This is a genomic window from Mesorhizobium kowhaii, assembly GCF_042431665.1.
Classification (GTDB): Bacteria; Pseudomonadota; Alphaproteobacteria; order Rhizobiales; family Rhizobiaceae; genus Mesorhizobium; species Mesorhizobium kowhaii.
On the sequence record NZ_JBHLYT010000046.1, the window covers coordinates 1 to 56013 of the forward strand.

A 56013-nucleotide genomic window follows, 5' to 3' on the forward strand; every position below is an offset into this window, starting at 1 on the left:
GCGAAATCGCACTGCTCCACATTGAATGGAAAAGCGTGTCGTAAGCATCATCATAGGCCCCTGTGATCACCGCCGTAAGACGGTACACAGAGTCTGGATAATGGACCAGGAAACGCCGATGACCTTGTCCTTCGCCTGCGCGACCGACGCGAGCGTCAGCGACATGGCGACACCCGCCAGGATGGCGGCTGTGAATCTTTTCATTTTATCCTCCCTGCGCCGCGTATGGCGCGACCAAACTGACCCGTAGGCCGGCACAGAGGCTCTATTTTTTCGAGCCTCGAAAAAATACTGATCCAACACCCGAACGCTGTCAACATCGATTCTGATGGATTTTGATGTCTCTCTGAATTTTTTTCGAGCTCCGGAATAAATAATGACAGGATGGCAGGCTTCTGCCAGAATTTGGCCCATCGCTGATGGCCTTCGGGGGGCACGAAAGGCTACAGCGGCCGGGAGGATGTGAAAAAGCATGTCGGTCGGAATCCGCCACGACGATCTGCGCCGCCGCAACCGGGCGATGGTGATCGCGGCCGTGCGCCGCGCCGGACAGCCGTCCCGCACCGAGATCGCCGCGACCACGGGCCTCAGCCATTCGACCATATCGGCGATCTCCTCCGACCTCATCGGCGAAGGCATCCTGACTGAGAGCAAGCCGAGCGAGGCCGGCTCGCTCAAACGCGGCCGGCCGCAGGTCGGCCTCGGCCTCAATCCGGAAGCGGCGGCGGTGATGACCGTGGTGCTGTCGCTGAACTTCCTCTCGGTCGCCGTCATCGACTATGCCGGCCAGGTGATCGCCGAGGAACAGCGCCGGCTGGACACGCTGACCATGCCGCGCGACGCGCTGGTCGGTGAATGCGTCGCCATCGTGCGGCGCCGTCTCGAAGACCCCGACCTCGACGTCCGCAGTGTCGCCCGCATCGCGCTGGCGATCCAGGGCATCACCGACACGCGTGCCCGCGCCATGCTGTGGTCGCCGATCACGCCGCACACCGATATCGCCTTCGCCGACATACTCGAAGACGAATTCGGCATCCCCGCCACCATGGAAAACGACTGCAACATGATGGCGATAGCGCTGCGCTGGCGCGATCCCCAGCGCTACCGCGACGACTTCATCGCCATCCTGCTGTCGCACGGCATCGGCATGGGCCTGGTGCTGAAGGGCGAGCTGTTCACCGGCACCCATTCCTCGGGCGGCGAGTTCGGCCACATGATCCATCGGCCGAACGGCGCGCTGTGCCGCTGCGGACGGCGCGGCTGCGTCGAGGCCTATGCCGGCAACTACGCCATCTGGCGCAACGCAAGGCAGATGAGTGAGGACGCAGAACCAGTGGCCGATGTCAGTGACGCTGACATGCGCGCGCTGGCAACCGCGGCCCGCGAAAGAGACGGACCCGAGCGCGAGGCCTACCGCAAGGCCGGCGAAGCGCTCGGCTACGGTCTCGGCAGCCTGTTCGCGTTGATCGATCCGGCGCCGGTCGCCATGGTCGGTGTCAGCGCCGCCGCCTTCGACCTGATCGAGCCGGCATTGCGCGAGGCGATTGCCCAGACCGCAGGCGGCCAGCATTCGAAATCGATTTCTTTCGACACCGAACCGAACGAACTGCCACTGATCCGCGAAGGCTGCGCCATGCGGGCGCTGACCTTCGTCGACCAGGAGATTTTCGCGCCCGGCACGCAGACAAGATCCGGCCTCGGCGGCAAGAACGTGGCTTGAATTTGCCCGAAGAACGCGGACTTGGGATGTGCTGAGATTCAGGTCAGGCCGCGCCGAGAATGGTGGATTCCGAGAACCGGAACGGAGCGTACATTCCAGTACGTGAGTACCGGAAGCACAGGAAGACGCCGTTCGCAGGCCGGCATCACCTGAATATCAGCGCATCCCTAATCTTCCCTGATTGCGTATCCAGCACCGCGGATGGTGCGGATGACATCGGGCATGCGGCCGTTGTTGACCGCCTTGCGCAGCCGGCCGACATGCACGTCGACCGTGCGCTCATCGATGTAGATCGTCTCGCCCCAGACATTGTCGAGCAGCTGGCTGCGCGAAAACACGCGGCCGGGATGGCGCATCATGAACTCGAGCAGGCGAAATTCGGTCGGCCCGAGCCGGATCTCGCTCTTCTTGCGATAGACCCGGTGCGATTCACGATCGAGCACGATATCGCCGACCTTGAGCACGCTGGACAGCACTTCCGGCTTGGCGCGGCGCAGCAGCGCCTTGATCCTGGCCATGAACTCCGGCGTCGAGAACGGCTTGACCAGATAGTCGTCGGCGCCGGTCGAGAGGCCGCGCACACGATCGCTTTCCTCGCCACGCGCGGTCAGCATGATGATCGGCAGACGCTCGGTCTCGGGACGCATCCTTAGCCGGCGGCAGAGTTCGATGCCGGAAACCGCCGGCACCATCCAGTCGAGCACCAGAAGGTCGGGGACGTTCTCCTGCAGCCGGATCTCGGCCTCGTCGCCGCGCGTCACCACCTCGACCTGGTAACCCTCGGACTCCAGATTGTAGCGGAGCAGCACACCTAGCGGCTCCTCGTCCTCCACCACCATGATGCGTGGCGCGATCATCGACTGGTCACCCCTGTCGTCATGCCGCTGGCGCGGACATTGCCGTCTCGTCCTGCTTCGGACGATTGGCGGGCAGCTGCGTGCCGGTCAAAACATAATACGCATTTTCAGCGATGTTGGTGACGTGATCGCCGATGCGCTCGAGGTTCTTGGCGCAGAACAAAAGATGCGTGCAAGCGGTGATGTTGCGCGGGTCTTCCATCATGTAGGTAAGGAGTTCGCGGAACACGGAGGTGTATTTCACGTCGATGCGCTCATCGTCGGCGCGCAGTTTCGCCAGGGCCTCGGCGTCGCGCGCCGCATATTCCTCGATGACGCCCTGCACCTGGATCAGCACCAGCTGCGCCATTGCGTCGATGGAGTGCGACAGGTCGCGCGGCGTGACGCTGAGGCCGAGGGTGCCGACGCGCTTGGCGATGTTCTTGGCAAGATCACCGATGCGTTCGAGATCACCGGCCATGCGGATCGAACCGACGACGGCGCGCAGGTCGTTGGCCATCGGCTGGCGCTTGGCGATCAGCGTGATGGCGCGGTCGTCCAGCTCGCGCTGGCGCGCATCCATGATGGTGTCGTCGGAAACGACGCGCTGCGCCAGGGCGTTGTCCGAATTGAGCAAGGCGCGCGTCGAGCCGCTGACCATCGAGCGGGCCAAATCGCCCATGTCGCGGATCAGCTGGCTGATCTGCTCCAGATCCTCATCGAAAGATGCGACGGTATGTTCACCCATGATCCAGTCCTCGTGCCTGAAAATTCAACGCCGGACCACTCAGCCGAACCGGCCGGTGATATAGTCTTGAGTGCGCTTGTCGTCGGGGTTGGTGAACATCTTGTCGGTGGCGCCCTCCTCGACCAGATAGCCGAGATGGAACATCGCCGTGCGCTGCGACACGCGCGCCGCTTGCTGCATCGAATGGGTGACGATGACAATCGTGTAGTTCTGGCGCAGCTCGTCGATCAGCTCCTCGACGCGCGCGGTGGCGATCGGATCGAGCGCCGAGCAGGGCTCGTCCATAAGGATCACCTCTGGCGATACGGCGATGGCGCGCGCGATGCATAGACGTTGCTGCTGGCCGCCGGAGAGGCCGGTGCCGGGTTCTTGCAGGCGATCCTTGACCTCGTTCCAGATCGCCGCCTTCTTCAGGCTCTGTTCGACGATCTGATCCATGTCGGCCTTTCGCTTGGCCAGCCCGTGGATACGTGGGCCATAGGCAACGTTCTCATAGATCGACTTCGGGAACGGATTGGGCTTCTGGAACACCATGCCGACGCGCGCCCTGAGTTCGACGACGTCAATGTTCTTGTCGTAGATATCCTCTTCGTCCAGCGTGATCTTGCCGGTCACCCGTGCCGAGTCGATGGTGTCGTTCATACGGTTGAGGCAGCGCAGGAAGGTGGACTTCCCGCAGCCCGAAGGGCCGATCAGCGCTGTCACCTGATTGAGGCGAACGTCGAGATTGACGTCGAACAGCGCCTGCTTGTCGCCGTAGAACACGCCGACTTTGTCGCCGCGCATCTTGATCACTTCGTTCGACTTGGCGTTCATTTTGTCGCCCACTGCGTTTTCAAGAGACTGTTCGGTCATGATGTTCATACCAGATGCCTTTTTTTCTACCAGCGACGCTCGAACCGACGCCGAAGCACGATCGCTGTGATGTTCATGGCCATGAGGAAGACCAGCAGGATGATGATGGCGCCCGACATGCGCTCGACGAAGGCACGTTCGGCCTCGTTGGCCCACATGTAGATCTGCACCGGCAGCGCGGTCGCCGGGTCGAAGGGCGTCTTTGGATAGTCGGCAACGAAGGCGACCATGCCGATGAGCAGCAGCGGCGCGGTTTCGCCCAGCGCACGCGCCAGGCCGATGATGGTGCCGGTGAGAATGCCGGGGGCGGCTAGCGGCAGGATATGCTGGAACACCATCTGCATCTTGGACGCGCCGAGGCCGAGCGCTGCGGCGCGGATCGACGGCGGCACCGCGGCAAGCGCGGCGCGTGTCGCGATGATGATCGTCGGCAGCGTCATCAGCGTCAGCACCAGGCCACCGACGAACGCAGCAGAGCGCGGCATGCCGAGGAAATTGATGAACACGGCGAGGCCGAGCAGGCCGAAGACGATCGACGGCACCGCCGCCAGATTGTTGATGTTGACCTCGATCAGGTCGGTGAAGCGGTTCTTCTTGGCGAATTCCTCCAGATAGATGGAGGCGGCGACACCGATCGGCAGCGCCAGCAGCAGAACGATCACCATCATGTAGAACGAGCCGATGATCGCCACGCCCATGCCCGAGGTTTCCGGACGGCTTGAAGCGCCGTAGGAGAACAGGCCGGTGTTGAAATGCTCGGCCATCGCACCGTCCGCCCTGAGCTTGTTCATCCAGGCGATCTGCTGGTCGGAGACCTTGCGGCGCGCTTCCTCGACGCCAAGGTCGATCTGGCCCTTGAAGGCGGAGTCGAGATTGGCGGCGGCAAGGATGTTGACGTCGCGCGTCGTGCCGATGACCGACGGATCGGCGGCGACGATGTTGCGCAGCTGGACGCGGGCACCTTCGGACAGGAAGCCCTTGAGCTTCAGGGTCGACGGCTTGTCGTCGGGATTGATGCCGAGCTTGGCGATCAGCGCCTTTTCGGCGAGCTTTGGATAGTTTGCCTTGATCAGCACGGTCGGATCGGTGGCGCGCTTGTTGGACGGATCGATCACCTTCTCGTCAAAGCTGATCGGCAGCGACACCGTCGTCTGCCAGAAGGCCGTGTAACCCTTCGTGACGATGGTGATGAGCATGATGGCCAGGAACGCAAGGCCGACGGAAATCGCCAGCATGCCGTAGATGCGGAAGCGGCGTTCGGCGGCATAGCGGGCCTTCAGGCCGATGTCGCGGCGCGGATGAGCGGCGACCCGGACCATCGTATTCATGGGGATGTCGGTCATTCGTACTGCTCCCGGTACTTGCGCACGATGTAGAGCGCGACGATGTTCATCACCAGCGTCAGGGCGAACAGCGTGAGGCCGAGCGCGAAGGCGACCAGGGTTTGCGGCGAATTGAACTCGAGATCGCCGGTGAGCTGGTTGACGATCTTGACGGTGATGGTCGTCATCGCCTCAAACGGATTGATGGTGAGATTGGCGGCGACACCGGCGGCCAGCACGACGATCATCGTTTCGCCGATGGCGCGCGAGGCGGTCAGCAGGATGGCGCCGACGATGCCCGGGAGCGCCGCCGGTAGGATCACCCGCTTGATCGTCTCCGAACGCGTCGCGCCAAGGCCGAGCGAGCCGTCGCGCATAGCGCGCGGCACCGCGGTGATGATGTCGTCGGACAGCGAGGACACGACCGGGATCAGCATGACGCCCATGACCAGGCCGGCGGTGAAGATGCTCTGGCCCTGGATGAACGGCGAGCCGCCGGTGAGCGCGGCGGAGAGGTCGCGCAGGAACGGCCCCAGCGTGACGACGGCGAAGATGCCGTAGACGATGGTCGGTATGCCGGCCAGCAGTTCAAGCGCCGGCTTGACCACCGATCTCACCCTGGGCGATGCATATTCGGCCATGTAGACCGCCGACATCAGGCCGACCGGCACCGCGACCAGCAATGCAATCAGGGCGATGTAGAGGGTACCGGCGAGAAGCGGGATCAGGCCGAACTGGCCCTGGCTGCCGCCCGAGCCGGCGGCGGCGAAGCGCGGATCCCAGACCGTGCCAAAGAAGAAGCTCATCGGCGAGACGCTCTCGAAGAACTGGATCGTCTGGAACAGCATCGAAAGCACGATACCAACCGTGGTCAGGATGGCGATGGTCGACGCAGCGAGCAGCCCCCACAGCATCAGCCTCTCGACATTGTTGCGCGCCCTTGCACGCGGTGCGATTTGCCTGAGCGCATAGAAAGCGCCGGCGATCGACAGGGCGAATGCAAGGACAGCGCCGATCCTGCCAAGCCGGCTCTGCACGGCGTTCGCTTCGACGGCGATCGGGATCATGTAGTCTTGCGAATCCGTTGCCAGCGCCACGCCCTTGGCTGCGAGCAGCGGCTGCAGCTCGGCGAAGGTCGCGGGCAGCGCCGCCAGCGTGTTCGCATCGAGCTGATGCAGGCCTTTGGCGAGGCTCTTTACCAGGCTGACGTCCAGCGCTTCGCTGGCAACCTTGCTGTCAGCGGTGCGCTCAGGCAAGGCAGCGTGAATGTGCCGGTCGAGATAGAAGGACGAGCCGATGGTCCAGACGGCAAGCAGCAAAAGGGCAGGCAGGACGGCGAGCAGGAAGGCCCACCAGCCGTGATAGTGGGCGCGCGAATGCGGCTTCACCGTGCCGTTGTCCTGCGCTGCGGCACGCTGCCGACCTATCAGGAATGCAACCAGGCCGATGGCGACGACAATGGCCAGTACGAGCATGGACGACATGGACCCACCCCAGGGGAAACTCTAGAGCAAAGGATGCTCAAATCGCCACCCGCCAGCGGCAGGCGGCAAAACCAGGACGCCGGCTTCGGCCGGCGCCCTGGTTTTGTAGATTGGTTACATCGACTTTCCGGCGGCGAAAGCGTCGCGCTGGGCCTGACGTTCGGCGTCCGGGGCCGCGACGAGGCCGTATTCGGCGAGCGGGCTTTCCGGGCCTACCATCTGGTCGTCAAGGAAAAACTCGACATATTCCTTGAGACCGGGGACGACGCCGAGATGCGCCTTCTTCACATAGAAGAACAGCGGGCGCGACACGGGATACTTGCCGCTGGCGATCGTCTCGGTCGAAGGCGTGATGCCTTCCACGGTAGCGACCTTCAGCTTGTCGGCATTGTTCTCGTAGAAGGCGAGGCCGAACACGCCGACGCCGGTCTTGTTCGAGTCGATGCGGGCGAGCGTCTCGGTGTAGTCGCCGTCGATGTCGATGGCCTTGCCGTCCTTGCGGATCGCAATGCAGGTCTTGCCGACTTCCTTGTCGTCGGCGACGCCGGTGGCCTTGATGGCAGCCTTGTCGCAGCCGGCGTCGAGAAGCTTGGTCTCGAACACTTCGCGCGTGCCATGCTTTTCGCCGGGAATGTAGGCAGCGATATCCCAGTCGGGCAGCTTCGGATTGACCTGGCTCCACTTGGTGTTCGGATTGTCGACCAGCTTGCCGTCGACGACGAGCTTGGCGGCGAGCGCCTTGTAGATGTCGGCGGGAACCAGCGCCCAGTCCGGACCCTTGATGTCGGTGGCGAAGACGATGCCGTCATAGCCAATGCGAACTTCCTGGATTTCCTTGACGCCAGCGTCGGCGCAGGACTTGATTTCGTCCTTTTTGATCGGGCGCGAGGAGTTGGCGATATCGATCGTGTCTTCGCCGACGCCCTTGCAGAATTCCTTGATGCCGGCGCCGCTGCCGCCGGACTCGACCACCGGGGTCTTGAAGTTGGTGAAGGCTTCGCCGAACTGCTCCGCGACGATCTTGGCATAGGGTAGCACGGTCGACGACCCGGCGACCTGGATCTGGTCGCGCGCGGCGGCGAAGCCGGACGACGCGGCGAGCGCAAGCGCCGCGGCCGACGCCGTAAGGAGGAATTTCTTCATGTGGCCTGCTCCTGTTCGGAAGATGGTCTCTCGGCGCCGTTCCTTCAGCGCCCGCTGAGGCCAATAGCCCTCGATTATTACAGTCGCATGACAGTTTCATGTCAGCCCGGTAACGCGTCATCGGGGTGGGGAAAATGCCGGCCGGCCGGCGCTTGCGGCGGAGCCTGTCTTTGTGCCCGGAATCAGGCACTTGCGCCGGTTCAGACCGAGAGCGACCTGCGGTTTCGCAATCGACGCCTCGGCAAAGAAAATCCGGACGGGAGTGCGTTGCTCTCGGCCAGATGTCGTGGCCGGGCCATCGCCGAAAACAGGTCCGTTGGGGTAGGTTGACGCTGTCTCATGCCGGCGGTCGCTGCTCCCGCCCGTAACTGGAAGAGCGGAATTCGAATGTGGCCATTGTCTCGGCTGGGCGCCGCCTTGGGTATGGTGCGATCGCGCCATAGTCTTGCCTCAGCGGGGGGCGCGAATCGCCGCCGAGTTCCCCTGGGCATGCCGGGTGCTACGCCGGCCTTTACCCGGCGTTGCGCTGAGCCTGGCGGCTGGCGCCGACCCAGCGCTCGACCTTCTCGAGCAGGGCCCTTGGACTGATCGGCTTGGGCAGGTAGTCGTCCATGCCGGCCTCCAGGCAGCGTTCGCGATCGCCCTTCAGCGCATGCGCGGTGACGCCGACGATCGGCACATGCGTGCCGGTCTCTTCCTCCAGCCGGCGAATGGCGGCGGTGGCTTCGAGCCCGTTCATCTCCGGCATCGAGACATCCATCAGGATCATGCACGGATTGAGCCGGCCGAAGGCGTCGAGCGCCTTGCGGCCATTGCCGACGATCTCGAAACCATAACCGGTCTCGCCGAGAATCTGGGTGAACACCATCTGGTTCACCTCATTGTCCTCGGCCACCAGGATATCCAGCCTGTCGCCGCCGGCGGTCGCGGGTGGCCGGGGGCGAACCGAAGGCGGCTGTAGCAGCGCCCGTTGTTCCGACGGCTGTGGCCGCACAACCTTGCCCAGAGGGATGTCGGCTGCCAGCGGTTGGGCGTCGCCCGTGTTGTGGCGATGCCGCTGGATGGTGGCAACCAGCGTTTCCAGCAGCACCGATGACCGCGCCGGCTTGATCAGCTGGGCATCGATGCCGAGATCGCGATAGCTGGTGTTGGCGAGCGACTGGTCGACCGAGGTCAGCATGATGATCGGCGTGCCGGCAAGGCCAGCGGTGTTGCGCACGATCCGCGCCATTTCGGCGCCGCTCATGCCGGGCATCTGATAGTCGAGCACGACGCAGTCGACCGGCACGCCATAGGCGGCGGCGGCAATCAGCACTTTGAGACCCTCGGCGCCGCTTTCGGCCGCGCAGGAATCGAATGTCCACGATGTCATCTGCTCCGTCAGGATGGCCCGGTTGACGGCATTGTCGTCTACGATCAGCACGCGCGCGCCGGTCACGTCGACAGGCATGATGCGTTGCCCGTTCTGCTGACCGGCCCTCGGCAGCGTGACCGTGAACCAGAAGGTCGAGCCCTTGCCCTCGGAGCTCTCGACACCGATGTCGCCGCCCATCAGTTCGACGAGCCGCGAGGTGATGGCAAGGCCGAGGCCGGTTCCTTCGTGTCGCCTCGTCGACGAGGTGTCGACCTGGCTGAATTTTTCGAACACGAGTTTCAGCTTTTCCTCGGGGATACCGATACCGGTATCGGTGACCGAGATCGTCAGTTTCGTCCCAGTCGGAACCCTTTCGCCGGTGACGTCGACCAGCACATGGCCTTCATCGGTGAATTTAACCGCGTTGCCGAGCAGGTTGGTGACGATCTGCCTGATGCGGCCGACATCGCCGACAAACAGGCTCTCGAGCCGAGGCTCGATGCGCACGATGAGTTCGAGATCCTTCTCCTTGGCGCGTGTGGACACCAGCGTCGCCACATCCTCGATCGCCTCGGCAAGGTTGAAGGGCGCCGGATCGAGTACCAGCTGACCGGCGTCGATCTTGGAGAAATCGAGGATGTCGTTGATGATGGTGAGCAGCGCGTTGCCCGATTTGACGATGATGTCGGTGAACGTCTTCTGTTTCGGGTCAAGGTCCGATTTGGCCAGCAGTTCGGCCATGCCGAGCACGCCGTTCATCGGCGTGCGGATCTCGTGGCTCATATTGGCGAGGAATTCCGACTTGGCGCGGTCGGCGAGCACGGCGCGCTGCCGCGCCTCGCGCAGTTCGGCCTCGCGCATCTTCAATTCGGTGATGTCGGTGGTCGATCCGATCAGGTAAAGCGAACCGTCGGACGCGATCATCGCGCCCTTACGGGCGAATTGATGCCTGACGCTGCCGTCGGCCATCGTCACCGTCTCTTCGACCTCCTGGGTTTCGCCGGTGCGCAGCACGGCTAGGTCGCCATTGACGAAAGCTTCGCCATCCGGCCCGAAGATCTCGATGTCGGTCTTGCCGATCGCCTCTTCCTTGCTGAAGCCGGTCAGGTCGCACCAGCCCTTGTTGACGTAGAATTGCCTGAGGTCGGAGCGCTTGGCGTAGATCGACACCGGTACGTTGTCGATCAGGCTGCGGAACACCTCGTTCTCGCGCATGCTGTCTTCCAGCGCGCGCTCGCGCGCCTTGACCTCGGTGATGTCGGTGCTCGAACCGACCAGATGCACCGATCCGTCCAGCGCCACCAGGCGGCTCTTGCGCGTCATCAATTGCCGAACCGTGCCGTCGCGATTGGTGACGGGTTCCTCGATCTCCTTGACGGCGCCGGTCACGGCGACTTCGGTGTCGTCAAGGCTGTAGCTGTCGGCGTCCTGCGCACCGAACAGCTGGCGGTCGGTGCGGCCGATGACCTCCTCCTTGGCGAGGCCGGTTATCGCGCACCAGGCCTTGTTGACGAACTCGATGCTCAGGTCCTGCGCCTTGATGAAGGCGGCCACCGGCAGCTCGTCCAGCACGTGCCGGAACAGATCGATCTGGCGCATGCTGTCGCGCAGCGCCTTCTCGCGGCTCTTGATCTCGGAGATGTCGACGCGAACGCCGATGAACGTGCCATCGTCGGTCCGCATGTCGTAGACCTGGTACCAGCGGCCGTCGGGGTTGTGACGTTCGAACGAGGAACTGGGCAAGCGGTAGCGGGCGAGGATAGCGTCCAGCCAGCGATCGGGCTCGTCGTCGTAGAGCCTGTCGACTTGCGGGTCGCCGCTTGAGCGGAAATAGCCGTTCGAATGGCCGAGAACGAGCGCTTCGCGGAGTGTACAGCCGGGCTGCCATGCCGGCTTCAGGGCCGGCAGCGTATCCTGGATCTTGCGGTTGGCGAAGACGAACTTGTCGTCGCGATCGTAGATGATGACGGCCGCCGGCAAGGATTCCAGCACGCTGGCGAGATGCTTGCGTGCATCCTCGGCCTCGGTCTCGCGGCGCTTCATGTCGGAAATGTCGAACAGGAAACCGGCGACGTAGTTGCGGCCGCTGGCCATGCCGACGCGGCTCTTCCTGACGATGCGCGAGCGGCTGGCGCCATCGGCCTCGAAATTTTCTTCCACTTCGTAAGCGCGCCCGCTGGCAAGCACGTCCCGTTCGCTCTGTTCGAAAAGCGCGACATTGCTCATCGAGAGGAAATCGCCGCCAGGCTTGCCGAGCATCGCTTGCGGCGTCTGGCCAAACAAGGCGGCGAACGCCTCGTTGACGAACACAAACCGCAAATGGTCGTCCTTGACGAAGATCGGATCCTTGACGGCGTTGATCACCGCTTCCGCCAGCCGCGCTTTCTCCAGCGCGTCGGCAAGTTCGGCCTCACGATCCTTCATGTCGGTGACGTCGACATAGGAGATCAGCCGCTTGCCGCCGGCGAGCGGCGCCATCGACGAGATCAGCGTGCGGCCGTCATTGCGCGGGAACTGCCGCGATCCGGCTGTGCCGGCCCTGATTTCCGCCTCGCGATCGGCGATATGCCGCTGCCACGTCGCGTCGTCGGAACCATACGGGTCGACGTCGCGGCTGGCGTCCATCAGCTCGCGGAAGCTGCAGCCGATCTCGGCGCGCCGGGCGTCGATCTGCCAGAAATCGTAGAAGGCACGGTTGATGACTTCGGCGCGCAAATCGGCATCGAGGACGAGGACACCGATCGGCATCTGGTCGACCATGGTGCGAAGGTTGGCGAAGGTCTCGGCGGTCCTGGCATTGGCGTTCTCGACTTCGGCGTCGCGAAGCTTCAGTTCGGCGATGTCGTAGTAGGTCAGCAGGCGCTTGCCGCCGGACAGCGCGGTGACCGAGAACATCATGGTCCTGCCGTCAGCGTGGGGAAACTCGCGTGGCGCAACGGAGCCGGCGCGAATCTCCTCCATGCGGGTGGCGAGGTAGCGCTGCCATTGCTGTTCGTCGATATCGCCATAGATGCCGTTGCGGCGGTTGAGTTCCATCAACAGGCTGAACGGGGCGCCAACGGTCACGGCACCGTCCGGAATCCTGGAGAGGTCGCGATAGGCCTTGTTGACGATCAGTGTGTCGAGTCTCGCGTCCAGAAGCACGACGCCCATGTGCATGGCATCCATCGTCCGCTCGAGATCGGTCAGATGCTGGGCGGGTTCGCTATCCGCCGCCGGCTTCTGCTCCAGGGCCTCGAAAGCGCCGGCCAGCGCCGTGACGTTGCGGCCGATGCCGCGATAGCCGGCAAATCTTCCCTCGCCATCGAACCTTGGAAAGCCCGATGTCAAGATCCAGCGGCAATCGGCGCGGCCGCCTTTCAGTTCATAGACGAAGTCGCGAAACGGCCGATGCGCCTGCAGATCCGCCAGATGCGCGGCACCGCTGCGGTCGCCATTCAGGACCTGGTTGAGGAAGTCGAAGCGGAACCGGCCAAGCACATCAGCCGGATCGATGCCGGTGGCTGCCTGGTAATTTTGTGAAAGCCAGGAGAAGCGCAGTTCGGCGTCGGTCTCCCAGACCCAGTCCGAACCGGCTTCGACCAGTTGGCGAAGCGTATCGGTCGAATCCATGTCCGCAGCGGACGATGATGCATCGTCGGCATGCGTTGCCGATTTGCGAGGCCCGCGCTTGCCGCGCGCGCCGATTGTGTCGTCCGCTTCCGCCATGCCGTCCCCACCCGAAAACCAAGGCCGAACCCTCCCCTACGGTTCGTCGCCGGAATGTGCCCGACAAGCATTAACGATCCGCTAACCTTAACGGGCGGTTAGATATATCCGCCGACACGGCCTGCGGTATTGCGCCGGGTTGTCGGCAGGATCGAAGCCGCTATATAGGTCCCAAGGGATATTGCGGATGGTTGGACGGATCTTGCCTTTCGTCATGGGGCTGACGCTGCTGTTCGGCAGCGGCTGCACGCGCACCTATGACGGCACCGTGGTGATCCCGAGGCCGCTCGATGTCCGGCGTTTCTGGGATCGGCCGCCACCGCATGTCGAATACGGGCAGATCGAAGACGGCGCCTTTCCGGTGGCGCCGCAGCCGCCGCAGCGATTTTCCGAGCGCAGGGTGATGACGCATGCTGCGCCAAGAAGGCACCGGACGAGGGTCTCGACACCGCCTTCCCTGTCTGAACCAACGAAGCCGCTGACCTGCAGAAACGTCAGCGAGCCCGGCAAGAGAGCTCGCATGGTCTGCGAATAGCGATCGATCGGCAAATGCCTTCGGTGAGCTTGCCTTCAGAGCGAGGCGGCGCCCTTTTTGGGTTCTTTGGCACCGAGCTTGTCGAGTGCAAGACGCACCTGACGCAAATCGTCCTGCCAGCCGTCATCGTCGCCCATCGGGCTCTCCGACGCAGCCCGCTGCAGCCCACGCGCCTCGGATTCGATCCCGCGCAGCTCAGCGATTTTCTGTTCGGTGGTCAGGGAGCCGTCTTCGACGATCTCCAGCACCCGCATTTCCCTGAACGTGGCCATGGCGTTTCTCCTGGCTGATGTCGATCACAACGCCATGAGCGCCACTCTGTTCCAGGCAGATCCTGAGTTCCGGCCGGATCGCAACAGGCCCGCTGCAACCGGTCATCCGCCGAAATCGGAAAGGCCGGTGGTCAGTCGGCCGGGAAGAAGGCAGGGCCGACCACGCGCACCGGCCGTTTGCCGGCCTCGATCGACTGGTGCTGGGCGGTGCCCAGGGCTTCGGCATCGGGCGCGGGAACGGCAGCAACGATGCCGAGATCCGGCTTTACCGTCGGCAGCGGAATGATGGCGTTGCTCATGTCGGCGGGCGTCACCGTCCTGGCTCGCAATTCGGCGACCCGCTGGTAATAGCGCTTGACGTCGCATGCCTTGAAATTCGCGCCATCGCGGTATCTGAAGGCCGTCGGCAGCTCGGAGTAGGGCTTGCGCGTATCGAGCGCGACCATGTTGTCGGTTTCGAGGTTGGCGTCGCTCAGCGTGTAGAGGTCGACGCCGGGATCGCCGCAGATATAACGGCACTGATCGGCCGTATCCCTGAGCTCGCCGCTTCCGGCGAATTGCGACTTTGGCGCCGGGAAGAAGTAGCCGTCCGACAGGCGCACGCAAAACAGCATCGCATTGCCGCCGAGCGATGCACCCGCCGATTGGGTCCCTGGTGTGGGCGGGCGCCGCTGCTGCTTGGCCGAAGGCGCGCAGCCAAGCGCGACGAACCGCGCCTGCAGGCCCGATGTATCCCCGCCCGAATTCGCCGCGGCAGCGATCCGGCGCTGCACGTCCGCGCGGCTCCTGGCAAGGTCGGCGCAAGCGTTGAAGAGGCCACCCAGGGAGCTTTTCGCCGTGCACTGGCGCTGTCTCTCGATATTCTGGATCGCGGCAAGTTGCCGTCGCAACGAGGCAAGCTCCGGACTTGCCCCGCCACCGCGGCCGGCCGAAAGCAGCTGGGCCCTGATTGCGCCGCAGCTATCCGCATACGAAGGGGGTGTACCCCAGCAAGATCGCCGCCACCGATATCAGCGCGATCATCATGAGAGGCCAGAAACGGGTCATCTTGACGACTTGGTCCCTGTTGCTGAGAACCTGGAATTACAATGCTTGAATTCGGTAAGCTTCGGCTAAATGAGTAAATCCTAATTATTTCAAGCTTTTCAACCTGAATAGACTCTTCCTTAGTGTACTATGTCGCCCTCTGTAAATTCGATATTACATTTTTATTTCAAGATTGAGACGAACTCCAAAGCAATCCGGCAAGGCCGACAAACAGACCGGCAAGGTCGACGATCGCCGAGGGGCCGCAGCGCAGCGGACCCAAATCAATCCGCCGTTACCGCCATGCGCTTTGAAACTTTTGCCTGGCCTTCGGCGTTGAATGGCTAAAGGAGAACGCAGATGTCGATCCACTTCACGGTCTCGGACCTGACAAGGAACCTGTTTCACTCGCTTGGGCTGGACCACGAGCGCGCGCCAAGGCCCCTCAACGCCGAGCAAAGCCTGTTGCTGGAATGCTATCTGGCCGGCCAGATCCCGGAATCGGCCTGGAACGACTACGTCTTCGAGACGCCTGACCTTGCCCGGCATGCCGAGGCAAGGCGCAGCCACCACTGAGCCAGCACGCGCAGGGCCGCGCAAACCGCCGTGATACGGCGGTTTTGGCTGGCTTGTCGGTTTGCTCTCGCTTGTCGGTTTATTTGGGAGAGGTGAATTGCAACGTGAACACGTTGCCGGCGACCCCTTGCGCCAGCTTCGGCGAGAAGGTCAGGGGCAGGCAGTTCTGCAAGGCCGTTGTCGCGGCGTCGACAAATGATTTTTTCGCCGTGGCGTCGCCGTTCACCTTGATGGCTGTCGGCCTCGGGGGGCCGATCAGCGTGCCGTCCCGCTTGAAGCTGAAGCTCAAAGTAACGCTGGCGGTTCCGGCGTCCGCCGGCGGCGTCCAGCACGCCTGGATCGCGGCCCCGACATCGCTCATTGTGTTGAGTTCAGCGGCATTTGAAGGATGAACGGCGCCCGCCAGCATCATGCCCGCAATCGCAACCTGCCTCGCAACGCTTTTCATCGCCAGCCCTCGTCTCGCTCCTGACCGACAATCCATGCCGGACTGCCGAAATGGATGGTAAGGCCAACGCCGGCAATGACAATATCTCTCGGCAAAAAGTTGACGCCCAAAAAGCGACACCAGATGATACCTGCGTGGCCTGATCGCTGCTCGATCACGTCCCGCCGACAGCGTGCGAAAGCAAAAAGGCCGGCATTGCGCCGACCTTTCCTTCCACCTCGGCGCCAGTACATCCGTGGTCGCGGGGTGAATTATCGGCAGTAGACAGGGCTTTGGTTAACGAATCCTTAACCTCAGACCTTAGCCTGCGACTTCACATAGGCGATGTAGCCGCGCACGTCGCCGGCCGGCTCGGCGTAGGCCTTGCCGAGCTTCTTCTCGATCGCCGCCATATACTCCTTGGCCCATTTGGGCAGGGCGTAGTCGATGACCGCCAGGAACTCGAGCGTCGCCGCCAGGCGGATGTCGGCGATCGACGGGTTCTTGCCGCCGATGAACGGCTTGCCGTCCCTGAAGAAGCTGTGGAAGACCTCCAGCGGCTCGGCAATCGCCGCCATCGCGGCCTTCTGGGCTTCGGACTTCTTGCCCGGGTCGGCGTCGCTGTGGCCGACCTCGCCGGCATATTGCGGGAAGCCGAGGAGCGGATAGGTTGCGCGCGCCACATAGGGGTAGAGCGTACCGACCAGGTAAAACATGGCACTGTCGATCATCGCCCGCTTGGCCGGCGCCTTGGGATAGAATTTCTCCAGCCCGTGCTTGTTGGAGAGGTATTGCATGATGGCGCAGCTTTCCCACAACACGCCTCTGGGAAGGCCTTTGTCCTCGATCATTGGCGTCAGATGGGCGGGGTTTCGCGCCATGAATTCCGGCGAGCGGGTGTGGCCCCAGGCATCGGTCTCGTCGGCACCCAGCCCGGCCGCGCGCGCGAACACCCGAACAGTCATGTTGTTGACGCTGGGCTTCAGCATGCTGAGCTTCACGGCAGGTTTCTTAGCCGGCTTCGCCTTGGCCTTCGCAGCGGGCTTGGCCGCTGCCTTGGCCGCCGGCTTTGCCACCGCTTTCGCCGCAGGCTTCGCGGCTGCTTTGGCCGCGGGTTTTTTCGCACTCTTCGTCGCTGTCTTGGCCATTTGTTCCTCCCTCTGGTTTGTTCAGTATGGGTTCTTCGGTGCCCGGTCATCCGACAAGGTTGCGCGGGAACGCTCGACGAGCGCCTGGATCGCATCGGCAAGATGCACTTCCGCAATGTTGTAGTCGCCGCGCGCGACACGCAGCCTGTGCGCTTCCATCAACACGTCGGCATGGGTGAAGCCCGCCGGCGGCTCGAAGCGGTAGGAGGCGAGCTCGATCAGCAGGCCGAGCGGATCCTCGAAATAGATCGAATCCATGAAGCCGCGATCCTTGACGCCGCTGTGTTTGATCCCGCGCTCGTCGAGCCGGGCAACCGCCTGCAGGAAGGTGACGCGCGACACCGAAAAAGCGATGTGGTGGACGCAACCCGGGTCGGTCGGCGTGCGTCGTTTCTCCGGCGTGCGGCTCTCGTCGGTGAAGATGGTGATCAGCCGGCCGTCGCCCGGATCGAAATAGAGGTGGCTTTCCTTGGGTTTGTCGAGGTTGGGCTGCTCGAAGATGAACGGCATGCCGAGCACGCCCTCCCAGAAATCGATCGAGGTCTGGCGCCCGGCGCCGACCAGCGTGATGTGATGCACACCTTGCGATTGCAGTTTCTGCATTGGCCTTCCTCCCCGCGGCATTAACTGCCGGTCCGGATCTGCCCGGCACCCGACGTTCTGCGCGCCGCTTGAGCCATGCCTCAGGATCCATGGCGCAATGCTAATGCAATCGGCCCCGCCGCGCCAGAAGCGACGAATGCAGCCAAGATCGAACGATTGGTGGAGACGGAGAGAGTGGTACGCCCAAGGGGAATCGAACCCCTGTTCCCGCCGTGAGAGGGCGTCATCTGGCACAGCATGATACCAACTGATAGGCTATTAGACATTTGATTTCATTACGCTTTATCGCATATAGTATCATCTCGGTTCAGGCAGTTTCGTTGATCACAAAGCAACGAAATTGACAACGAAAACTCAGGGATGAGCGATGGCGCAACGTCGAAGCAGCCTATCTACCAAGACCAGCCGTGCGGCATTGCCGTCTTCGGACGCGCCCGAATGGGAGGTCATTAGCCCCGGTGTACGCCTAGGTTATCGGCGCGGGCGTGGGAGCCACGGCCGCGGCGGCACATGGCTGGCGGCTTCGCGGTCGGTTGACGGCCAGCGCCTACAGAGCCGGTTGGGCCAAGCAGATGATCAATTGCCGGCCGACGGCGCCAAGGTGCTCACCCATGAGCAGGCAAAGGACGTTGCGAGGGCCTGGGTCAAATCTCTGAAGGTCGGCAACGAGGCCGCCCCAGCGCTGACCGTGAATGCTGCGCTCGATCGCTATTTTGAGGCACGGGAAGCGGAGGGCATGAAGTCGCTCGACGACGCCAGGACGCGCGCGGCTTTTCACATTCGGCCCAAGGTCGGATCTCTCCGCGTTGCCGATCTGACCATCGAGAAAATCCGCGCGTGGCGCGATGGGATGGTGACAGCACATAAGCGACTGCGCACCGGCAAGTTCGCTGAGAAGGCCAATACCGTCGCCGTCGACTTGTCGGACCCGGAAGTGATCCGCCGGCGGCGCGACACCGCGAACCGAACACTGACGACATTGAAAGCGGCGCTCAACTGGGCGTTCAACAATCGGCTCGTCGTCGATGACACCGCTTGGCGCCTTGTGAAGCCCTACCGCGGCACGACGGCCGCACGCGTCCGTTTCCTGTCGCCTGACGAGCAGAAGGCATTGATTGCCGCCAGCAACGGCGCCATTCGCGATCTTGTGTCGGCGGCGTTGGTGACCGGCGCCCGCTTTGGCGAGCTCGCGCGGCTTCGGGTTCTCGACTACGACGTCGTCAACAAGTCGGTCTTCATCGCGGAGAGCAAGAGCGGCAAGCCCCGTCACGTGCCGGTGCCAGCCGGCGGCGCCGAGCTATTCGAACGGCTCGCCCGCGATCGTCCCGGCAACGAGCCATTGCTTCGACAGGAGAGCGGCGCGGCCTGGGCGACGTCGACCTACAACAGACCATGGAAGGCTCTGCTCGCCCAAGCCAAGCTCTCAGACGTGACGCTGCACGAAATACGGCACACCTACGCCAGCACGATGGTCCGCAACGGCGCGCCGTTGATCGTCGTGGCCGAAGCGCTCGGGCACAGTGACACCCGGATGGCCGAGAAGCATTATGCGCACTTGGCGCCGTCGTACGTCGCCGACACGATCAGGCGGCTGGCGCCGGACATTTGACCTTTTGGGAGGGGATTTTCATGCGCTGCACACCGAGCGAAATCAGGGCCGAAGCAGTGTCGGGCCTGATGCTTCAACTGTTCTCAGTCCTGTTGACAGGCTACATCCTCATTTTACCGATTCCAGCATATCTGGCGGTGTTGCTCGCGCTCGGTGTAGCGTTCGCGATGGCAATCAGCGACCATTTGCAAACCGCTATGTCGCTGACCAAGAGCCGGACCCTGGAGCAGCTTTGGCTCGGCGAACTAACTACGCGACTTGGGATCGAGGCCGCGGCTTCCGCCGGCGGCTCACCAGTGCACATCGACTGGCAAGAGATGACGACGCGCGCCGTTGGCGACATCCGTCTGTATGATCAGGATTTGAAGATCCGGGACGAACTGTCTTCCGGCGGCTCGATCGATGCCATGACAGGAGTGCTGATCGCAATAGTTCCAGTGGCTGTTCGGCTCGCCTTGGGCTGGGGGCTCGCGGTGCTGGCAAGCCGCTTTGTTCCCGCCTTGGCCAGCGTCATCACCAGACTTTAGGATACGCGGCGAGGCGGTGAAAGAGGATGCCTTCGGCCGGCCCGGCCCGATGCCTTCTTCACAGAATAGTCACTCTCAGGTAGGAGGATCGCCCGATGGCTGAAACTTCAATCGAATGGACGGACGCGACGTGGAACCCGGTGGCGGGCTGCACGATCCTGACTGCCGGATGCACGAATTGTTACGCGATGCGCATGGCGGCTCGCCTCGAAGCGATGGGCCAAGGGAAGTATCAGGGCCTGACACGTAAGAGCGGCGGCCGCGCCAAATGGACAGGGAAGGTGACGCTCGATCCAAAGTCACTCGCCACGCCGGCGACCTGGAGCAGACCGCGTCGGGTCTTTGTCAATTCCATGTCGGACTTGTTTCATATCGACGTGCCTGCGGATTTCATTCGGCGGGTGTGGACCGTTATGGAAGAAACTCCGCGGCACACCTATCAAATCCTGACAAAGAGGCCGGAGCGTATGGCCGACGTTCTGGCGCGCGGCGATTTTCCCGTGTTGCCTAACGTCTGGCTCGGCACAAGCGTTGAAGACAATCGCGTTCTCGATCGAGTGGACGAATTGCGCAAAGTGCCGGCGGCGATCAGGTTCGTTTCACTTGAGCCTCTGATTGGGTCTGTGGCAGGTGCCGATCTGACCAACATTGATTGGGCGATAGTGGGCGGTGAGTCGGGACCGGGCTCGCGCTATATGGACCCGCGCTGGGTCGACGAAATCGAGGCTATGTGCCGGGGCAGCGGCACAGCCTTCTTCTTCAAGCAGTGGGGCGGCCGCAACAAGAAGGCGACTGGCCGCACGCTCAACGGCCGGACTTACGACGAGATGCCCGCGGCTTCGGCGCATACTTCCGGTTGACGTAGCGAACAAATTTCTCCGCAAGCTCAGTCGCCTTCGGGTCAGGATTGGCCACTGCCAAGAACAACGAAAACGTGTGGCCACCGTGCGGGGTCATGATCGGAAGCGACTCGGATACGAAAGCAAAAGTTTCCCGCAGGAGTCCTTCAAACCATTGATCAATTTGTTCTTTGCTCACGGTTCGGCGGGCGGTTCGCTGCGTCGGAGGCGCATCGATAAAGGCAGCAAAGATGTCGATCTGCCCTGAAGGATTTTCCGGCTGCATGGCGTAAAGGTCACGCCATCGAGGGCTGAGAACCCGGTCAAGCATGGCCTCTTTATTGCCGATTCCAGCGTAGTCATGAGCAAGCTGCCGAGTGACGGCCGCTACGTTAAACAAAAACCAAATGTCGAGGCATTCAGTTTGACTGAGCGCCTTTAGCGTCGACCAATCGACCTGCATGGAAAATGGGTCCAAGAATACCACGCCACGTGAACGGCTCCGCGCCTTGCTGGTCCACGGCGCTTTCCCAATGATCTCCAACAGTTCGGCATTGGCATCGCCGCGAAGAACTTGAATTTCCGCATTTGGCCAGTCAAGTCTAACAGCCTCAAGCGCGGCTGCACGCTCTGGATCCTTCTCGATAAAAATGAAGTGCTTGAAAGGAGGATCTATTTTGAGAGCACGCCGAGCCGACCCGGCTAAGGTTTCAATAACGGTTTCGATCTCGCGGCCTTCGAAGATGCCTCCGACCTCACGCTCAGCTTCGCGGTCGCCGGATCCCGCAAATGCGTCGATATACCATAGGTCCATCTTTGCCCAAGTCAGCGCCTTTGCATAGCACTGAAGGTAATATTCTACCGCGTCTAGTTTGATCTCTGACCACGGTCCACCATATTTGTGCGCCATTTCTTGCTCCAATTACGTCTTGGGCCGACCGTCGCCAACGGACCGTGTTTTGATAGAGTTCGATTTACCTCTAGCAAAGCGATTCACACGGAATTCCGTCGCTGTCCCGGTCGAGCTTCCCGCCCCACGGGCAGTTGTCGAGATACCAGCGCGCCTCGTCGCATGAACTGATCTGCGAGCAGGTTCGCCGCGGCTGGCAGGAGTAGCTTTGCGCCACCTGCCTGCGGCTGATGATCCCGAGAGGCTGGCTTGCCGGCGCTTGCTCGCCGGTGCGGTGCTCTGCGCGCCATTCCCAAGGCGCTTGAAACGTTCCGACCCAGATCCCACGCTTTGCAGCCTGTGCCGCCGCCTGTTGTCCCGGATAGGCACCGTGGCTGTATTTGGGCCAATCCAGGGCCTGGCCGTGCTCGACCATCCAGCCGGCCACGCTGGCGCCATCAGCACGGCTGCAGTCGCCGACGTAGCGGCCGTATCGATCCCATGAGACGAACGTGCATGTAACCGGCTTGGATATCGTCAGGAAGGCATCAAGCGCCGCAGCAGACTTGGCACCGCACCAATATTGGAAGCCTTTGGGGTCGTCGCATTGCTGGCTGGATTCGGGCGCATCGATCCCGTTGAAGCGGATGCGCTGGCCGTGGATCTCGATCGTGTCACCGTCAATGACGGATGCGACACCTGAGATCGGGCCGGGATTGTTCATTGATCCGAGAACGGGGATGCGTTCAATATCAGAATTGCTGGCGGTGACGTAGCCGACCGCGCCAACCAGGACGACCGCTGCCAATCGAAATTGCGGATCTCGAAAGACCGAACGTCTCGCCGGTCGGCGAACCTTCTTAGGTGGAGATCTTGACCAAGCCATAGGCGTCCCCCCGAACACCGCAGCCCCATCATGCCTCGCTATCGGGAGGAAGTCGAATCTCGCTACTCTGCCCGCACCTTCCCGATCAGGGTCTTAGCCATGTGCGGAACGGATCAAGCCTGCAGAAGAGGGACTACGGCAGGACTCATGCAGCTTTCAATCTGCGGGGTGCTCTTATTCCCTGAGGCTGCTGCAGGGACACGGGGAATTTGTCCTCAGCAACGAGCTCGTCCAGCTTGCCGAGCAGTTCGCGCACGGCATCGGATTTGCAGGAATAGTAGATCGTCTGCCGATCGCGACGGGTCTCGACAAGATCGAGTGCCCTCAGTTTGGCCAGGTGCTGCGACAGGGCGGATTGGCTGAGCAGAACTTTTTCAGCGATGACGCCGACCGACATTTCACCGCCGATCAGATAGCTCATGATCAACAGCCGTTTCTCGTTGCCCATCACGGATAGAAATTCCGCGACATATTTTGCGTTGGCTGTAAGCTGCCTCGAAATCATCAATTCTTTTCTCAATCCGACAAAGTGTCACCAGCCAAGAGAACGGCCTGGCAGGGGCTGCCTTGGCGCGGAGTGGGAGCCTGAGCCCAGACGTTGGACAGGCGCCTTCAACGATTATAGTGCCCCGCCTTTTCGAGACCGGAAATTACGCGATCACGTAATGAATATTCACTTATACTAAAATATTTCACGCAAGCCGGCTCCCCGAATCGTCCCGTCCATGGCAATTCATTAGCATCGCGACATATATCGACCATGCTCTGGTTCTCACCGCCGGTTCCCGTTCGAACGAAGCGCGTTGGCGTGACGCGCGAGGTGAACAACGTCGACGCCGCTGCCGAGGAATTGCTTACATGGGAGACGCAAACGCCAAATGGCGCGTTGCGGTCGAAACATGCGTGGGGGCGATAGAAGGAACGAAGACACCCGATGACGTCAGAGAGGCATTTCTGGCTGCGGCGAAGGCCTGTGGGATGCTGCGGCAGCGGTGATCCGGGAGCGGCTGTCTATCTGGAATTTAGCTTTCAGTAGAACATTAGATAATTCTTAATTACTGTGAGTTGGCAGCCGACGTCGCCCCCGATGTCGGCTGAAGATCGGTATCCGATCGGCCCGCGTCCTCCGCCAGAGGCGCGGGCTTTCCCGCCTAACGCGGTAGGTAGGCATCCCCATCGGCTCTGTGCTCAAAGCAGAACCAATGCGACGGCTGTCTTGGCTTGCTGAACCCCCAGCCCGCGACCTTTCCGTAACCCGAATGCTCGCAAACATGACCAAGAACTCCGCCAGGGCCACGCGCGGCCGGCGTCATGCCTTCGGCCAGTTTGAGCGGTTCGTCGCTCATAGCAGTTTGATCGGCTCCATCAGGCCGGCATAGTCGTTCGGCATTGACGCCAAGGCGGTCGGGGTGGCACCGAAATTGCGTGTCCCCTCGCATGAGCCTGGACATGTCTCAAATCGGTTGCTCGCGCTGCAGAGTTCCTCTGATCCGTCAAGCAAATGAACATATGGGTTGTCCCAATTGCGGAGCGTCCGACACGCGCAAGAACGTGGAGCTGCAAATCTACGCCCAAGCCTCCGCTGCAATTTCTCGATTGATAGGCCGCCCCGCAAGGGAAGCGATACGCCTAAACTCCGTTTCATTCTCTTGTGCAGTCGAGAAGAACGGCCGCCTGAGCGCGATCAGAGACAAAGCGCCGGGTGAGCGAAGATTAAAAAATTGACCCGAAAGCCGAAAGGTTTGGGCGGCCCGGCAGCCGGGGGTTTTGGGGGGACGGCCGCCGGGCCATGCCGGAGAGTTCCTCCTCCCGGCGAGCACGATTTTGGCGTCATATTAGCGATAACGCAAATACGCCCTTTGATGGGGCTGAAGGCCGGGACGGGCTTGTCGGTCGATTGCCTTACCTGCCAACCGCGGCGGCCAGCTCGGACGCGCTCGCAATGATTTCGCGGGCATTCTTTGTCAGGCGGCGGTTCTGCTCGATGAGTTCCTGAGTTTCTTTAATGCGGATGAGGCTTTGCCGCTCCCTCTCATCGAAACGCCCAACCAGCTTTTCGGTTTCGTTGATCTGTTGCATGACGATGCCGCCTTTCAACGTATTCAGCATAGAAACCCGCGAGGCTGGGATCCGTTCCCTAGAGCGCGCGGGACGCATCGGTGCTGTAGGACAGCTGTGGCGGGAAGCGCCCTATAGCCTTGCATTTGTTGGAACCATTTCAGCGCCACCTAATTAAGTCGCCGGCGGCCGCTTCGGCTGCTGGCCAACGTTCGGCATGACCTTGGTCGGCCCGCGTCCGCTGCAAATGGGCGCGGGCCATCAAGCGGAACCGAATCAGGTGCTTGCAACTTGTTAGCTGAGACGAAGCTTGCATGAGGCGCGCCTAATGTTCAGGGATAAAGAAACACGAGTTTTAGAAGCGGCCCTGCTCGCCGCAGTGCCAATCTCGATCCTGGTCGCGGTGGCGTTGGTCAGCCTTACGTTCGGTTGGTTCGGATGAGCAAGCGCGGCACAGATTTCCTTTACAAATGGATTTCGGCCAACGTTCCCGAAACCATCGGTGCGGATGTCATCTCAGTAGCCGAGCTGACGCAAAAGCTTTTCGCCGACGCCAAAACGGTCGGCATCAGCAGCACCGAGATCGAGGAAGACACCGGCAGTGTCTATGAGGCGATCCTGGACGCCATCGTTCACCACGATGCCGGCAACGTGGACTAGCTGCCGCTTGTCAGAAATCCCCAGTTACGCGATAGTATTTTGGGGAGACGGGGATGCGCAAACTACCATCCGATATCGATGCGGACGTCGTATTGGGCATTGGGCGAATGCTCGATGATCATGCCAGGATGGCGTCCGTCTCGCTGGCGGATGCGGTAAAAGACATCCGCAAAGTCTGCCAGACAAGGCTTTAGCGACCATGATCTCGAAGAGCTGGTGATCGAAATGGCTGCAACTCGCGGCCTTGCCGTCTTGCTCGATCGTCGCGCGACGTAGTGCTCTTGTTGATTTCTGGATAACCTCCCCTACGTTGCGGAGTTAGCGACGGATGGCAAAGGGCTGGACGTTCCAATCTCTGATCGACGGCAAGATGACCGTGGCGGCTCACTGCCAGACGGCGCCGTGCCATCATAGCCAACGGCTCGACCTGCCGAAGCTGCGCGACCGCTTCGGCCCGGATGCGCCGGCCATGGAATGGGACATTCGCCCAAAGCTTCGCTGCAAGAAATGCAATGGGAACGATGTTGGGCTGATCTACACTCCCGACAGCAGCCCCAACGCCTACGGCAAGGCAAAGGGCGCATAACCGACCAGCTTCAGCAGGTGATAGACTGCGATGCCGACCAGATAGAGCGACAGGGCGATGAAGGCGATCCGTAGGATCATGCCTTTGTCGCCAGGGAAGTGCGTCATGGCGGATTGTTACGCATTCGTCTTCCGCTTCGCTGGCGCCTTCTTGGCGGGTGCGTCAGGAGTAGCTTTGCGGCCGAGGCCAGATGCCTTCGCTAATTCCGAGCGTTGTGTCGCATAGTTTGGCGCGACCATCGGATAATCGCGCCCCAAGCCCCACTTGGCTCTGTATTCATCGGGGGTCATCCCCAAAATAGCCAGATGCCGCCTCAGCGATTTGAACTTCTTGCCGTCATCGAGGCAGATGATGAAGTCTGGCGTCACCGATTTCTTCGGACTCACCGCCGGCGTGAGCGCTGCCGAATGTTCGATTGCTGGCTGGCCCACTTGAGCTAATGCCAAGTTCACGCTGGCGATCAGCTCGGGCAGAGCAGTAACGGGCAACGGGTTGTTGCTCACATATGCTGAAACAATATCGGCAGTCAGTTCGATCAAGTCAGTTTCGTTTGACAAACGCGTGTCCTCCAAGGTTGTGGTCCACTCCATATTGTGGATTGATTGAGAGAGCAACTGAACGTTGCCATATACCGCGTTGGTCTCGTAGGGCGAGATTCCACAGCGGTTGCCCAACCTCTGCATGGAACACGTCCGGTCAAGCCGGCTCGATTAAGCGGAACCGCCACCGATCGTGTTGCCGGCGCCTACATTGTAGTTCGGCGTGGTCACGTTCGTGTACGAATTAGACTGGACGTTCCAATTGTTCGCACCCGCCTGAAACACGTTGCCGAAGTCGAGAGACCCGTACAGGTTGCCGATAATATTGCTCGGGTAGCCAGACGTGTTCGCAGTCACGTTAACGCCCTTGCCACCTTTGACGCCAGTAGGGTTAAAAAATGTGTTGTGATGAACGTGACAGTAGCGAGCGAGGTTGACGTTAACGCCAATCTGATCAGGCGGAACAACAAAATAGCTATTACTGATCCAAACGCCGACGATACTGGTCTGGATATTAATCTGGTTTAGGGTCGTGTTGAACTGGCTGTTCGAGACGACCAGTTGTGCGAGACCAGTACTAACGGCGTTAGGTGGAACCGTGATACCGACTTCGCCACCGACGAAATTGCATTGGTTAATAGTCACACCCTGTTGGTAGTTGTCGTACAGAATACCAATATCGGGGTTGACGAACCGGCATTTCGAGATGTCGGCGACGATAGGAATGTGACCAACACCCCCGTACATGTGTATGCCAATAGCCGGTTTATAGGTGCCACCGAAAACATCGATGTCGTCCAGGCTGACGAACGACAGGCTATTCAGGTTCATGCCGACGGCAAAGCCTGTCGTGTACGGAAACGCGCCCGAGCCGGTGAAGGCGAGGCGCGACAAATTCGACGACATGCTGCTTCCCGACGTGCCGGCGCCGCTGATGCTCAGAGCCGCATTCAGCCCTGTCATCGCGACAGCGGATTTGAAGGCGATGTCGGACATATTGATGACTTGCTCATTCACCAAAGAGATCACGAGACCATTGGTGTTGTTCGCCCACACGAGTTCGGTCGCGTCCTTGCCTGCGCCCCGGATCGTGATGCCTTTCCTGACAGTGCCAGTCAGAGTTATCTGACTTTCCGCAAAGAACTTGCCCGGCGGCAGGATCAGTTCGCCACCGGCAGCCAGCGCGGCGATGGCGTTCGTGAGAATGGTCGTGTCCTGGGTGTTGGAGACGCCGAGCAGGCCGAAATCGGACAGGTGCATGCTGTCGCGGAGCCGGGCGATGGCGAACCGCGTGACGGCGTTCGCCGCAGAATGCTGGTATCGCAATTTAGCGATGTCGATGCCGCTCGCCGCGGTGCCAGGAGTGGCGACCTTGATGTCCGTCACGGAACCGTTGGCGAGCGTGCCGGACGGTCCTGTGGCCCCGGTAGCGCCGATGACGCCAGTCGGGCCGGTAGCACCGGTCCCCGCCGGACCAGTCGGCCCTGTGGCGCCGATCGGCCCCGTGGCACCGGTGATGCCAGTCGCGCCCGTAGGGCCGCCGGCCGGTCCCGTGGCGCCTGTCGCTCCTGCGGGTCCGGTTGGCCCTGTGGGGCCGCCAGCCGGCCCTGTGGCGCCGATTGGTCCCGTAGCGCCGGTAGCGCCTACGCCAGTCGCTCCGCTCGGTCCTGTGGCGCCGGCTGGTCCAGTAGCGCCGGATGGCCCCGACGCGCCTACGCCAGTCGGCCCAATCGGCCCTGTGGGGCCGGTGGCGCCCTCGCCGGTGATCAGTGCGCGCGTTGCGTCTGACAGCGCGTCGGGCGTGACGACGCCATTGACCAGCGCGCCGTCGTTGCGCCGCACCTGTGCCAGTGCATCGATCGACTCGTCGACGCTGTTGATCAGGTTATCGAAATCGTTCGAAATTTGCGTGCCGGGAAAACTGGAAATTCCCTGTTGCTCCTGCTGGAACGCAACGTAGTCGTATTCGCGGACGGGTTTCTGTGGATTGCTCACGTCGGCCTCGTTGATTTGCTGGTTTCGGGCATCACACCTGGAAGACGATCGTGCCGACGATACGGCTCGTCGCCGTCATGTTGGTCTTGTCCAGGTCGCTGGTGCCCGTGGACCCGCCCATTTTGATCTGCATGTTCGTGGAGCTGGTGACGCCCAGGACACTGAGGGCGCCGGTGATGGAGCTCAGGTTGCTGTAAATGCTGATGCTGCCGGAGCCGAGCATTCCGGTGACGGTGCCGGGCAAATTCAGGATGGATACGGCGCCGGAACCGCTGCCCAACGTCGACACAGTGATGTCGAACGCCGCCACGATCACTCGCCCGATCTTGGTGTATACGCCGGTTCGGTTCAAATACACGAAGCCCGCCGTGCCGCCGGTGGCGAACGAAAACTCCGGCGCCGTCGCCCAGTTCTGTTCCAGGTAGGTCCGCACCGCCAGCGTGTCGAAGCCCGCGCCGCGCGTGACGGCGGCCCACGAGGTCAGATCAGCATCGATCGGCTGCTTTTCGGTGTCGAGCTCCGCGATCGCGGATTGAACGTTGGTGGCCGCGATACCACCCGTCGGCGAGAACGTCACGGACGACGCGGCCGAGCCTGGCCCCGTGGCGCCGGTGACGCCTGTCGGGCCGGTCGCCCCGGTGACGCCTGTGGCGCCCGTAGGCCCGGTTGCTCCGGTGAGGCCCGTCGGCCCTGTCACCCCGACCGGTCCAGTCGCGCCGGTGACGCCTGTCGGGCCGGTAGCGCCGATGCCCGTTGGACCTGTCGCCCCGGTCACGCCTGTCGGCCCTGTGGCGCCGATGCCTGTCGGGCCGGTGGCTCCGGTGATGCCCGTCGGTCCTGTCGCCCCTTCGGGGCCACTCGGGCCGACTGCGGCCAGCAAATCCCGCGTTGCCTGAGAGAGGCTGTCGGGTGTGACCTTGCCGTTGGGCAACGCACCGTCCGATCGCCGCACGTCGGCCAATGCGTCGATCGTGTCGTCGATGCTGTGAACGATGATGTCGAGATCCGTTTCCAGAAAAGACCCTGGGACGGCGGTGAAACCGGAATAATCGTACTGGCGGACGGGTTTTTCGGGATTTGCCACTTTGATGCACCAACACGTCGCTTCCAAATAGCATCGCGGTGCTGGAGCCATGCTCCACACAAAACGCTTGATATGCCTAGTTGGAAGTCCGTTGACGTTGGCTTCGGAGGTTTCCGAAGCGGCTTGGTGCAGTTGCCCGAGTTCTGCGCGGTTCCGGCGTTTGTTAACTTAGTCGATTTCTGCCAGGAAAACCAGAGACACCGTGGACAACTGCGCAACCTGGGCTGGACCCATCGTCTCACCCCCCGCTCGATAAAATTCCTGTGTGCTGTTTCGCTCTTTATTGCTACAACAATAAATAAAAATGGGGGTTCAAATGAGCGATACTGCTGCTGGTGTCAAACCGTTAGGTCGATCAATAAACCATTGGCCAGCCTTCTTTGTGATCCTTGCTACTGGCGTTCTCGTTGTCGCAGTTGCGAATGAGAATCTGGCCTATGCCATCGGGTACGCAGGGGCGATAAGCCTCATCGCCTTCTTCGCGCTTCGAAAGGCAAGAACGCTTACGAGCCTTGTCACGGGTTATATCGTCTACGCGGCGGTCCTTGGGACCCTTGTCGGCGTGGACGTGCAATCTGAAATTAGACACCTTCGCGAAGACATCAGTCAGGGATGCTTATCTAGAAACACGGACGTTGCCCAGCTTGCGATCGAACAGCAAAAACCATATTGCGAGTGCTATGCCGGTGACATGTCGATTAATATGACGTGGTGGGGCGCGAAGAACTATGTGCTTTTGCGAACGCCAGCTCCGAATTTTCGGGACAATTCGGAGTTAATTTCAATGGCCACTGAGGCGGCTAATCGCTGCGCCAGCCAGCTGAAAACACGTTAAGAAGGCGCGGGGATTGGGCGACCCGGCCCCAAATAGTTCAGCGCTGACCTGCATACATCTGGTCCTGCTGCTTGTGCAGCGTCTGCGCATAGGCCGTGGCGTCGGCAGCGCTATCGAAGACACCAAGATGCTTCCCGGTCTTCCGGTAGAGCGCAATCGCCCCTTCTGCCGTTAGCTTCACCCCGCTCGGCGAGATGGTCGGGATCAGGATTTCTTTGCCGTCCTGCTCGAATGACATTGACCGAACCGTGCTGATCGAACCGTCATCGTTCTTCACCACGGGCCGATGAGCCAGATCGATGTTGCCCGGATCCAGCAAGCCGACGATTTCGGCCGTCGTGGCGCCAGCGTGCCGGTTACCAGCCGGATCGTAGAGCGTTCCGCCGGCCTCTGCCGCCGAACGCAGGCCGGCTTCACCAAAGCTGATCTTTCCGCTCCGATTTGTGGCGTTTCGGATCAGATCGACCGAATGCGGCTCGATGAACATGTCGGCCAAGGTTTTCAGGTTGTTGCGCAGCGCGGCGCGCTTCACTACGTCGCCAGCTTTCGTCCAGGACGTTCCCAACGACTTGACCAAGCCCGTCGCGATGCCGACTGGCGATGCTGAGCCGGCCAGGTCGGCATTCATCGATCGGTTGAACTCCGTGGCGCTGCCGATCTGCTTCCGCCTGCCAGTGGCGTGCAGCACGTCGAGGAGATCGGGCATCGAGACGGCGGCCTGCGGACTGGTCTCCCGCAGCACCGCGTCGAGGATTTCCTGGCGCGTGTGGTTTCCGGCGACATCCTTGTGGAACTTGGCGCCCGCGAAATCCCTCACGCCTTCCTGCGTCTCGGTGGCAGCCTTGCTGTAGCGGTCGGCGAGGTTCTGGCGCACGAGCCCGCGCGTGGTTGCCGGATCTTCAGCAACAAGTCGGCGGGCGGCGTCTGCGGCTTCACCAGCGGACCCTGTGAGCGGATCGTGAGGCAGAAGGGCGTTGCCGGCGCTCGCTGTGTCTCGTGCCGCCGCCACGCGCCCAACCGGGCCTTGCTCCAGCGGGTTCAATTCGGTTCGGCGAAGTGCCTCTTGCGTGGCGAGCGCCTGAGCGTACTCGGGCGAGGCCGTGGTCGCGGCGTTGCGTGCGTCCGCCGCTGCGGCCCTGCTCCTGCCTGCCAGTTCGGGGCCGTAGAGCGGGTTTGCCACATTGGCGAGCGCTTCGCCGCGCGCGATTAGGTCCTTCGTCACGGCGTCGATCACGCCGATGGAGTTGTCCGGCAGTCCGGCGTAATCCGGCGCGAGCTCGGCGTTGCCGCGCAGCCGCGCGAGGCCCGCGGCGAAGCGCGGGTCGGCGGCGATCGGCGCGAACTGCGCCTGCGGCACAACTTGTGGCCGCGCCGGGCCTGTAGGGCTGACCGGGCCGGTGGCGTCGTAGAACGGGCGGGTTTGCGCGTTGATGCCTTGGCGTGTCTGATCGATAACGTTGCCGGCGGCTTCGGCCGCTGACGGACCAAGCGTGGACGGCTGTGGGTGCTGCGGCGCGATCTGATCGAGGACGTTGCCGACTGCGCTGTCGACTTGCGCGGGACGCTCGGCGAAGAACGGCGCTGTCCTCGCCCGCCCATCCACGCTGCCCTCGACAACACGCAGCAGGTTCGGCAGCGCACTGGCGCCGTTGGTGGCCTGGGCGATTGCCTCCGGCCCGGTGAGCCTAATGCCGGTGGTGTTGTCTTGCAGGCCGAGCGCGCGCCGCCAGTCAGCATCGGTCATTTCGCTCGTGGCACGACGGACCACGCTCTCGGGGGCGTTGTAGGCGCGTCCAGCGGCGGTGCCGGCATTGCCGAATAGCGCGCCAAGAAAGCGCGAGACGCCTTCGTATGGCGTGCCCTCTGTGGCTTGGCCTGCCCCTTCAGAAATGACCGCCGGTGCGAGGACGTTGCCCGTGAGATCCTCCGCAATATGCCGAGCCACCTCACGGCCGGTCCCTGCGAGGCGGGCGGCCTTGCTGGGCAACCCGCCGGGCGCCACGAATTCGCCGATCGTGCCAGCGTATTTGCCAGCGGTGGTTTGCGGCTTGTGCAGCACGGCGTCCATAATCTCGCGGGTACGGTCTTGGGCGGCGTATGGACCTTGGCGAACATCGACGGGTTGGCCGGCAATCGCGCTGAACGTGGAGTTCACAATTCCGGTCAAGGGATTGATCAGGAAGTCCTTGAAGTGATCGTGCTCGGGGCCGGGAACCGCCGGGTCGAGCCCGAGCGCGGAACGCACCGGACCTTCGGCCTTGTCGAACAGCCAGCTACCGATACCTTCGCCCATACGGTTGAGGGTGATCGGCGACATTGCTGTTTCAGCCAGCCCGCGCGGAACGCCCGAAACGAAGGAGAGCGCTACGTCCTTGATGGCTGACGGCTTGCCGGCGGGCTGCGAAGGCGGGCCGCCATACGTCTCTGACATAGCTTTCGCCATCACGTCATCGGACGTGCCGGCAGGGAACTCAACTATGGAGCCGTCGGGGGCCTTGATCTGCTGGACTGGAGCCGCTGGCAACGCGTATTTCGTCCACGGTCCAGTCGCCGCAGGTGCGGCCGGCAACCGTGGCAGTCGATCGCCTTTGGTGGCTGGCGGGTCGAACTGGTCGAACACGTTGGCCGCCGGCTTGTCGTCGGGGAAGCCCGCCCACGGATCGATGGCGGTTGGGGCCGGCTGCACGACGTGAAAGCCGGGCGGGATGTCAGATGATTGGTATTTTTCCCAAGGCTTGCCTGGCATCGGAACCTCCGTCCATTCGAACCATCGATGCGCGCGAGCAGTGCTCTAGCGATACGCGATCAGGATGTGTTCGGTTGAGATACGGGCGAGCCCGCGGCGGCGCGGCTGCCCGAGGTCCGCGAGTGTTCCGGCGACACACAATTTACCGGATTTGCGCGAAGATGACCAGCCTTTTGGCTGCCTGCATGAAGCCCAACTCGCGTCAGACAGAACGTCCAAAAGTTCGGCAAAATTGCAAATTTCTTCGACCATTCGCCGAGATTTCGGCCGCGTGATTGGGACTATGCCGCGGGGTGGCACCCGGCCTGGCCGGCAGGCGGCTGCCACCCGGTCGGCAGCCTGGCGCGCCTGGCCGATCGCGTCGCGTCGTTCGCACCGGTACAGTCAGCGTCAATCGCAGGGGTCGCATTTGACGCCCGCCAGGGCAGCGAAAACCGTGACAACTGCATTATTGATACTGTTTCCGCCTCAGCTAATTCAAAGGCTTGGGCATGCCGCTTGGTAGCGCCTTGGTAGCAAGGCAAGATTTTGGTGCCGTTTGGCTCCCTGCCTGCCCCATAGAGCTCGCCCGCTTAGGACGGCACGCGGGAGGTGCGTTAATCGACAAAAGAAAGGCCCGCTGCCATGCGCAGCGGGCTTTTGCCGTTCCTGTCGTTGGCGGGGAATGCCGTTACCCGACCCTCGCCGCCCGCTCTGCTTTTGCCGACGCGAGAGCAAGCCGCATGTGCTCCACCCACATCTGCTCATGATGTTTTTCGATCTCCTCAACCGCGCCGACTTCAGCAACGATCGTGATCGTGACCATCTCTGAGAACCCTGCCAGAGGAGCGCATTCAAACGACCAATCGGACTTCGTTTCGATCATCGGCTCGGTCGTGGCTACGCACCTGGAGGCGAAATTAATAACTTCACACATGCTGTGCTCCTTAAGCCGTTTTTCGAACGGCGGGTTTGCGTCCGGGGCCGAAAAAGCCGCACAGCGTGGCCTCTGCGTGCCTTTGGGCTTTCGCCTTGGACATTCGCGCGCAGACCCCGGACAGGAAGAATTTTGAAAGCTATGCACTAAGGTCTTTCGAACCTGTGAGAAGATTAACACAGCACATCCTAGCGTCAATATTGTTTAATTGCTGTTGATCATTATTCCGGCGATCAACAATGATCAACATACAATCAACAACCACCCTTTTGTAATTGCACTATGACTCCACACTTATTTAATTGCATGGTATGTAGGCACCCTAACGTGGACAAGGGAGCGAGTTGATGGCCCCTGGAAAACTCTTGACCCAGGATGAAGTCGCCGAACGGCTTCGGTGCTCGCCATCGAAGGTGAAGCGCCTTCGGATCGCAGGGCTGTTGGCTTACCTCCCCGGCCGGCCTGTGTTGATCGAAGAGGCCGATATCGAAAAGTACCTGGAAAGTGTCAAACGTCAGGCTCGACCCGCTGTCTCCAAGAAAAAGGAGAAAGGCGCCAAGCCCGAGCTGGAGGAGCCAGGAGTTCTTGCGAAGCGCATTTGGCTAGCACGTCAGAATTTTCAACTCGATAAGCAAAGCAGGCAAGGCAAAGACAAATAGGGAGTCCCAGAGATGAATACGGCCAAGTTTTCACATTTGGAGATGCATCAGCCAGGCGCCGTGCACTGGATGTCGCTGCATTCCTATGAGATTCCAGAGGCCGAGGTACCTATGGCTTTGATGCAGGTCATTGTATTCACAGATGAGTTGCCGCGCTGGCATATGTGGGTCAGAAAATTGAGAAGCGAACACACAGACACACCGGGGATAGACTTCTTACATGTTTGGAGCGTCGAAATTAATCACCGTGCAAACAAAGGGAAACCATCAGCGCTCCATATCTTGAACATCCAGTTGCCGTTCTCGTTAATGGCAAAATCAATGGAGACATACCGGCGAGGTCTGGATTGAAATCGTATAGGTGCCGACATTCAGCGAGGCGCGATTGAGATGTATCAGGCCGCGACAAATCCCGCTGTTGTCATTCCATTGGCACTCTGCGCCGTCTATTTCCTATGGGTGTTTTTCGCGCCGGGTTGGGCGATGCGTCGGGAGATCGCGCGGTACGAGCGAATGGACGTTCGCCGGGAATACGAACGCGGGCGACTGGCTGACGCGCTGGCGCCGTTGGAAACGCGCATTGGCGCCGATGAGACCGAAGCGGCCATCGATCGCTACACGGACGGGCGCTAAAATCTCGGCCTAGTCGAAGGCGCTGCTGCCAGCATCGAAGGAAGGTTCCTCCGCTTCGCGCGCGGCACGCTTCAGCCGATCGATTTCGGCTTGCAATTCATCGCCCGACATCTCGCTCGGATCCTTCGATTTCTTACCGGCCGATGATCGATCGACCAGCACACCATTTGCGCGAAGCAGCGCCACGCCTGCGGTTGCAACTGCCGGGGCGGGCGACTTCTCGTCTTTGCAAACGCGGATCAGCCCGTTGACGGCCGATTCCAGCCCTTCGGTTCGCAACCTGCGGTCGACGCGTTCGAACAACTGCTCCGGCGTTTCGTTGTCTTCAGTGCTCATCCAAATGCTCCAGGATCGTTGGTCTTCGCCATAGCGCGAGCGAGTTCGGCCTTTCGATCGGCGATCAGCCTTTCCAATTCTGTCACCTCGTCGCTCGGCGCCGGTCGTGATCGTGGCTGTTCTGACAGCATCTTCCGCACCGCCGCTCTTTGCTTCCGCTCGGCCTTGGCCCGCTGGCGCGCCGCGGCGGATCCGGGTTTGTGTGCCCGTTGCCACGCCTCGTGGCGTTCGCGCTGCTCTGGCGTCATGGCGGCGACCCGCTTCACTCGCTTCGCCGCGGCGCGCTCTAGCGTGCTCAGCTTCTTGTTGAGTTTAGTCATTGCGCCTGGCGTGTCCCGTTGAGGCCAGACCGGACGGTGCCAATCCTTACCCTTTCCGGTCTTCCCGCCGTGGCAGCGGCATCGCCCGTTTGCCATCGCGAGATTTTGACAGGGCTCTCCATCGCGTTTTCGGGCGGCGCCACACCGCGGCTGTAAATGCCGGGTGCGGTTCCATCGAATGATCGAAGCGCGGCCGACGGCGATCTGCGCCGCGCTGCCCCGCCAGCCGCCGCCTGGCCGCTTCGGCGTGCCGGCGCCCTTCACGGCCGATCTCCAGTAATGCGCCATTGAGGTATCGAAAATGCCGCCGGACGCCTGCGGGTTGGGTCGGGCTTGTCGGCCCGAAAACCCTCCCGTAGGGAGACAAGCACCGACAAGCCGACAAGCATTGAAATCATTGAGTTTTTTCGGAGCTTGTCGCTTGTTGCCAACCGACAAGACCGACAAGCTCCGCCGACATACATGTTATGCCATTGTTTTTGTGTAACTTTTCGCTTGTCGCCGACAAGCCCACCGACAAGCCCGTCAAGCATTTTCGCCTCCTGATGACGGCAATTGGATTTCGCGCTTTAACCACCAGGGCGCCGTCGCATGTGCCTTCTTTTGGAGCGCTCGTATCTGGACAATTTGTCCGCCACGATCGATCGAAACGCCTTCGCCAAACAAAGCCAGCGTCACCATGCCCGTGATTGCCGGCCGGTGTTTCGCGGTCGTCAGTCCGTCCTGGCGAAGTTTCTCGGCGACAGGTTCCAAGATGCTCGGAAGCTCACACTCGTCGAACTGCATCAAAGCATCAACGATCCTGGCGATGTGGCATGCTTTTTCGGACGCCATTTCTTTCCCGGCAGTGGCCTTCGAGCGGGCCGCCACGTCGACGAGTTCCAGCACCGGCGCATAATCACCTTCAGCCTTCAGGCGTTCGGCCGGATCATCAGCAAACAGTGCGGCCGCGACGCCGCGAGGAAAGCCGCCTCCATTGTTGACGGGAACACTCAACCGGCGAAACACGGTAGGTTCAGTCGGCTTGCGATGGTGGGACACCTTGGCGTAGTCGAGCCGTATCCATTGATCGCCCGGCGATACGCCCCACGCCTTCTCGTCGTCGGCGCCAGTGACGTTCGTCAGGGTGAAGGCGCTTCGAACCTTGCCCACGGCAGCAAACGCGCCGCGGCCGGCGCCCATGTCGCCGCGGTGGTCGCGGCTGCCCTTGCTGGTGTGATGCAGGATTTGAATGCAGCAGCCATGTTTGGCCGCGATGTTGGCTACCTCCTGGAGAAGAGCGTTGACATCGTCGTTGCTGTTTTCGAGGCCGCCCGACATAAGGCTGACTTGCGGATCCAGGATGACCAACAGGGGCCGGTGTTCGGCAATCCTCGCCTCCAGCAGATCAGCACCCGGCGCGCGGCACAGCGGTTTACGCACATCCGGGCGGTGCAAGATCGACAGGGTCTCGCCGTCGACACCAGACCACAAGATGACGTTGTGCTTCATGTCGTCGGGTTTGAGCCCGAGATACTGCTGGCACGCGGCAAGACGGCGCTCCATTTCGTCTAGCCGGTCCTCGGCGTTGTAGATCAGAACAGGGCCGGCCCGGTGCAGGAGCTCGTGACTTTCGCCGTTCGCGCCGCGGAGCACATCGCCTTTTCCTGTGGCGACGATCACAGCATCTCGAACAGCGAAGGTCGATTTGCTTATCCCCGGTTCGCCCACGCATTGCGTGACATCGCCGATCGGCAGGCGCGGTTCGATCAGGTATCTGCGGACCGGGAGGGTCTTGGGGTCGACTAGGCCGCCGACGACGGAAAGACCGCGCGGCCGTTCGAAGTAGATGGCGGCCAGGTCTTTTACCAGCCGATAGTCGGCGCCGCCGTGTGCTTGGCTGGCGATGTGGGGATATGAACCGTCCGTGTAGATGATCGCCTTGTTTCGACCGCCGCCGTACTCGGGCTCGATCGGATCGGCGCACGTCTTGCGGTGAAACTGCGCAGGGTCGGCCAGGATCTGGTCGACTGTGACCCATCGCCCATCATCAAGACCGACGCGAAAGCCACCCATCAACTCCGATCGCTCAACGGCGGCAGCCACGATGCGTTCGGCGACTGCATGCGTCAATCCGCTGGTGGTGTGTCGCTCAATCTCAGCTTGGCGATAGGCTGATGAAATTACTTCGGCCCGCTCTGCGCACGACTGCTTGATCGCTTCAATGCGGCTGGCGAGCTCGACCTTCTCAGCTTCGGACAGCGGCGGCAGTTTGGTCGTATCGCAAAAGCCGCCCGCCGGATTGATGATGCGCGGTTCTCGGGCGCCTGGTGTGTATGCAAGGCGGTTGTCGTCGAGAATTGCGTCGGCCTCGTACCAGAGCCGTTCCGGTCCCTTGGTGGCGACCTTGTCGATCAGAGTTCGCACCGAAATCGCGCCGCTCTTGGAGATGAACGGGAAGCCGTAGCCGGCCAACACCAAACGATCGAAAAGCCTGTCGGCGAATGCGGCAACATCCGTTCCATCCAACACGAAAGCATAGCGGTGCTGCCCGGAATTTGCCCCCGTCGATTGGCGGGTGGCGGCGTTCCGAACGCCAGTCGACGAAGACGGGCGCATGACCGTGCAGGCTTCGGCGAAGGCGGGAAAGACCTCCACGAGCACGCCGGTGATTTCGCCTGGAGTGTCGCGCACGCGCTGCTTGATGTCTTCCGGCCAATCCTTCACATCGAAATCCAGCCCGAGCACCGCGGGTCCGGTTTGGTGCGCGAAGAATGATTTGCCGCGGCTGATGGCGTCGGGGGCGTCCGACAGCATAGCCTCTGTTACGACGATGGCGGCTTCCTTGCCGTCGGGCGGCGGCACGAGCACCAGTGCTTCATTCGGTCCCAAAGAAGATAGAACGGCAGAATACGCCGTGGCGATGTCTGACGCGGTGCCAGACACTTGAACGCGCCGGGCTTGCCCCCTAGACATGCCTGGACTGCGTGTGCTGACCGGCTTGCCGGTGGCGTCGACGCTGAATGTCTTCGTAAGCGCTCCGGCGCTTTCCATGACGGTGAACGACAGGTCGCGCGTCTCTGGTCGGGCGATCGTGTCAGGAACAAGCTCGATGACCTTTGGCGCGTCCGTACCTTTTATCGACGCTAAGTACTGTTGGAACTTGTCAACATCGCGTTGTGGTATTATATTACCAGTATCCATTATTCGACCTTCTCGCCGGCTCGCGTTTCCAGACGCGGCCGGCGTTTCTGTTTCGTGGGTCCAAGGTCGATTGGTCGTCGTCAGGTAGAATTGCGGGCGCTAACCCGTTACCGCGTGCAGGTCCGCATAGCCGGGTTCACCCGCCTTGGGCGTGAACCAGTAATACTGATCCATCAGGCGTCGAAACTCGGCACACTCGCGAAGTACCTGGAGCGCTGCCCGAACGTTGGGGCCTGTGTTGGCGCGCTTTTCAGGCTCCAGCTTTAGCGGGATCTCGAAAAACATGTCGCCGGGCAAGCCTTGTTCGTTGGCACCGCGCGCGACAAGCCATTGCATACCCGGCACCATGGCCTCGCCTGGCTGGAGCTCCGCAACAGTCGCAGGCCGCAGATCGCAGAATACAGGCGGACGATCCAACATTTCAGGCCGACTGTGGTTGCGACCGCAACGACGTTCACGGCGTGAGCGAGACGCGACTGTCAAGCTGCACCCGCGCAGCTTTCGAGGAATGCTTCTGCGTCGGCACGGCGCACGAGTGTTCGTCCACCGATGCGGGTTTTCTTGAGATCGCCCGCACGAAGCAGGCGCCAAACGGAGGCGCGGCTTATGCGGAAAAACACAGCCGTTTCGCTTACTGTCAGAACGGCAGGTGAATTGCTGGTGTGCTGGATACCCATGGATGACCTCGGTTCGGAGCGATCCGCTCACGTTGATTGGCCAAAATCCGAGACATCCGTTTCAACAGTTTCATATGCGGCCAGTTGTTCTATTACAATATCGGGCTGAAGCATATAAGTCAACTAAATCAACAATTTATAAAAATTCCGACATACAAATCCACTTAACGCATTGATGATCCTAGTTCAAATCGGCTTTTGACCGCCGGGGAGCACGCCCTCGAACGTCGGCTGCTCCAGATTGCACGATCCACCCACGCCAGACCGATTGCAAAAGCAACGAATTCGACAACGAATTTCAGGGCTTGTCGGTTAAATGCTTGAAAAGCTTGGTACGCCCAAGGGGAATCGAACCCCTGTTCCCGCCGTGAGAGGGCGGTGTCCTGACCGCTAGACGATGGGCGCGTTCAAGAACCGGCGATATAGGCTGACGGCTGGGAAAAAGCAACTGGGGTTCGGGTGGCTTTGTCGTATCGAGGAAAAGCCGGCCGCAAGCCTACCGTTTCGGCTCGATCAGGTCCCAGAGATTGCCGTGGAGATCCGCAAAAACGGCCACCGTGCCATAGGGCTCGAAGCGCGGCGGCTCGCGGAATTCGACGCCCTTCTCCAGCATCGCCGCGTGGTCGCGGGCAAAATCGTCGGTTTCGAGAAACAGAAAAACCCGGCCGCCGGTCTGGTTGCCGATGCTTTTGCTTTGTGCCTCGTCGGAAGCCTCGGCCAGAAGCAGCCTCGCGCCCTGCCCGTTGGCCGGCGCCACTGTGACCCAGCGCTTGCCGGCGCCGAGATCGACATCCTCGATGAGCAGGAAACCCAGCCGATCAACATACCAGGCAATCGCCTCGTCATAATTGGCGACGACCAGCGCCACGGTCGCGACACGACGGTGCTCGGCGAACCCGGTCATCCCTGAGGCTTACTCATTTGTTGCGCCCCGCTCATTTGTTGCGGATTGCAAAACGGCCGATCAGACGGCGCTCGGCGATATCGTAGATGAAGATCGTGCGGCTGCCGTCGGTGAGTTCGGCGTCGATGGAGACGCGATTGTCGGACAGCGACTGGCTGACCACCTTGGCGCCGACCGGCAGCACGATGTCGCCGCTGACCGGCTCGCCGGCCGGCACCTGGATGTCACCGGCCAGCGGCGGGTTCGCCGGCGGTGCGTTGCGCGCTTTGTAGACAAGGGCGCCGATCACCACCATAAGGGCAAGGAACAGCAGGCCGAGATTGATCCCGACGAAGCGGACGAGTTTCCTGCGCACCTTTTCGACCTCGGGGTCGAGCGGTTTCTCCTGATCTTCCTCGGCAATTGGGCTGGCCATGGCAAATAGTCCGGAACGGTTTTTCAATGAGCGCTCATAGCGAAGAGGCCCCTGAATTGATAGAGGACCAATTCAGAGAGGCAGCCCCCACCGTGCTGGTGGCGGGCGCGGATGCGGCCGGCCAGCGCCTCGACCAGTGGCTGGCGGCCAGCCTCGGCCCGGATATGTCGCGCAGCCGCGTGCAGATGCTGATCAGGCAGGGCGCGGTCTCGATCGACGGCAAGCCGGTCGACGAGACCAAACGCAAGATGACGCCGGGCGAAAGCGTCTCGGTCGCCATGCCGGAGCCGGAACCGGCGGAGCCACAGGGCGAGAACATCGCGCTCGATGTGCTCTATGAGGATGACGAACTGATCGTCATCAACAAGCCGGCTGGCCTTGTCGTGCATCCCGGCGCCGGCAATTGGACCGGCACGCTGGTCAACGCGCTGATCCACCATTGTGGCGACAGTCTTTCCGGCATCGGCGGCGTGCGCCGTCCGGGCATCGTTCACCGCCTCGACAAGGAGACCAGCGGCGTCATGGTGGTCGCCAAGACCGACCGCGCCCACAAGTCGCTGTCGGAAGCCTTCGCCGATCACGGCCTGACCGGCGATCTCGAACGCGCCTATCTGGCTTTGGTCTGGGGCATACCGCAGCGGCCGACCGGCACGGTCGACGCGCCGCTCGGCCGTGCCGCCGACCGCGTAAGGCGTGCCGTGGTGCCGGGAGGACGCGACGACGCCCGCCATGCCGTCACCCACTTTGCCGTGCGGGAACGCTTCGGCGTCGATCAGCAGGAGTTTGCCACGGCGAGCCTGGTCGAATGCCGGCTCGAGACCGGCCGCACCCACCAGATCCGCGTCCACATGGCGCATATCGGCCATCCGGTGATCGGCGACCCCGACTATGGCCAGGCTTTCCGCACCAAGGCCAACCGGCTGCCCGAACCGCTGAAAGGCCAGGTCAAGGCATTTTCCCGGCAAGCTTTGCATGCCTGGCTCCTTGCATTTCGCCACCCGGCTACCCATCTAACGATGCGGTTCGAGGCGCCGTTACCGGGGGGCATGGAGGAACTCGTCGGCGGCTTTCGCAAGCTCTGAACCTGGTCACCAACAAGCTTCAAGCTAGCCATCAAAAAACCTGACTGGTATTGTTCACTTCAGCGTGACACACTGTTTCGTGTTGAACAAACGCCTGTCTTTTCTGGTTTTGTTCCTGTATAAGATCTGATGTCGCGGGCGAGCCTTTTGGTGCTCGCGTCATATGCCCGCCGCGTTTCGGGGGCATCACTCCAATAGAGAGGGGGCGCTATCATGGCCCAGTCATTACCCAGTATCGTTTCCGGCGAAGGCGGCCTCAGCCGCTACCTGGAAGAAATCCGCCGCTTTCCCATGCTGCAGCCGCAGGAAGAGTACATGCTCGCCAAGCGTTATGCCGAGCATGAGGACACCTCCGCCGCGCACAAGCTCGTCACCAGCCACCTCAGGCTCGTCGCCAAGATCGCCATGGGCTATCGCGGCTACGGCCTGCCGATCGGCGAAGTGATCTCGGAAGGCAATGTCGGCCTGATGCAGGCCGTCAAGAAATTCGAACCCGAGCGCGGCTTCCGCCTCGCGACCTACGCCATGTGGTGGATCAAGGCCTCGATCCAGGAGTACATCCTGCGCTCGTGGAGCCTGGTCAAGATGGGCACGACCGCCAATCAGAAGCGCCTGTTCTTCAACCTGCGCAAGGTGAAGGGCAAGATCCAGGCGCTGGATGACGGCGACCTCAAGCCGGACCAGATCGCCGAGATCGCCACAAGGCTGAACGTTTCCGAAGCCGAAGTGGTGTCGATGAACCGCCGCCTGTCGGGCGACGCCTCGCTCAACGCCCCGATCCGGGCGAGCGAAGGCGAATCCGGCGAATGGCAGGATTGGTTGGTCGACGACCATGAAAGCCAGGAAGAGATGCTGATCGAGCAGGACGAGCTGGAAAACCGGCGCGGCATGCTGTCGGGCGCTCTTGCCGTGCTCAACGAGCGCGAGCGGCGCATCTTCGAGGCCCGTCGCCTCGCCGAGGAGCCGCTGACCCTGGAAGAGCTGTCGGCCGAGTTCGACATCAGCCGCGAGCGCGTGCGCCAGATCGAGGTGCGCGCCTTCGAGAAGGTGCAGGACGCGGTCAAGGCCGCCGCCAAGCGCCAGACCCAGGCGCTGCGCACCATCGAGGTGCAGCCGGCGGCGTAAGGCCAGCTTCGGCAGCGAACCACAAAGGCGGCGTCAGGAAACTGACGCCGCCTTTTTTGTGCCCAGCGGCCGGCAGGAAGCTCGATTGTCGGTCAAAGCAATTCCAGGAAAAGTGTGTAGCGGTTTTCCGTCCGGAATTGCGTCAAAACAAAGAGATAGAGCGCCGTAAGTTCAAAGTGAGTCCAGCGGAAATTTCAGATAGCGCCGGCCATTGGCTTCCGGGTCCGGCAGCCGTCCGCCATTCATGTTGACCTGCAGCGCATGCAGGATCAGCCTCGGCATCGGCAGTGTCCTGTCGCGGGTCTCACGCAGGGCGACGAAATCAGCCTCGGTGCGCGCGGCAACAAGGTGGATGTTGCCGGCCTTCTGCTCGGCGACCGTGCTTTCCCACAATGGCTCTCGTCCGCCGACCTGATAGTCATGGCCGACGAAAACGCGCATCTCGTCCGGCAATGCAAGGATGTCCTGGATCGAGTGCCACAGCCGCGCGGCACTGCCGCCGGGAAAGTCCGCCCTTGCCGTGCCGCTGTCGGGCACGAACAGCGTATCGTGGACGAAGGCGGCATCGCCGATCACATAGGTGATCGAGGCCAGCGTGTGCCCTGGGGAGAACAGCACCGTGACCGGAAGGGTGCCGATCCGGAAGGTTTCGCCTTCCCTAAACAGCCTGTCCCATTGCGAACCGTCGGCGGGAAAATCCGGCCAGTTGTAGATCGCCTTCCAAAGTTTCTGGACGTCGACGATCCTCTCGCCGATCGCCGTGGGCGCGCCGGTCTTCTGCTTCAGATAGTGTGCCGCCGAGAAATGGTCGGCATGCGGATGGGTATCGAGGATCCACTCGATGCTCAGCCCTTGCTCGCTGACGAAGTCGAGCAAGACGTCGGCGCTCTTCGTTGCCGTGGCGCCGGACCTCTCGTCGAAGTCGAGGATCGGATCGATGATGGCGCATCGTTTCGTCGCCTGGTCGGCGACGACATACTGGATAGCCCCTGTCGGCTTGTCGTAGAAGCCGCTGACCTGCGGCCTGGCCAAAGCTACGTCCAATTTCGGCTTCCCCAAACCCTGATGCATGTCGCCCAAAAGTGCCCCCGGTTTTGGGAGAACGACATGCATAAAAACAAAGACCTAGAGCGCGTCGTCTGAATCCGTTCAGACGCGACGCGCTTTGGTCGGCAGGAATGATTTTCTCTGCCGGCACCCGAGGGGAGCATGGTTGTCCCCCCGTGTGCCCCAGTCAAGTATCATTTCGCTCGCAGCGGCGAGAAAGCCAAAAGCTGTTCCGAAGAAGCGCGGTCAGGCGGATGGCTGCTTGGTCTTCCTGAGATAGGGCAGGATGGTCTCGTAGGCGCCGAAACGCTTGATTGCATCCTCGTTGGAGACGGCGGCGGTGATGATGACATCCTCGCCCTGCTTCCAGTTCGCCGGCGTCGCCACCTGGTGTTTGGCGGTCAGCTGCATGGAATCGACCGCGCGCAGGATCTCGTCGAAGTTGCGGCCCGTGGTCATTGGGTAGGTAAGCACCAGCTTGATCTTCTTGTCCGGCCCGATGACATAGACCGACCGCACGGTGGCGTTGTCGGCGGGCGTGCGGCCCTCCGACGTCTCGCCGGCGCCGCCTGGCAGCATGTCGTAGAGCTTGGCGACCTTGAGGTCCTTGTCGCCGATCAGCGGATAGTTCACCGAATGGCCGGTCGCCGTCTTGATGTCGTCCTGCCATTTGCCGTGGCTTTCGACCGGATCGACCGAAATGCCGATGATCTTGACGTTGCGCTTCCTGAACTCGCCTTCCAGCCCGGCCATCGTGCCAAGCTCGGTCGTGCAGACTGGGGTGAAGTTCTTCGGATGACTGAACAGGATCGCCCAGCCGTCACCGATCCATTCATGGAACTTGATCGTCCCTTGCGTGGTCTCGGCGGTGAAGTCCGGCGCGATGTCGTTGATACGAAGGCTCATGGCACATCTCCCCTGTAACAAACTCGCCAGCAGAGAGGGCGGGCGGCAAACCATGCCGCCATCAAGGCACCCGCGCTCCGGCTTAACTCTATCTTAGCGCAAAAATTGCGACGGCGAGATAATATGAAACTCTTGTCGGCGGCGGAACGAGCACTTTCGTACTGCCTGCGGCGCCACTGGCGCACGAGAGCTTTTGGCTGGGTTGGAAGGGCCGCGTGCGGCTCAGACCTTGTTGACCGCCAGCGTCGCCGTCAGATCTTCCATGCGCTGTGCCAGCGCGCCAAGCGCATTGGTGAGCACGCCGTCGTTCTTGTCGGCCTTGGTCAACGCGTCGTCGCGCGTCTTGCGCAAGGTCAGCACTTCGCTTTCCATGCCCTTGACGCGCTTCTGCAACTCCGAGAGTTCGTCCATCACCATGATGCCGGCCATGACGGTCAGCCGCTGGTCGCCGATCTCGCCAAATGACTCCTTCAGATGCGAGACATAGCGGTCGAAGCGTTCGGCAAGATCGATCAGATGCTCTTCCTGGCCTTCGTCGCAGGCCATCCGATACTGCTTGCCGTCGATGGAAACCGTGACTTGTGCCATGAGCCTACCTGTCCAGCCCTATCTGTCCAACACAGCGCGGATGGTTTCCATGGCGGTCACCAGCCGTCGCGACACTTCCTTGTTGGCGTCTTCCAGCCTTTCGGCGCGCGCTTCGGAATTGTCGAGTTCTTGCGCCAGCCGCGAGCGGTCGGCGTTCATCCGCTGCACCTCGGCCTCGGCTTCCGAGTAATCGCGTTCATGCTCGAGCTTGGCCGCGACGGCATTTTCCAGCCCCTCTATGGCCTTACCCAGCCTGGAGATGACTTCCTTGAGCGTGGTTTCCCCGGTCATGGCCTTCGTCCTGTGCCCTGCCCATCACCGAATCGTTCGCGTTCAGAACGCGTTATCCGCGAAACATTAGGCACCGGGTGAAGGCAACGTCAACAAAGCTCTCGCGACTGTCCCCTGCTAACGCTAATGTAGGCCCGCCGCCGGCATCACAAGACCGGCAAATGCGCACCGGTTTGTTGACTAAAAGCCCGCGCCTGCTATGTGTCGCGCACCCTTTTCAAGGCTCTCCCAAGCCCCCAAACTCCCACCTCTGGAGGAACCATGACGTCGCGTGAACAACATGACCGGATGGCCAATGCGATCCGCTTTCTCTCCATGGACGCCGTCGAGAAGGCTCAATCCGGCCACCCCGGCCTGCCCATGGGGTGCGCCGACATCGCCACGGTGCTGTTCACGCGCTTCCTGAAATACGATCCCAAGGCCCCGCACTGGGCCGACCGCGACCGCTTCATCCTGTCGGCCGGCCATGGCTCGATGCTGCTCTATTCGCTGCTGCATCTGACCGGCTATGAAGACATGACCATCGACCAGATCAAGCATTTCCGTCAGTTGGGCTCGAAGACCGCCGGCCACCCCGAATATGGTCACGCCACCGGCATCGAGACGACGACCGGCCCGCTCGGCCAGGGTCTCGCCAATTCGGTTGGCTTCGCGCTCGGCGAGCGCATCATGAACGCTGCCTTCGGCAACGACCTCGTCGATCACTACACCTATGTGCTGGCCGGCGACGGCTGCCTGATGGAAGGCGTCAGCCAGGAAGCCATCGCGCTTGCCGGGCATCTCAAGCTCAACAAGCTGATCGTCTTCTGGGACAACAACAACATCTCGATCGACGGTCCGGTGTCGCTCGCCGACAACACCGACCAGGTCGCCCGCTTCCAGGCCTCCGGCTGGAACGCCAGCCACATCGACGGCACGGATCCGGAAGCAATCGCCTATGCCATCGAAGCCGCCCGCCATTCCGACAAGCCGACGATGATCGCCTGCAAGACGACCATCGGCTTCGGCGCGCCGACCAAGGCCGGCACCAACAAGGCACACGGCTCGCCGCTCGGCGCCGACGAGATCGCCGGCGCGCGGAAGTTCTTCAACTGGGATTCGCCGCCCTTCGAGATTCCGGCCGACATCCTCGACGCCTGGCGCACCGCCGGCAAGGCCGGCGTCAAGGCACGCACCGACTGGGAAGGCCGCCTCGCCAAGGCCGATGCGAAGCTGAAGGCTGAGTTCGAGCGCCGCCTCGCCGGCAAGCTGCCGTCCAACTTCGACGCCGTCATCGCCGACTACAAGAAGAAGCTCTCCGCCGACAAGCCGAAGGTCGCCACCCGCAAATCGTCCGAGATGGCGCTGGAAGTCATCAACGGCGCCGTGCCCGAGACCATCGGCGGCTCCGCCGACCTGACCGGCTCCAACAACACCAAGACCAGCCAGACCAAGAACATCACACCGGACGACTACGGCCAGCGCTATGTCCACTATGGTATCCGCGAGCATGGCATGGCCGCCGCGATCAACGGCTTGACGCTGCATGGCGGGCTCATCGCCTATGGCGGCACCTTCATGTGCTTCTCCGACTACGCCCGCCCATCGATGCGGCTTTCCTCGCTGATGGGCATCCGCTCGATCTTCGTCATGACCCATGATTCCATTGGTCTGGGCGAAGACGGCCCGACCCACCAGCCGGTCGAGCATCTGGCGGCACTGCGCGCCATCCCCAACCACAATGTCTTCCGTCCGGCCGATGCGGTGGAAACCGCCGAATGCTGGCAGATCGCCCTAGAATCCGAAAAAACGCCTTCGACGCTGGCGCTGACCCGTCAGAACCTGCCGACGGTGCGCACCGAATTCTCGGCCAAGAACCTGAGCAGCCAGGGCGGTTACGAACTGGCCGCCGCCAGCGGCGAGGCGGCGGTGACGATCTTTGCCACCGGCTCGGAGGTCGAGATCGCACTTGGTGCCCGCGATTTGCTGGAAAAGCACGGTCACCCGACTCGCGTCGTCTCGGTTCCCTGCTTCGAACTGTTCGACAAGCAGAGCGACGACTACCGCAAGAAGACGATCGGCAACGCGCCGATCAAGATGGCGATCGAAGCCGGCATCCGCCAGGGCTGGGATCATCTCATCGGCTCCGACGGCATCTTCATCGGCATGACCGGCTTCGGCGCCAGCGGCACCATCGAACAGCTCTATCCGCATTTCGGCATCACCGCCGAAGCCGCCGCCAAGGCAGCGGAAGCCCGCTTGCACAGCAAGTAAGGTCTTGCATGTCGCCCAAAAGTCTATCGCGGTTTTGGGAACGACATGCAGAAACAAAAATGCTCCGGCGAAACCGCGCAAAGCGATTTCGCCGGACTGGCCCAACCTAATCGATTTAAATCCACGTCGCTGCGGCTGGATTCTTTCCGCTTCCGCCGCTATGAAGCTGCGGACCCATCGTCTGCCCTCCAGCTCCCCGGGAGAGAAAAATGACCGTCAGAGTTGCCATCAACGGATTCGGCCGCATCGGCCGCAACATCCTGCGCGCCATCCATGAATCAGGCCGCAAGGACATCGACGTCGTCGCCGTCAACGATCTCGGCCCAGTCGAGACCAATGCCCATCTCCTGCGCTTCGACAGCGTGCATGGCCGCTTCCCGCACGAAGTTTCGGTCTCCGGCGACCAGATCACCGTCGGCAAGGAAAAGTTCAAGGTCACCGCGATCAAGGATCCGACGCAGCTGCCGTGGAAGGAACTGGGCGTCGACATCGCGCTCGAATGCACCGGCATCTTCACCGCCCGCGACAAGGCCGCCGCGCACCTGACCGCCGGCGCCAAGCGCGTGCTGGTCTCCGCGCCCGCCGAAGGCGCCGACCTCACCGTCGTCTACGGCATCAACCACGACAAGCTGACCAAGGACCACATCGTCATCTCGAACGCGTCGTGCACCACCAACTGCCTGGCGCCGCTGGCTGCCGTGCTGCACGAGACGGTCGGCATCGAAAAGGGCATGATGACGACGATCCATTCCTACACCGGCGACCAGCCGACGCTGGACACCATGCACAAGGATCTCTACCGCGCCCGCGCCGCCGCCCTGTCGCAGATCCCGACCTCGACCGGTGCCGCCAAGGCGATCGGCCTGGTGCTGCCCGACCTCAAGGGCAAGCTCGACGGCATCTCGATCCGCGTGCCGACCCCGAACGTCTCGGTCGTCGATTTCAAGTTCATCGCCAAGCGGCCGACCACCGTCCAGGAGATCAACGAGGCGGTCATCGCCGCTTCCAACGGCAAGCTGAAGGGCATTCTCGGCGTCACCCATCACCCGAACGTCTCGATCGACTTCAACCACGATCCGCGGTCTTCGATCATGGCGCTCGACCAGACCAAGGTGATGGACGGCAACTTCGTTTCGGTGCTGTCCTGGTACGACAATGAGTGGGGTTTCTCCAACCGCATGTCCGACACCGCCGTCGCCTTCGGCAAGACCATCGCCTGATCGCAAGGCTTTCTTTTCGAAACCTGAGACGCCCGGCTCTGTCCGGGCGTTTTTCATGAGAGCGCCGTGCGCCTTCGCAAATTGCATCCTGATCGCCAAAGCGCCCGAAAATCAGCGGCATAGGGCAAAAAACCACCCTGCCGCCTTGCACTGGTCACGTCTTCGCCCCACTCTGCCGTAAACCAGGAGACAGACGAATTTGAGGGGCTGATTTCAGGATGGAGCATGCGATCTATCTCGTCACGCTGGTCGGCACAGCGCTTGTTGTCGCCGCCGCGTTTTCGAGCCTGATCGCCTTCCGCTTCGGCGCCCCGCTTCTGCTTCTGTTTCTCTGTATCGGATTGGCCACAGGCACCGACGGCCTCGGCATCCAGTTCGACAACGCCCGCATCGCCTATTTTGCCGGCTCACTGGCGCTGGCCGTCATCCTGTTCGATTCCGGTTTCCGCACGCCGTTCAGCGCCTTGCGGCAGGCGGCAGGCCCGGCGCTGTCGCTGGCGACCTTTGGCGTGCTTCTCACCACCGGCCTGTTCGGCGCCGCCGCCCACTACCTGCTCGACCTCACCTGGCTGGAATCCTTCCTGCTCGGCGCCGCCGTCGCCTCCACCGATGCCGCGGCGGTGTTCTTCCTGCTGCGCGCCGGCGAGATCAATCTGCGCGAGCGCGTGCGCTCCACGCTTGAGGTGGAATCCGGCACCAACGACCCGATCGCCATCTTCCTGACCATCACGCTGGTCGAAATCATCGCCGCCCACGCCAACCCCGAAGCCAATGTCCTGGTCACCAGCCTGATCCTCGGCTTCCTTCTCAACATGGGCCTCGGCGCCGTTGTCGGCGTGCTCGGCGGCCTCGCCATCGTGCGCCTCGTCGACCGGCTCAACCTCGATCACGGCCTGCTGCCGATCTTCGTGCTGACATTGTCGCTGATGGTCTTTGCCGCCGCCGGCGCCATTGGCGGCTCGGGCTTCCTGGCGGTTTATCTCGCCGGCCTGATCTCCGGCAATTCCGACATCCGCGCGGTCACCATCCTCAAGCGCTTCCAGGACGGCATGTCATGGCTGGCGCAGATCATCATGTTCCTGATCCTCGGCCTGTTCGCGACGCCGTCGCAATTTCCGGCGATCATGGTGCCAGCGGTAGCGCTCGGCCTGTTCCTGATGTTTGTCGCCCGGCCGATCGCGGTCTGGCTCTGCCTGATCCCGTTCCGCTTGCCCCGCCCCGAAGTCGCCTTCGTCTCCTGGGTCGGCCTGCGTGGCGCCGTATCGATCCTGCTCGCCATCACCCCGCTGCTCGGCGGGCTGGAAAACGGCCGTGTCATCTTCAACACCGCCTTCATCATCGTGCTGGTGTCGCTGGTCATCCAGGGCTGGACGGTCGGACCGCTGGCGCGCCGCCTGGGTCTGATCGTGCCGGCGCGGCTCGGCCCGCTGGACAAGGTCGAGCTGGAATTGCCGGGCTCGGCCCATCACGAGCTTCTTGCCTATCGCGTAGCACACGGCAGTCCCGTGGCGCGCGGCGAGCGCATCCCGCGCTGGGCACGGCCCTCGCTGGTGCTGCGCGACGGGCGCTCGATGCGCTTCCAGGACATGGGCAGGCTCGCCGCCGGCGACCAGGTCTATATCTTCGTGCCGGATCGCTATCCGCGCCTGCTCGACAAGCTGTTCGCCAGCCGCGCCGTGGTCGATCCCGAGGATGCGGATTTCTTCGGCGCTTTCGCCGTCGACCCGGCGCGCTCCGCCGGCGAACTGGAAGCGGCCTATACGCCCGGCCTGACCGAAGCGGAGCAAAAGCTCACCGTCGGCGCGCTGGTCACGGCGCGGCTCGGCGGCCATGCCGAATATGCCGACCGCGTGCTGCTCGGTCCGATCGAGCTGATCGTCCGCGACGTCGACGACAAGGGCAAGATCATAGGCCTCGGCCTTTCCTTCGAGCCGACCGCGCCGGTGGCGCGGGTGCCGGTTTTCCTGAGTGCCGGCGAGATCGGCGACCGTCTCTCTGCCTTTATCCGCAACTGGCGCAAGCCGACTGAAACGCAGATTGCAGAGGCGCGGGCGGACGAGAAACCGGCGCCGGAACCGGCGGCGGAAAAGGCAACGACCGAGAGCTGACACGGCGATCGTTTGCGCCGCCCCTCATCCGCCTGCCGGCATAGCCTTGGTACCGACTTCAAAATTTCGTTTCGAACCCAGCCTAAGCCTTGCATCATCGTCGGCGCGGGGTATGGTCCCCCGATTTTTCGCGAAAGGAACCCGTATGGCCGCCTTCAAGACCCTGGACGACATCGGCAACATCAGCGGCAAGCGCGTGCTGGTGCGCGTCGACCTCAACGTGCCCGTCGCCGACGGCAAGGTCACCGACGCCACCCGCATCGAACGCATCGCGCCGACCATCGCCGAGCTGTCCAGCAAGGGCGCCAAGGTCATTCTGCTCGCCCATTTCGGCCGGCCCAAGGATGGCCCCTCGCCCGAATTCTCGCTGGAGCCAATCGCCAGGGCGACGGCCGATGTGCTCGGCCGCCCCGTCGGCTTCGCCAGCGATTGCGTCGGTGACACGGCCGGAAGCGCCATCGCCGCCATGAACAAGGGCGACGTGCTGCTGCTCGAAAACACCCGCTTCTACAAGGCCGAGGAGAAAAACGATCCGGCCTTCACCGAAAGGCTCGCCGCCTGTGGCGACATCTTCGTTAACGACGCCTTTTCCGCGGCGCACCGCGCCCACGCCTCGACGGAGGGGCTGGCGCGTCTGTTGCCGGCCTTTGCCGGCCGCACCATGCAGGCCGAGCTCGAGGCACTGGAGAAGGGTCTGGGAAATCCGGTCCGCCCAGTCGTTGCCATTGTCGGCGGTGCCAAGGTCTCGACCAAGATCGACCTGTTGATGAATTTGGTGAAGAAGGTCGACGCGCTGGTCATCGGCGGCGGCATGGCCAACACCTTCCTTGCCGCGCGCGGCACCGATGTCGGCAAATCGCTGTGCGAGCATGATCTCGCCACCACTGCCAAGCAGATCATGATCGAGGCGGCCGAGGCCGGCTGCGCCATCATCCTGCCGGTCGACGGCGTCGTCGCAAAGGAATTCAAGGCGGGTGCCGCCTGCGAGACCGTCGCCATCTCGGATGTGCCGGCCGACGGCATGATCCTCGATGTCGGTGCCAAAACCGTGAAGACCATTGGCGAATGGATCGACCGCGCCGCGACATTGGTCTGGAACGGCCCGCTCGGCGCCTTCGAGATCGCGCCCTTCGATCATGCGACGGTGGCGGCGGCGAAGCATGCGGCAGCGCGCACCAAGGCCGGCAAGCTGGTCTCGGTTGCCGGCGGCGGCGATACGGTGGCGGCGCTCAACCATGCCGGTGTCGCCGACGACTTCACCTATGTCTCGACCGCCGGTGGCGCTTTCCTGGAATGGATGGAAGGCAAGCCGCTGCCCGGCGTCGACGTGCTGAAGCGCTAAAGCATTTTGCAGCCAGGCGGAAACGCCTGGCGTGGCAGAAATGCGGCTAAAACAAACAACTCGATCAACATAAAGGGCGCCTAGGACTTTCAATCGATTCGAGCTTTCCGATGCCATTCCTTTGGCGGTAGACTTCCGTTAAGCGCGGAAAGCAACCGTTTCAGGAGAAGCAGAATGAGCGAACGTCTCGAAGACATTGCCGCCGCGATCGTGGCTGATGGCAAGGGCCTGCTGGCCGCCGACGAAAGTTCCGGCACCATCAAGAAGCGTTTCGACGTCATCGGCGTCGAATCGACCGCCGACAGCCGCCGCGACTACCGCGAGATGATGTTCCGCGCCAGGGAGGCCATGACCCGGTACATTTCCGGTGTCATCCTCTACGACGAGACGATCCGCCAGAAGGCCACCGACGGCACACCGCTGGTCGACATCATCAAGGCGGCCGGCGCCATCCCCGGCATCAAGGTCGATGCCGGCGCCAAGCCGCTGGCCGGTTTTCCCGGCGACACCGTCACCGAGGGACTCGACGGCCTGCGCGAGCGCCTTGCCGACTATTACAAACTCGGCGCCCGCTTCGCCAAATGGCGTGCGGTGATCGACATCGACACCGGCAAGGGCGTGCCTTCGGCCAATTCGATCAGCTCGAACGCCCATGCGCTCGCCCGCTATGCAGCGCTTTGCCAGGAAGCCGGCATCGTGCCGATCGTCGAGCCGGAAGTGCTGATGGACGGCGCCCACGACATCGACACCTGCTATGCGATTTCGAAGGCGACGCTGATCAAGCTCTATGACGAGCTCCATGCGGCGCGCGTCGTGCTTGAAGGCACGATCCTGAAGCCCAACATGGTGCTGGCCGGCAAGAAATCGGGCAAGGTGAGCAGCCCGGAAGAAGTCGCGGAAATGACCATAAAACTGTTCCGCGAGACCGTGCCGGCAGCGGTGCCGGGCATCGCCTTCCTCTCCGGCGGCCAGGAGGACGAGGAAGCGACCGCCAACCTCAACGCCATCAACGCCATCGGGCCGCACCCGTGGAAGCTGACCTTCTCCTATGGCCGCGCCCTGCAGGCCGCGCCGCAGAAAGCCTGGAGCGGCAAGGCCTCGAACATCGCCGCCGGCCAGGCCGCCTTCACCCACCGCGCCCATATGAACCATCTGGCAGCACTTGGAAAATGGAAGGCGAGCCTGGAACAGGCTGCCTGATCGGGGCTTTTCCGTATTCCTTCGAACCCGGGCCATTGCGCCCGGGTTTTTTGTTTGTGGCTTGCCTGGGCTTGGGACGGAGCGCCTGCGTCCTTATTTCCTCTCCGGCGATGTCGGTTTTCGCCCGTCCCGACCGTCCTTGGGATGACAGACAGGGAGAGGTTCATGCATCGCAACAAGGTCGTTTCGCGTGAAGACTGGTTCCAGGCGCACAAGGCGCATCTGGCCCGCGAGAAGGAACTGACGCGGCTTCGCGAACGCATCTGCACCGAGCGGCGTGAACTGCCCTGGCTGAAGATCCGAAAGGACTATGTCTTTGAGACCGAGCAAGGACCGAAGAAACTGGCCGACCTGTTTGCTGGCAACAGCCAGTTGATCGTCTATCACTTCATGTTCGGGCCGGGGTGCAACCATCACTGCGAGGGCTGCTCGTTCCTTGCCGACCATATCGACGGCGCCAACCAGCATCTCAGACATCACGACGTGTCACTGGTCGTGATCTCGCGGGCACCGCTGGCTGAACTTCTGCCCTACAAACAGCGCATGGGCTGGAAGTTCGACTGGGTATCGTCCTATGCCTCGGATTTCAACTTCGACATGCAGGTCTCCTTCACCGACAAGCAGATCGCCGCTGGCGATACCACCTACAATTTCGAGACCCGTCCCCGGACGTCGAAGGAGCTTCCCGGCACCAGTGTTTTCTACCGAGACGAGAACGGCGACATCTTCCTCACCTTCATGTCGCGCGCCCGCGGCGGCGAGGCGCTGATCGGCACGTATGATTATCTCGACATGACGCCGAAGGGCCGCAACGAAACCGGTCCCTATCACGGCCTGATGGATTGGGTGCGGCTGCATGATGAATACGGTGACCGGTCGGGAGCGCAGGAGACCTGTTGCGACTAGAGCAATTCCAGGAAAAGTGTGAAACGGTTTTCCCGGGAAAAGCGCATAGCGCTTTCCCTTAGGGAATTGCGTCAAAACAGGCAGATAGCGCGGTGGCCAGCCGCCGGTCGTTCACGTCGGGCGCGACATGCGCTAAAGGGTGCGCATGCAACGCCTTCTCGCCCTCCTCACCTGGCTCGCCTACCCGGTCTATGTCTGGCAAGGCCTCGGCGTGCGCCGCCGCACCACGCGCATGCTGCCGGCTCAGGGACCGGTCATGCACGATCTCTCGGGCAACGCGCCGGCGATCTCGCTTCTGGTGCTGGGGGATTCCTCGGCTGCTTCGGTCGGCATTGGCAATTCGGAAAACGGGCTTGCCGCGCAACTCGCCGTGCTGATTGCGGAAGGCACCGGCCGCGCCGTGCGCTGGCGGGCCACCGGCTTCAATTCGGCAACGTCAGGCCAGATCCGCGACCATGTCCTGCCCAATCTGTCGGCGGATCCGTGGACGCATATCGTGCTCGCCATCGGCACCAACGACACCAAGAATTTTCACTCGGTGCCGCGCTTCAAGAGGGAGTTCGGCGGCCTGCTCTATGCGCTGCGCGCCAAATGGCCGGAAGCGCGCGTAGTGTGGTCGCCGGTACTGGAGTTCACGCGGGCGCCGGCGATGCCGTCGCTGCTGGGAAAAATCCTTGAGATTCGTGCCACCGAGATGAACCGGATGGGCGAGCGCCTATGCCTGGAGCGCGGCGCAGTGCCGGCGCCGCGCCTGCCGATCACAAATCCTGAAGAGGGTTTTGCCTCCGACGGATTTCATGCCTCGGAAGCCGGCTACCGGGCCTGGGCCGAGCATCTCGTCGGCCCGGTGCTCGCCAGCTGAACTGAGCCGGGCCTGCTTGGCGCAGGCCTA

General features: G+C 62.0%; 54 protein-coding genes, 1 tRNA gene and 1 pseudogene (1 of these 56 only partly in view). 21 read left to right on the plus strand and 35 right to left on the minus strand.

Features of this window, described 5'->3' with window-relative positions; translation table 11 throughout:
- Positions 1–93: 93 nt before the first annotated feature.
- A pseudogene (locus tag ACFFNA_RS25730) lies at positions 94–204 on the minus strand (D-xylose ABC transporter substrate-binding protein); the annotation flags it as partial.
- A gap of 268 nt (positions 205–472) precedes the next feature.
- On the opposite strand from ACFFNA_RS25730, the gene ACFFNA_RS25735 reads away from it, so the two are divergent.
- Entirely contained in the window at positions 473–1720 is a 1248-nt protein-coding gene (locus ACFFNA_RS25735) for an ROK family protein (RefSeq protein WP_378922641.1), read from the plus strand.
- A 167-nt stretch (positions 1721–1887) separates the two neighbouring features.
- Here ACFFNA_RS25735 and phoB read toward each other — a convergent pair whose 3' ends face one another.
- The 7 genes from phoB to ACFFNA_RS25770 all read right to left on the minus strand — a co-directional run bounded on the left by phoB (position 1888) and on the right by ACFFNA_RS25770 (position 13170).
- Positions 1888–2577, minus strand: a complete 690-nt coding sequence (gene phoB / locus ACFFNA_RS25740) for a phosphate regulon transcriptional regulator PhoB (RefSeq protein ID WP_006328038.1) — start codon at positions 2575–2577, stop codon at positions 1888–1890.
- Positions 2578–2596: 19 nt separating this feature from the next.
- Positions 2597–3304, minus strand: a complete 708-nt coding sequence (phoU, locus tag ACFFNA_RS25745; protein ID WP_378922644.1) for a phosphate signaling complex protein PhoU — start codon at positions 3302–3304, stop codon at positions 2597–2599.
- Positions 3305–3343: 39 nt separating this feature from the next.
- The gene (pstB, locus tag ACFFNA_RS25750; protein WP_111544412.1) at positions 3344–4168 is read right to left on the minus strand and encodes a phosphate ABC transporter ATP-binding protein PstB; all 825 of its coding nucleotides are present in this window, start codon (positions 4166–4168) and stop codon (positions 3344–3346) included.
- 17 nt (positions 4169–4185) lie between these two features.
- Entirely contained in the window at positions 4186–5502 is a 1317-nt protein-coding gene (gene pstA, locus ACFFNA_RS25755; protein ID WP_378922647.1) for a phosphate ABC transporter permease PstA, read from the minus strand.
- Positions 5499–6965, minus strand: coding sequence for a phosphate ABC transporter permease subunit PstC (pstC, locus tag ACFFNA_RS25760; RefSeq protein WP_378922649.1), 1467 nt, complete (start codon positions 6963–6965; stop codon positions 5499–5501). The genes pstA and pstC overlap by 4 nt, the downstream gene beginning before the upstream one ends.
- Before the next feature lie 114 nt (positions 6966–7079).
- A complete protein-coding gene (locus tag ACFFNA_RS25765) occupies positions 7080–8108 on the minus strand; it encodes a PstS family phosphate ABC transporter substrate-binding protein (RefSeq protein ID WP_378922651.1) in 1029 nt (342 codons plus the stop codon).
- 511 nt (positions 8109–8619) lie between these two features.
- Positions 8620–13170 carry a PAS domain-containing protein gene (locus ACFFNA_RS25770; protein WP_378922653.1) on the minus strand — a complete coding sequence of 1517 codons (4551 nt, stop codon included), beginning with the start codon at positions 13168–13170 and terminating at the stop codon, positions 8620–8622.
- A gap of 187 nt (positions 13171–13357) precedes the next feature.
- Between ACFFNA_RS25770 and ACFFNA_RS25775 the strand changes: the two genes are divergently transcribed.
- Positions 13358–13705 carry a hypothetical protein gene (locus tag ACFFNA_RS25775; protein ID WP_111544416.1) on the plus strand — a complete coding sequence of 116 codons (348 nt, stop codon included), beginning with the start codon at positions 13358–13360 and terminating at the stop codon, positions 13703–13705.
- 35 nt (positions 13706–13740) lie between these two features.
- Here ACFFNA_RS25775 and ACFFNA_RS25780 read toward each other — a convergent pair whose 3' ends face one another.
- Together ACFFNA_RS25780 and ACFFNA_RS25785 are read right to left on the minus strand one after the other, a co-directional pair.
- Entirely contained in the window at positions 13741–13977 is a 237-nt protein-coding gene (locus tag ACFFNA_RS25780) for a hypothetical protein (RefSeq protein WP_111544417.1), read from the minus strand.
- Between the two features lie 131 nt (positions 13978–14108).
- Positions 14109–14867: a DUF2865 domain-containing protein gene (locus ACFFNA_RS25785; RefSeq protein WP_378922655.1), complete on the minus strand. Its 759-nt coding sequence runs from the start codon at positions 14865–14867 to the stop codon at positions 14109–14111.
- 496 nt (positions 14868–15363) lie between these two features.
- Here ACFFNA_RS25785 and ACFFNA_RS25790 point away from each other — a divergent pair, with 496 nt between their 5' ends.
- Positions 15364–15579, plus strand: a complete 216-nt coding sequence (locus tag ACFFNA_RS25790) for a hypothetical protein (RefSeq protein ID WP_111544419.1) — start codon at positions 15364–15366, stop codon at positions 15577–15579.
- A 79-nt stretch (positions 15580–15658) separates the two neighbouring features.
- On the opposite strand, the gene tolA is transcribed toward ACFFNA_RS25790, so the two are convergent.
- The 3 genes from tolA to ACFFNA_RS25805 form a co-directional block, all read right to left on the minus strand.
- Complete coding sequence (gene tolA / locus ACFFNA_RS25795) at positions 15659–16027, minus strand: cell envelope integrity protein TolA (protein ID WP_378922657.1); 369 nt, start codon at positions 16025–16027, stop codon at positions 15659–15661.
- Positions 16028–16320: 293 nt separating this feature from the next.
- Complete coding sequence (locus ACFFNA_RS25800; protein WP_378922659.1) at positions 16321–17154, minus strand: glutathione S-transferase family protein; 834 nt, start codon at positions 17152–17154, stop codon at positions 16321–16323.
- Between the two features lie 21 nt (positions 17155–17175).
- The gene (locus tag ACFFNA_RS25805) at positions 17176–17757 is read right to left on the minus strand and encodes a VOC family protein (RefSeq protein ID WP_378922661.1); all 582 of its coding nucleotides are present in this window, start codon (positions 17755–17757) and stop codon (positions 17176–17178) included.
- Between the two features lie 580 nt (positions 17758–18337).
- Between ACFFNA_RS25805 and ACFFNA_RS25810 the strand changes: the two genes are divergently transcribed.
- The 3 genes from ACFFNA_RS25810 (at position 18338) to ACFFNA_RS25820 (ending at position 20753) form a co-directional block, all read left to right on the plus strand.
- Positions 18338–19366, plus strand: coding sequence for a tyrosine-type recombinase/integrase (locus ACFFNA_RS25810; protein ID WP_378922663.1), 1029 nt, complete (start codon positions 18338–18340; stop codon positions 19364–19366).
- 20 nt (positions 19367–19386) lie between these two features.
- Entirely contained in the window at positions 19387–19893 is a 507-nt protein-coding gene (locus ACFFNA_RS25815; RefSeq protein ID WP_378922665.1) for a hypothetical protein, read from the plus strand.
- A gap of 95 nt (positions 19894–19988) precedes the next feature.
- Positions 19989–20753, plus strand: a complete 765-nt coding sequence (locus tag ACFFNA_RS25820; RefSeq protein ID WP_378922666.1) for a DUF5131 family protein — start codon at positions 19989–19991, stop codon at positions 20751–20753.
- Here ACFFNA_RS25820 and tcmP read toward each other — a convergent pair.
- The 4 genes from tcmP to ACFFNA_RS25840 all read right to left on the minus strand — a co-directional run bounded on the left by tcmP (position 20698) and on the right by ACFFNA_RS25840 (position 24616).
- Positions 20698–21642: a three-Cys-motif partner protein TcmP gene (gene tcmP, locus ACFFNA_RS25825; RefSeq protein ID WP_378922668.1), complete on the minus strand. Its 945-nt coding sequence runs from the start codon at positions 21640–21642 to the stop codon at positions 20698–20700. The two genes, ACFFNA_RS25820 and tcmP, sit on opposite strands and share 56 nt — an antisense overlap.
- 70 nt (positions 21643–21712) lie before the next feature.
- Positions 21713–22429, minus strand: coding sequence for a thermonuclease family protein (locus tag ACFFNA_RS25830; RefSeq protein WP_378922670.1), 717 nt, complete (start codon positions 22427–22429; stop codon positions 21713–21715).
- A gap of 223 nt (positions 22430–22652) precedes the next feature.
- Entirely contained in the window at positions 22653–23012 is a 360-nt protein-coding gene (locus ACFFNA_RS25835) for an ArsR/SmtB family transcription factor (RefSeq protein ID WP_378922672.1), read from the minus strand.
- 1397 nt (positions 23013–24409) lie between these two features.
- Positions 24410–24616 (minus strand): hypothetical protein, encoded by a 207-nt coding sequence (locus ACFFNA_RS25840; protein WP_378922674.1) that lies wholly within the window; start codon positions 24614–24616, stop codon positions 24410–24412.
- A gap of 387 nt (positions 24617–25003) precedes the next feature.
- Here ACFFNA_RS25840 and ACFFNA_RS25845 point away from each other — a divergent pair, with 387 nt between their 5' ends.
- Together ACFFNA_RS25845 and ACFFNA_RS25850 are read left to right on the plus strand one after the other, a co-directional pair.
- Positions 25004–25225 (plus strand): DUF768 domain-containing protein, encoded by a 222-nt coding sequence (locus ACFFNA_RS25845; protein WP_378922676.1) that lies wholly within the window; start codon positions 25004–25006, stop codon positions 25223–25225.
- A 328-nt stretch (positions 25226–25553) separates the two neighbouring features.
- Positions 25554–25811 carry a hypothetical protein gene (locus ACFFNA_RS25850; protein WP_378922678.1) on the plus strand — a complete coding sequence of 86 codons (258 nt, stop codon included), beginning with the start codon at positions 25554–25556 and terminating at the stop codon, positions 25809–25811.
- A 116-nt stretch (positions 25812–25927) separates the two neighbouring features.
- On the opposite strand, the gene ACFFNA_RS25855 is transcribed toward ACFFNA_RS25850, so the two are convergent.
- The 3 genes from ACFFNA_RS25855 to ACFFNA_RS25865 form a co-directional block, all read right to left on the minus strand.
- A complete protein-coding gene (locus ACFFNA_RS25855) occupies positions 25928–26401 on the minus strand; it encodes a Ros/MucR family transcriptional regulator (RefSeq protein ID WP_378922762.1) in 474 nt (157 codons plus the stop codon).
- Between the two features lie 120 nt (positions 26402–26521).
- The gene (locus ACFFNA_RS25860; protein ID WP_378922680.1) at positions 26522–28345 is read right to left on the minus strand and encodes a hypothetical protein; all 1824 of its coding nucleotides are present in this window, start codon (positions 28343–28345) and stop codon (positions 26522–26524) included.
- A 31-nt stretch (positions 28346–28376) separates the two neighbouring features.
- Positions 28377–29429, minus strand: a complete 1053-nt coding sequence (locus ACFFNA_RS25865; RefSeq protein WP_378922682.1) for a collagen-like domain-containing protein — start codon at positions 29427–29429, stop codon at positions 28377–28379.
- Positions 29430–29745: 316 nt separating this feature from the next.
- Between ACFFNA_RS25865 and ACFFNA_RS25870 the strand changes: the two genes are divergently transcribed.
- Positions 29746–30264 carry a hypothetical protein gene (locus tag ACFFNA_RS25870; protein ID WP_378922684.1) on the plus strand — a complete coding sequence of 173 codons (519 nt, stop codon included), beginning with the start codon at positions 29746–29748 and terminating at the stop codon, positions 30262–30264.
- A gap of 37 nt (positions 30265–30301) precedes the next feature.
- On the opposite strand, the gene ACFFNA_RS25875 is transcribed toward ACFFNA_RS25870, so the two are convergent.
- Together ACFFNA_RS25875 and ACFFNA_RS25880 are read right to left on the minus strand one after the other, a co-directional pair.
- Positions 30302–32581, minus strand: coding sequence for a hypothetical protein (locus ACFFNA_RS25875; RefSeq protein WP_378922686.1), 2280 nt, complete (start codon positions 32579–32581; stop codon positions 30302–30304).
- A gap of 1099 nt (positions 32582–33680) precedes the next feature.
- The gene (locus ACFFNA_RS25880) at positions 33681–33926 is read right to left on the minus strand and encodes a hypothetical protein (protein WP_378922688.1); all 246 of its coding nucleotides are present in this window, start codon (positions 33924–33926) and stop codon (positions 33681–33683) included.
- A gap of 365 nt (positions 33927–34291) precedes the next feature.
- On the opposite strand from ACFFNA_RS25880, the gene ACFFNA_RS25885 reads away from it, so the two are divergent.
- The 3 genes from ACFFNA_RS25885 to ACFFNA_RS25895 are packed head-to-tail and all read left to right on the plus strand — an operon-like array spanning position 34292 to position 35218.
- The gene (locus ACFFNA_RS25885; RefSeq protein ID WP_378922690.1) at positions 34292–34585 is read left to right on the plus strand and encodes a helix-turn-helix domain-containing protein; all 294 of its coding nucleotides are present in this window, start codon (positions 34292–34294) and stop codon (positions 34583–34585) included.
- Positions 34586–34597: 12 nt separating this feature from the next.
- Positions 34598–34936, plus strand: a complete 339-nt coding sequence (locus ACFFNA_RS25890) for a hypothetical protein (protein WP_378922692.1) — start codon at positions 34598–34600, stop codon at positions 34934–34936.
- 39 nt (positions 34937–34975) lie between these two features.
- Positions 34976–35218, plus strand: a complete 243-nt coding sequence (locus ACFFNA_RS25895) for a hypothetical protein (protein WP_378922694.1) — start codon at positions 34976–34978, stop codon at positions 35216–35218.
- Between the two features lie 9 nt (positions 35219–35227).
- Here the strand turns inward: ACFFNA_RS25895 and ACFFNA_RS25900 are convergent, their stop codons facing one another.
- The 8 genes from ACFFNA_RS25900 to ACFFNA_RS25935 form a co-directional block, all read right to left on the minus strand.
- Entirely contained in the window at positions 35228–35554 is a 327-nt protein-coding gene (locus ACFFNA_RS25900) for a hypothetical protein (RefSeq protein ID WP_378922696.1), read from the minus strand.
- Entirely contained in the window at positions 35551–36312 is a 762-nt protein-coding gene (locus ACFFNA_RS25905; RefSeq protein ID WP_378922698.1) for a hypothetical protein, read from the minus strand. Before ACFFNA_RS25905 ends, ACFFNA_RS25900 begins: the two co-directional genes overlap by 4 nt.
- An 87-nt stretch (positions 36313–36399) precedes the next feature.
- On the minus strand, positions 36400–39057 hold the full coding sequence (locus tag ACFFNA_RS25910) for an AAA family ATPase (protein ID WP_378922700.1): 2658 nt from the start codon (positions 39055–39057) through the stop codon (positions 36400–36402).
- Between the two features lie 99 nt (positions 39058–39156).
- Positions 39157–39405 (minus strand): hypothetical protein, encoded by a 249-nt coding sequence (locus ACFFNA_RS25915; RefSeq protein ID WP_378922702.1) that lies wholly within the window; start codon positions 39403–39405, stop codon positions 39157–39159.
- A 131-nt stretch (positions 39406–39536) separates the two neighbouring features.
- The gene (locus tag ACFFNA_RS25920; RefSeq protein WP_378922704.1) at positions 39537–39734 is read right to left on the minus strand and encodes a helix-turn-helix domain-containing protein; all 198 of its coding nucleotides are present in this window, start codon (positions 39732–39734) and stop codon (positions 39537–39539) included.
- A 330-nt stretch (positions 39735–40064) separates the two neighbouring features.
- Positions 40065–40139 (minus strand) — tRNA-Glu (locus tag ACFFNA_RS25925).
- 91 nt (positions 40140–40230) lie between these two features.
- Positions 40231–40638: a VOC family protein gene (locus ACFFNA_RS25930; protein ID WP_111544423.1), complete on the minus strand. Its 408-nt coding sequence runs from the start codon at positions 40636–40638 to the stop codon at positions 40231–40233.
- A gap of 31 nt (positions 40639–40669) precedes the next feature.
- Positions 40670–41053 carry a fimbrial protein gene (locus ACFFNA_RS25935; RefSeq protein ID WP_111544424.1) on the minus strand — a complete coding sequence of 128 codons (384 nt, stop codon included), beginning with the start codon at positions 41051–41053 and terminating at the stop codon, positions 40670–40672.
- 26 nt (positions 41054–41079) lie between these two features.
- On the opposite strand from ACFFNA_RS25935, the gene ACFFNA_RS25940 reads away from it, so the two are divergent.
- Both ACFFNA_RS25940 and rpoH read left to right on the plus strand, forming a co-directional pair.
- Complete coding sequence (locus tag ACFFNA_RS25940) at positions 41080–42135, plus strand: RluA family pseudouridine synthase (RefSeq protein WP_378922706.1); 1056 nt, start codon at positions 41080–41082, stop codon at positions 42133–42135.
- A 213-nt stretch (positions 42136–42348) separates the two neighbouring features.
- A complete protein-coding gene (gene rpoH, locus ACFFNA_RS25945) occupies positions 42349–43260 on the plus strand; it encodes an RNA polymerase sigma factor RpoH (RefSeq protein WP_378922708.1) in 912 nt (303 codons plus the stop codon).
- A 171-nt stretch (positions 43261–43431) separates the two neighbouring features.
- Here rpoH and ACFFNA_RS25950 read toward each other — a convergent pair whose 3' ends face one another.
- The 4 genes from ACFFNA_RS25950 to ACFFNA_RS25965 form a co-directional block, all read right to left on the minus strand.
- Positions 43432–44331, minus strand: a complete 900-nt coding sequence (locus tag ACFFNA_RS25950; RefSeq protein ID WP_378922764.1) for an MBL fold metallo-hydrolase — start codon at positions 44329–44331, stop codon at positions 43432–43434.
- A 222-nt stretch (positions 44332–44553) separates the two neighbouring features.
- Positions 44554–45213, minus strand: coding sequence for a peroxiredoxin (locus tag ACFFNA_RS25955; RefSeq protein ID WP_111544427.1), 660 nt, complete (start codon positions 45211–45213; stop codon positions 44554–44556).
- A 222-nt stretch (positions 45214–45435) separates the two neighbouring features.
- The gene (locus tag ACFFNA_RS25960) at positions 45436–45801 is read right to left on the minus strand and encodes a cell division protein ZapA (RefSeq protein ID WP_111544428.1); all 366 of its coding nucleotides are present in this window, start codon (positions 45799–45801) and stop codon (positions 45436–45438) included.
- Between the two features lie 18 nt (positions 45802–45819).
- The gene (locus ACFFNA_RS25965) at positions 45820–46092 is read right to left on the minus strand and encodes a DUF4164 domain-containing protein (RefSeq protein ID WP_095089347.1); all 273 of its coding nucleotides are present in this window, start codon (positions 46090–46092) and stop codon (positions 45820–45822) included.
- 261 nt (positions 46093–46353) lie between these two features.
- Between ACFFNA_RS25965 and tkt the strand changes: the two genes are divergently transcribed.
- From tkt to ACFFNA_RS26000, 7 genes are all read left to right on the plus strand, one after another.
- Positions 46354–48345 carry a transketolase gene (gene tkt, locus ACFFNA_RS25970; RefSeq protein ID WP_378922711.1) on the plus strand — a complete coding sequence of 664 codons (1992 nt, stop codon included), beginning with the start codon at positions 46354–46356 and terminating at the stop codon, positions 48343–48345.
- 209 nt (positions 48346–48554) lie between these two features.
- The gene (gene gap / locus ACFFNA_RS25975) at positions 48555–49565 is read left to right on the plus strand and encodes a type I glyceraldehyde-3-phosphate dehydrogenase (protein WP_378922713.1); all 1011 of its coding nucleotides are present in this window, start codon (positions 48555–48557) and stop codon (positions 49563–49565) included.
- 218 nt (positions 49566–49783) lie between these two features.
- Entirely contained in the window at positions 49784–51673 is a 1890-nt protein-coding gene (locus ACFFNA_RS25980; protein ID WP_378922715.1) for a potassium/proton antiporter, read from the plus strand.
- A 145-nt stretch (positions 51674–51818) separates the two neighbouring features.
- Positions 51819–53015 (plus strand): phosphoglycerate kinase, encoded by a 1197-nt coding sequence (locus ACFFNA_RS25985; protein WP_378922717.1) that lies wholly within the window; start codon positions 51819–51821, stop codon positions 53013–53015.
- Positions 53016–53189: 174 nt separating this feature from the next.
- Positions 53190–54215, plus strand: a complete 1026-nt coding sequence (locus ACFFNA_RS25990) for a class I fructose-bisphosphate aldolase (RefSeq protein ID WP_378922719.1) — start codon at positions 53190–53192, stop codon at positions 54213–54215.
- Positions 54216–54380: 165 nt separating this feature from the next.
- The gene (locus ACFFNA_RS25995) at positions 54381–55121 is read left to right on the plus strand and encodes a DUF899 domain-containing protein (RefSeq protein WP_378922721.1); all 741 of its coding nucleotides are present in this window, start codon (positions 54381–54383) and stop codon (positions 55119–55121) included.
- A 145-nt stretch (positions 55122–55266) separates the two neighbouring features.
- Positions 55267–55983 (plus strand): SGNH/GDSL hydrolase family protein, encoded by a 717-nt coding sequence (locus ACFFNA_RS26000; protein WP_378922723.1) that lies wholly within the window; start codon positions 55267–55269, stop codon positions 55981–55983.
- Positions 55984–56010: 27 nt separating this feature from the next.
- Here ACFFNA_RS26000 and ACFFNA_RS26005 read toward each other — a convergent pair whose 3' ends face one another.
- Positions 56011–56013 carry the 3' end of a hypothetical protein gene (locus ACFFNA_RS26005; protein WP_378922725.1) on the minus strand. Its footprint extends 159 nt past the window's final position, so 3 of the gene's 162 nt are visible here — the last part of the coding sequence; its start codon lies off the right edge, out of view; the stop codon is at positions 56011–56013.

Coding starts and splice junctions, on each gene's coding strand:
- ACFFNA_RS25915 (WP_378922702.1), bottom strand. CDS start 39,405: ATGGTGCCGGGTATGCAATGGCTTGTCGCGCGCGGTGCCAACGAACAA.
- ACFFNA_RS25765 (WP_378922651.1), bottom strand. CDS start 8,108: ATGAAGAAATTCCTCCTTACGGCGTCGGCCGCGGCGCTTGCGCTCGCC.
- ACFFNA_RS25875 (WP_378922686.1), bottom strand. CDS start 32,581: ATGTCGCCGATCACCCTCAACCGTATGGGCGAAGGTATCGGTAGCTGG.
- rpoH (WP_378922708.1), top strand. CDS start 42,349: ATGGCCCAGTCATTACCCAGTATCGTTTCCGGCGAAGGCGGCCTCAGC.
- ACFFNA_RS25780 (WP_111544417.1), bottom strand. CDS start 13,977: ATGGCCACGTTCAGGGAAATGCGGGTGCTGGAGATCGTCGAAGACGGC.
- ACFFNA_RS25790 (WP_111544419.1), top strand. CDS start 15,364: ATGTCGATCCACTTCACGGTCTCGGACCTGACAAGGAACCTGTTTCAC.
- phoU (WP_378922644.1), bottom strand. CDS start 3,304: ATGGGTGAACATACCGTCGCATCTTTCGATGAGGATCTGGAGCAGATC.
- ACFFNA_RS25835 (WP_378922672.1), bottom strand. CDS start 23,012: ATGATTTCGAGGCAGCTTACAGCCAACGCAAAATATGTCGCGGAATTT.
- tolA (WP_378922657.1), bottom strand. CDS start 16,027: ATGAAAAGCGTTGCGAGGCAGGTTGCGATTGCGGGCATGATGCTGGCG.
- ACFFNA_RS25980 (WP_378922715.1), top strand. CDS start 49,784: ATGGAGCATGCGATCTATCTCGTCACGCTGGTCGGCACAGCGCTTGTT.
- phoB (WP_006328038.1), bottom strand. CDS start 2,577: ATGATCGCGCCACGCATCATGGTGGTGGAGGACGAGGAGCCGCTAGGT.
- ACFFNA_RS25935 (WP_111544424.1), bottom strand. CDS start 41,053: ATGGCCAGCCCAATTGCCGAGGAAGATCAGGAGAAACCGCTCGACCCC.
- ACFFNA_RS25900 (WP_378922696.1), bottom strand. CDS start 35,554: ATGAGCACTGAAGACAACGAAACGCCGGAGCAGTTGTTCGAACGCGTC.
- ACFFNA_RS25855 (WP_378922762.1), bottom strand. CDS start 26,401: ATGGAGTGGACCACAACCTTGGAGGACACGCGTTTGTCAAACGAAACT.
- ACFFNA_RS25955 (WP_111544427.1), bottom strand. CDS start 45,213: ATGAGCCTTCGTATCAACGACATCGCGCCGGACTTCACCGCCGAGACC.
- ACFFNA_RS25805 (WP_378922661.1), bottom strand. CDS start 17,757: ATGCAGAAACTGCAATCGCAAGGTGTGCATCACATCACGCTGGTCGGC.
- ACFFNA_RS25940 (WP_378922706.1), top strand. CDS start 41,080: ATGAGCGCTCATAGCGAAGAGGCCCCTGAATTGATAGAGGACCAATTC.
- ACFFNA_RS25950 (WP_378922764.1), bottom strand. CDS start 44,331: ATGCATCAGGGTTTGGGGAAGCCGAAATTGGACGTAGCTTTGGCCAGG.
- ACFFNA_RS26000 (WP_378922723.1), top strand. CDS start 55,267: ATGCAACGCCTTCTCGCCCTCCTCACCTGGCTCGCCTACCCGGTCTAT.
- pstA (WP_378922647.1), bottom strand. CDS start 5,502: ATGACCGACATCCCCATGAATACGATGGTCCGGGTCGCCGCTCATCCG.
- tcmP (WP_378922668.1), bottom strand. CDS start 21,642: ATGGCGCACAAATATGGTGGACCGTGGTCAGAGATCAAACTAGACGCG.
- ACFFNA_RS25770 (WP_378922653.1), bottom strand. CDS start 13,170: ATGGCGGAAGCGGACGACACAATCGGCGCGCGCGGCAAGCGCGGGCCT.
- ACFFNA_RS25735 (WP_378922641.1), top strand. CDS start 473: ATGTCGGTCGGAATCCGCCACGACGATCTGCGCCGCCGCAACCGGGCG.
- ACFFNA_RS25920 (WP_378922704.1), bottom strand. CDS start 39,734: ATGGGTATCCAGCACACCAGCAATTCACCTGCCGTTCTGACAGTAAGC.
- ACFFNA_RS25990 (WP_378922719.1), top strand. CDS start 53,190: ATGAGCGAACGTCTCGAAGACATTGCCGCCGCGATCGTGGCTGATGGC.
- ACFFNA_RS25800 (WP_378922659.1), bottom strand. CDS start 17,154: ATGGCCAAGACAGCGACGAAGAGTGCGAAAAAACCCGCGGCCAAAGCA.
- ACFFNA_RS25880 (WP_378922688.1), bottom strand. CDS start 33,926: ATGTGTGAAGTTATTAATTTCGCCTCCAGGTGCGTAGCCACGACCGAG.
- ACFFNA_RS25910 (WP_378922700.1), bottom strand. CDS start 39,057: ATGGATACTGGTAATATAATACCACAACGCGATGTTGACAAGTTCCAA.
- ACFFNA_RS25995 (WP_378922721.1), top strand. CDS start 54,381: ATGCATCGCAACAAGGTCGTTTCGCGTGAAGACTGGTTCCAGGCGCAC.
- tkt (WP_378922711.1), top strand. CDS start 46,354: ATGACGTCGCGTGAACAACATGACCGGATGGCCAATGCGATCCGCTTT.
- ACFFNA_RS25870 (WP_378922684.1), top strand. CDS start 29,746: ATGAGCGATACTGCTGCTGGTGTCAAACCGTTAGGTCGATCAATAAAC.
- ACFFNA_RS25850 (WP_378922678.1), top strand. CDS start 25,554: ATGGCAAAGGGCTGGACGTTCCAATCTCTGATCGACGGCAAGATGACC.
- ACFFNA_RS25845 (WP_378922676.1), top strand. CDS start 25,004: ATGAGCAAGCGCGGCACAGATTTCCTTTACAAATGGATTTCGGCCAAC.
- ACFFNA_RS25840 (WP_378922674.1), bottom strand. CDS start 24,616: ATGCTGAATACGTTGAAAGGCGGCATCGTCATGCAACAGATCAACGAA.
- ACFFNA_RS25960 (WP_111544428.1), bottom strand. CDS start 45,801: ATGGCACAAGTCACGGTTTCCATCGACGGCAAGCAGTATCGGATGGCC.
- gap (WP_378922713.1), top strand. CDS start 48,555: ATGACCGTCAGAGTTGCCATCAACGGATTCGGCCGCATCGGCCGCAAC.
- ACFFNA_RS25815 (WP_378922665.1), top strand. CDS start 19,387: ATGCGCTGCACACCGAGCGAAATCAGGGCCGAAGCAGTGTCGGGCCTG.
- pstB (WP_111544412.1), bottom strand. CDS start 4,168: ATGAACATCATGACCGAACAGTCTCTTGAAAACGCAGTGGGCGACAAA.
- ACFFNA_RS25820 (WP_378922666.1), top strand. CDS start 19,989: ATGGCTGAAACTTCAATCGAATGGACGGACGCGACGTGGAACCCGGTG.
- ACFFNA_RS25775 (WP_111544416.1), top strand. CDS start 13,358: ATGGTTGGACGGATCTTGCCTTTCGTCATGGGGCTGACGCTGCTGTTC.
- ACFFNA_RS25895 (WP_378922694.1), top strand. CDS start 34,976: ATGTATCAGGCCGCGACAAATCCCGCTGTTGTCATTCCATTGGCACTC.
- ACFFNA_RS25890 (WP_378922692.1), top strand. CDS start 34,598: ATGAATACGGCCAAGTTTTCACATTTGGAGATGCATCAGCCAGGCGCC.
- pstC (WP_378922649.1), bottom strand. CDS start 6,965: ATGTCGTCCATGCTCGTACTGGCCATTGTCGTCGCCATCGGCCTGGTT.
- ACFFNA_RS25985 (WP_378922717.1), top strand. CDS start 51,819: ATGGCCGCCTTCAAGACCCTGGACGACATCGGCAACATCAGCGGCAAG.
- ACFFNA_RS25965 (WP_095089347.1), bottom strand. CDS start 46,092: ATGACCGGGGAAACCACGCTCAAGGAAGTCATCTCCAGGCTGGGTAAG.
- ACFFNA_RS25930 (WP_111544423.1), bottom strand. CDS start 40,638: ATGACCGGGTTCGCCGAGCACCGTCGTGTCGCGACCGTGGCGCTGGTC.